The organism is Variovorax endophyticus (genome assembly GCF_025376855.1).
Taxonomy (GTDB): domain Bacteria; phylum Pseudomonadota; class Gammaproteobacteria; order Burkholderiales; family Burkholderiaceae_C; genus Variovorax.
On sequence record NZ_JAHUTH010000051.1, the window covers coordinates 1 to 41,610 of the forward strand.

Genomic DNA, 41,610 nt, shown 5'->3' on the forward strand with positions numbered 1-41,610 from the left:
CCTCCCCCTCTGGGGGAGGGCCGGGGTGGGGGCGCGACAGCCGTCGCTGAGGCAATGCGCCCGATGGCATCGCCGTAGCCCCCACCCCCGCCCTCCCCCAGAGGGGGAGGGAGAAAGGCACCGGCGGCTTCCGCCACGGGCTGGGGCTGCGATGCGCTCGCCAGCAAGTCCTTCAACCACTGCATCATTTCCGCCCCCTCCCCGCAAAGTACGTCAACACCTGCGCCGCCTTGCCCCGCACCCCGGGCGCGCTCGGCATGCTCGCGAACTGCGGATAGCTCTGCTCGGGCTCGCCGGGCTCGGCCGGCCGGATGCGCACGCGCACGTCGTACCAGCCGGCCTGGCCGGTGATCGGATCCGAATTGCTGATGCGCCCGCTGGCCGTGCCCGCGCACGGCAGTTCCTCGCTGATCAGGTGGTTGAGCAGGAAGCCCTTGCGCGCCTCGTCGGCGCCCGGTGCGAGCTGCCATGCGCCGTCGGCCTTGCCGATGGCATTCCAGGTCCACACCGTGCCGGGCTCCACCGCCTCGCTGTAGCGCAGCATGCAGCGCACCTTGCCCCACTGGCTCTCGACCCAGCACCAGCCGCCATCGGCAATGCCCGCGGCTTCGGCCGTCACGGGATTCACGTGCAGGTAGTTATGGCTGTGGATCTGCCGCAGCCACGCGTTCTGCGAATCCCACGAGTGGTACATCGCCATCGGCCGCTGCGTGAGCGCATTGAGCGGATAGGCCGCGGTGTCGGTCGCGGCCTCCTCGAGCGGCGCATACCAGAAGGGCATCGGGTCGAAGTAGGTGGCGATGCGCTCGCGCAGGCCCTCGGGCGGCTGGCGGCCCGGGCTCTTGCCCTGCGCGGCGAGGCGGAAGCTCTGCAGCGTGTCGGAGTACAGCGCGAGCTGCACCGGGTCGTTGCGCTGGCGCCAGCCCTTGTCCTTCGCGAAGTCGAGGTACTCGCGGTTCCAGTTGCGCATGTAGTGCATGGTCTCGGGCATGTGGTACTGGAACACGCAGTTGTTCTGCGCATAGGCCTCCCACTGCTTCGGATTGGGCTCGCCGCGCAGGTGCTCGGTGCCGTCCTTGCCGCGCCATCCCATCAGGAAGCCGATGCCCGGCTGCGGCTGGAAGTTGACGACGAAGTCGGGATAGTCGGCGTACTTGCGGCCACCCTCGGCCGTGGTGAAGGCGGGAAACTTCAGCCGCGAGGCCAGCTCGATCAGCACCTCCTGGAAGGGCCTGCACTGCCCCGCGGGCGGCACCACCGGAATGCGCACCGAATCCACCGGCCCGTCGAACTCCGAGATCGGCCGGTCGAGCATGCTCATCGCGTCGTGGCGCTCGAGGTAGGTGGTGTCGGGCAGCACCAGGTCGGCGAAGGCCACGGTCTCGCTCTGGAAGGCGTCGCACACCACCAGGAACGGGATCATGTACTCGCCCTGCTCGTCCTTGCGGTTGAGCATCTCGCGCACGGCCATCGTGTTCATGCTCGAGTTCCAGGCCATGTTGGCCATGAAGATCAGCAGCGTGTCGATGCGGTAGGGATCGCCCTTCACCGCGTTGGTGATGACGTTGTGCATCAGCCCGTGGGCCGACAGCGGATGCTCCCACGAGAAGGCATGGTCGATGCGGATCGGCGAACCGTCGGGGTTGATCGCGAGCTCGTCGGGGCTGGCCGGGAAGCCCAGCGGCGCCGCATTGAGCGGCGTGTTCGGCTGGATCATCCCGGGGTCGTTGAAGGCCCGGTAGTTGGGCACGATGTGGCGCGGGTACGGCGCCTTGTGGCGAAAGCCGCCGGGCGCGTCGATGGTGCCGAGCACGCTCATGAGGATCGCGAGCGCGCGCACGGTCTGGAAGCCGTTCGAATGCGCGGCCAGCCCGCGCATCGCATGGAAGGCCACGGGCCGCGCCTGCGTGGTCTCGTGCCGCTTGCCCCAAGCATCGGTCCAGGCGATCGGCAGCTCGAAGGCCTGGCGCAGCGCGGTCTCGCCCATCTCGCGCGCGAGCTTGCGGATGCGCGCCGCATCGATGCCGGTGATGGCCTGCGCCCATTCGGGCGTGCAGCTCGCGACGCGCTCGCGCAGCAGCTGGAACGAGGGCGCGACGCGCGTGCCGTCGGCCAGCGTGTAGTGGCCCTCGAGCGCCGGGTCGCAGCCGTCCGCGATGCCCTCGGGGTAGGCCGGCTTCACGCTGCCGCTGGCCTTGTCCCACACCAGCTTGTTGTGCGGGTTGCGGCCGTCGCCCGGCGGGCCGCGCTCGGGGTCGAAGGCGAACAGGCCCTCGCGCTCGCAGTCGTTGAGCACCACCAGCTGCGGCGCATTGGTGAAGCGCTTCAGGAACGCATGGTCGATCAGCTCGCTCGCGATCAGCTCGTGCAGCAGCGCCATCAGCAGCGCGCCGTCGGTGCCGGGCTTGATCGGAATCCATTCGTCGGCGATGGCCGAGTAGCCGGTGCGCACCGGGTTGATGGAGATGAAGCGCCCGCCATCGCGCTTGAACTTGCTGATGGCGATCTTCATCGGGTTGCTGTGGTGGTCCTCGGCGGTGCCGATCATCACGAACAGCCTGGCGCGCTCGAGGTCGGGGCCGCCGAATTCCCAGAAGCTGCCGCCGATGGTGTAGATCATGCCCGCGGCCATGTTGACCGAGCAGAAGCCGCCGTGCGCCGCGTAGTTGGGCGTGCCGAACTGGCGCGCGAACAGGCCGGTGAGCGCCTGCATCTGGTCGCGGCCGGTGAACAGCGCGAACTTCTTCGGATCGGTGGCGCGGATCTTCGCGAGCCGCTCGGTCAGGATCTCGAAGGCGCGGTCCCAGCCGATCGGCTCGAACTCGCCGGCGCCGCGTTCGCTGCCGGGCTTGCGCAGCAGCGGCTGCGTGAGCCGCGCGGGCGACACCTGTTTCATGATCCCCGAGGAACCCTTGGCGCAGATCACGCCCTTGTTGAGCGGATGGTCGGGGTTGCCGTCGATGTAGCGCACCTCGGGCCCGTTCTCGCCCTCGCGCAGGTGCACGCGGATGCCGCAGCGGCAGGCGCACATGTAGCAGGTGGTGGTCTTGACCTCGGTCCGGTCGGTCGGCGTGGGCGCCGCCAGCGGGTCGTGCACGGGCTCGCGGGACAGGAAACTGAACACTGGCGGTCCTTTGTTTTCAAGCGTGGCCCGGTCGATGGTAGGCAGCATCGATCGAACGGAAAAGCGCAGAATATTGCTCACGATGACCGGAAAATCAGATCAGCAGAATTCGACCCGCCTGCGCCTCAACCTGCGCCAGCTCGAGGTCTTCGTGGCCACCGCGCGCGGCGGCAGCACGCGTGCCGCGGCCGATCGCATCGCACGTTCGCAATCGGCCGCCAGCAGCGCGCTGGCCGACCTCGAGGGCTCGGTTGGCGCCCTGCTGTTCGACCGCATCGGCCGCCGGCTGGTGCTCAACGAGAACGGCCGCGCACTGCTGCCCAAGGCGCAGGCGCTGCTCGACCAGGCCGCGGAAGTGCAGGCCCTGTTCAGCGGCGAGCATGCGGCGCCGCTGCGCGTGGCGGCCAGCTTCACCATCGGCGAGTACCTGCTGCCCGAGCGGGTGTCGGCCTGGACCGCGCTGCATCCGCAGAGCCAGGTGCACCTGCACATCGCCAACACGCGCGACGTGATCGACGCGGTGGCGGGCTTCGACGTCGACGTCGGCTTCATCGAGGGGCCGCAGACCCATCCCGACCTGGTGGTGCGCGCCTGGCGCACCGACGAGCTCGTGATCGTGGCCGCGCCCGGCCATGCGCTGGCCGGCCGTGTCGCCACGCACCGGCAGCTGTCGCAGGCCACCTGGGTGCTGCGCGAGCACGGCTCGGGCACGCGCCAGGTCACCGACGCCTGGCTGATCCAGAACCTCGAGCAGGTGCAGGTGGGTTTCGAGCTCGGCAGCACCGAGGCCATCAAGCGCGTGGTGGCCTCGGGCAGCGGGCTGGCGTGCCTCTCGCGCTACACGGTGGCGCAGGCGCTGGAGGACGGGCACCTGATCGAGCTGCGCACGAGGCTGCCCGCGGGCACGCGCCGGCTCGCGACCGTGATGCACCGCGACAAGCTGCTGGGCCGCGCGACCGCGGACTTCCTGCGCCATTGCGGCGCGAGCGTGCCGCGCGGGGCGGTGGCGCCGCTGCCGGCTTAGGCCAGCACGCGCGCCGTGTGGCGCGCAATCACCGCTTCCTCGTCGGTGCGCAGCACCCACGCACCGATGCGACTGCTACCGGTCGAGATCCGCGCCTGCCCCCCGGCATTGGCGCCAGCATCGAGCTCCACCCCCATCCAGGCGCAGTCCTCGAGCACCCGCGCGCGCAACCCGGCACCGTTCTCGCCGATGCCGCCCGTGAACACGATCGCATCGACACCGCGCAGGGCCGCCGCGAGGCTGCCCATGTGCTGCACCACCTGCTCGACGAAATGGTCGATGGCCTCGGCGGCCGAGGGTGCGTCTGATGCTTCGAGCGCGCGCATGTCGCTCGACACGCCCGAGAGCCCGAGCAGGCCCGATTCGCGGAACAGCAGCTTCTCGACCGCGTCGGCCGACATGCCGCGCGAGCGCATCAGGTAGAGCACCACGGCCGCATCGAGCCGGCCGCAGCGCGTGCCCATGGTGAGACCGTCGAGCGGCGAGAAGCTCATGGTGGTGGCGACCGAGCGCCCCTGCGCGATGGCGCACATCGAGGCGCCATTGCCCAGGTGCGCGACGATCACGCGGCCGTTCGCCACCTCGGGCGCCTGCCGCGCGAGCTGGTGCGCGATCGATTCGTACGAGAGCCCGTGGAAGCCGTAGCGCCGCACGCCCGCGTCGTGCAGTTCGCGCGGCAGCGCGAAGCGCCGGTTGAGTTCGGGCTGCACCGCATGGAAGGCGGTGTCGAAGCAGGCCACCTGCGGCACGCCGGCGAAGGCCTGCATCGCGGCGCGCACGCCCGCGAGGTTGTGCGGCTGGTGCAGCGGCGCGAGCGGCTCGAGCGCGGCCAGGTCCTCGAGCACGGCGTCGTCGATGCGCACCGGCGCCACGAAGTCCATGCCGCCATGCACGATGCGGTGGCCCACGCCCGCGATGCGGCCGGCACCGCCCTGGTGCGCATGCCAGTCGAGCAGCGCGGCCAGCGCGCCGCGGTGCGAGCGCGCATCGCCCTCAAGCTTCGCGTCGTGCAGCGTGCGGCCCTGCGCATCGCGGATGCGCAGCCGCGCATCGAGGCCCGCGCCCAGGCCATCGGCCTGGCCCGACCAGTGCGCGGCGGGCAGCGCGCCGTCGGCACCGGCCGCGTCGAACAGCGCAACCTTGATCGACGACGAGCCCGCGTTGAGCGTGAGCAGCTGGTCGGTCATGCGCGGCGCCGTCCGATCAGACGTAGTCCTTGTACTTGTCGAGGAAGCGCACCGGCTTCGCGAGCGCGTCGCGGCGGAACGGATCGCCGAGCTCGCGCGTGCACATGATCTCGATCACGCAGGTCTTGCGCTGGTTCATCTGCAGGTCGATGGCCTTCTTGAGCGCCGGGCCCACGTCCTCGAGGCGGTCGACCACGATGCCCTCGGCGCCCATGGCCTTGGCGATGCCCGCGAAGCTCTCGCTCTCGAGCTCGCCCGCGACGAAGCGGCGGTTGTAGAAGTCGACCTGGTTCTTCTTCTCGGCGCCCCACTGGCGGTTGTGGAACACGACCGCGGTCACGGGAATGTCGTGCCGCACGGCGGTCATGATCTCGACCATGCTCATGCCCCAGGCGCCGTCGCCCGCATAGGCCACGGCCGGACGGTCGGGCGCGGCGCACTTGGCGCCGATCATGGTGGGCAGCGAGTAGCCGCAGTTGCCGAAGCTCATCGGCGCGAAGAAGGAGCGCGGCTCCTCGAAGCGCAGGTAGCTGTTCGATACCGCATTGATGTTGCCGATGTCGGTCGAGACCATCACGCGCGGCGGCATCGCCTTCTCGAGCTCGCGCAGCACCTGGCGCGGATGCAGGTAGGTGCCGCCGGTGGGCGTCTTCTCGCCCTTGGCTTCCTCGATGACGTCGAGGCTGAACTGGTCGCGCTCGTGGGTCCAGGCGTCGAGCTCCTTCTCCCAGGCCTCCTTCTCGGCCTTGATCTTCGCGGCGCGCTCGGCCTTGGTGGCGTCGCAGGCCAGGGTCTTGGCCGCAAGGCGCTCGAGCAGGGCCTTGGCCGTGGCCTTGGCATCGCCGTGGATGCCGACGGTGATCTTCTTCACCAGGCCCAGGTTGGTGTGGTCGGCCTCGACCTGGATGATCTTCGCCTCCTTGGGCCAGTAGTCCATGCCGTGCTGCGGCAGGGTGCCGAAGGGGCCCATGCGCGAACCGAGCGCGAGCACCACGTCGGCCTGCGCGATCAGCTTCATCGCGGCCTTGCTGCCCTGGTAGCCCAGCGGGCCGGCCCACAGCGGATGGCTCGCGGGGAAGGAGTCGTTGCGCAGGTAGCCGTTGGCCACCGGCGCGCCCAGGCGCTCGGCGAGCGCCTTGCACTCTTCCACGGCATCACCCATGACCACGCCGCCGCCCGAGAGGATGACGGGGAATTTCGCGCTGGCCAGCAGCTCGACCGCGGCGTTGAGGCTGTTCTCGCCGCCGGCGCCGCGCTCCACGCGCATCGGCTTCGGAATCTCGGTCGTGATCTCGCCGTAGAAGTAGTCGCGCGGGATGTTGAGCTGGGTCGGGCCCATCTCGGAGATGGCGCGGTCGAAGCAGCGCGCGGTGTACTCGGCCATGCGCTTGGGGTTGTTCACATGGCCCTGGTACTTGGTGAACTCCTGGAACATCGGCAGCTGGTTGGCCTCCTGGAAGCCGCCCAGGCCCATGCCCATGGTGCCGGTCTCGGGCGTGATCATCACCACCGGGCTGTGCGCCCAGTAGGCGGCCGCGATCGCGGTCACGCAGTTGCTGATGCCGGGGCCGTTCTGGCCGATCACCACGCCGTGGCGGCCCGACACGCGGGCATAGCCGTCGGCCATGTGGGCCGCGCCCTGCTCGTGCACCACGGGCACGAGGCGGATGCCGGCGGGCGCGAAGATGTCCATCGCGTCCATGAAGGCCGAGCCCATGATGCCGAAGATGTCGGTCACGCCATTGGCGACCATGGTCTCGACGAAGGCCTCGGAGGGCGTCATCTTCTGCACGCCGGTGACGGCTTCGCGGGTGGGTTGCTTGCTCATGGGTCGGTGTCTCCTGCGGATGAAGGGCTGGACGGCGGACTGCAAAAAGCCGGAACGGGAAGTTCCGTATTTCGGGGTTGGCGAATCGGGCGGACTATAGGACGGGTGCCGGGCGGCGTCAAACAAATTCCGAAAATCGGTACGTAATGTTCTATTTTTTGCAAAAGGACTATGATCCGCCGCCATGAAGATCGTCAAGTCGCTTCCGCCCGCCACCGAGGCCACGGGCGCCGACACCCCGGCGATGCGGCTGTTCGCGCTGCTCGAGGTGATCGCCGCCAAGGACCAGCGCTACTCGCTGCAGGGCCTGGTGGAGGAGACCGGCCTGCCCAAGCCCACGCTGCACCGCATGCTGCAGCAGATGGAGGGCGCGGGCCTGCTGCAACGCGAGGGCGACGGGCGCCACTACGGCATGGGCACGCGGCTGCGCCGGCTGGCCGAGAACCTGCTGTTCAACGACAGCCTGCACGGCGCGCGCCACACGGTGCTGCGCCAGCTGGTCGAGGAGATCGGCGAGAGCTGCAACCTCACGGCGCTCTCGGGCAGCGAGGTGGTCTACCTCGACCGCGTGGAGACCGCGGCGCCGCTGCGCTTCTACCTGCACCCGGGTTCGCGCGTGCCGGTGCACTGCTCGGCCAGCGGCAAGATGTTCCTCGCGCAGATGGGCCAGGCGCAGCGCCGCCGGCTGCTGGCGAATGCCTCGCTCGAGGCCTACACGGCGAGCACGCTGACCGATGCCGCGGCGCTCGAGGCCGAGATCCGGCGCGTGCGCGAGAACGGCTTCGCGATCGACAACGAGGAGTTCCTGCCCGGCCTGCTGTGCATCGCCGCGCTGGTGCCGGCCGCGGGCGAGAACCCGTCGAACCTCTGCATCGCGGTGCAGGCGCCGGTGATGCGGCTCGACATCGCGAAGGCGAAGACGCTGCTGCCCGCGCTGCAGCGCGCGGCGCTGGCGCTGAGCCGCATCGATGCCGATGCGGCGCCCGCGCGCCGTGCGCAGGCCTGACACCCCCACACCCACCCGCCCCATGAACGATATCGCCGCCCTCCAACCCACGCGCCTCGTCGGCGTGCGCGAGACCTTCGGCATCGACGCCGACCTGCAGGTGCCCGCCTTCGCCGAACGCGACGCGCACGTGCCCGAGATCGACGCGGTCTACCGCTTCAACCCCGACGTGACGCTCGCGATCCTCGCGGGCTTCATGCGCGACCGGCGCGTGATGGTGCAGGGGCTGCACGGCACCGGCAAGTCGACCCACATCGAGCAGGTGGCGGCGCGGCTGAACTGGCCCTGCGTGCGGCTCAACCTCGACGGCCACATCAGCCGGCTCGACCTGGTCGGCAAGGACGCGGTGGTGCTGCGCGACGGCAAGCAGGTCACCGAGTTCCAGGAAGGCATGGTGCCCTGGGCGCTGCAGCGGCCGGTGGCGCTGATCTTCGACGAGTACGACGCGGGCCGGCCCGACGTGATGTTCGTGATCCAGCGCATCCTCGAGCGCGACGGCCAGTTCACACTGCTCGACCAGAACAAGGTGCTGCGCCCGCATCCCTTCTTCCGGCTGTTCGCCACCGCCAACACGGTCGGCCTGGGCAACCTCAACGGCCTGTATCACGGCGCGCAGCGGCTCAACCATGCGCAGATCGACCGCTGGAACATCGTCGCCTCGCTCGACTACCTGCCCACGGCCGAGGAGATCGCGATCGTGCAGGCGCGCGTGCCCTCGCTGACCGACGCGGCGGGCCGCGCCACGGTCGCGGCGATGGTGGCGGTGGCCGACCTCACGCGCAAGGGCTTCGCGGCCGGCGACCTGTCGACGCTGATGTCGCCGCGCACCGTGATCACCTGGGCCGAGAACCTCGAGATCTTCAAGGACGTGGCACTGGCCTTCCGCCTCTCGTTCGTCAACAAGTGCGACGAGGCCGAGCGGCCGCTGGTGGCCGAGTACTTCCAGCGCTGCTTCGACCGCGAGCTCGCCGAATCGCACCGGCTCGCGGACGGCTGAGCGCGGCGCGCCATGACGCAGCAGGACATCCGCAAGGTTCGGCAGGAGGAACGCGTCGCCGAGCTCTGCGCGGGCGTGGTGCGCGCCTTCAGCGGCGAGCGCGACCTGCACTTCCGCGGCCGGCGCCTGCACCGCGGCCGCATGCCGCTGCCGTGGTTCGCGCCGCACCTGCATCCCTCGCCCGAGACCGACGACTTCGAATCGTTCCGCGGCGTGGCCGATGGCCTCGCGCTGCGCATCGCCGGCTCCGATGCCGCGCTGCACCGCACGCTGCAGCCCGAGGAGCCGGTGGAGCGCATGCTGTTCGAGATGCTCGAGCAGTTCCGCGCCGAGGCGCTGGTGCCCGAGGCCATGGCCGGCATGCGGCGCAACCTGCGCCATCGCCACGAACAGTGGTCGCTGGCCTTCCACCACTCGGGCCTGACCGAGACCGCGCGCGGCCTGCTGCTGTACGCGGTGGCGCAGATCTGCCGTGCGCGCGTGAGCGGCGAGCAGGTGGTCGAGGAGACCGAGGACATGCTCGAGGCCACGCGCTTCGCGCTGGCGCCGCGCATCGGCCATGCGCTGGGCGGGCTGCGGCGCGATCGCTTCGACCAGGCCGCGTATGCCGTGCATGCGCTGGCGATCGCGCGCACGGTCGCCACGATGCTGCATGAAGCCGGCGGCGATGACGAAGCACCCGATGCGCACCAGAACGACACCGACGACAAGCGCAGCGTGTTCAGCCTGGTCGCAGAGATGGACCGCGAGATCGTCGAGCAGCATGTCAGCGCGCAGTCGGGGCGCAGCCGGCTGCTCGAGGAGGCCGGCGCCGCCTACCGCGTGTTCACCACCGAGCACGACCGCGAGCACGAGGCCGCCACGCTGGTGCGCCGCGAGCTGCTGGCCGAGCTGCGCGAACGGCTCGACCGCCGCATCGCGGCGCAGGGCGTGAACCTGGCGCGGCTCGCGCGCGAACTGCGCGCGCTGCTGGCCGAGCCCGTGCGCGAGGGCTGGGACGGCGGCCAGGAGGAAGGCCGCATCGACGGCCGCCGGCTCGCCCGGCTCGTGGCCTCGCCGGCCGAGCGGCGGCTGTTCCGTATCGAGCGCGAGGAGCCGCTGGCCGATTGCGTGGTCAGCTTCCTCATCGATTGCTCGGGCTCGATGAAGGAGCATGCCGAATCGGTCGCGATGCTGGTCGACGTGCTCGCGCGCGCCCTCGAGCAGGCCGGCGTGGCCAGCGAAGTGCTGGGCTTCACCACCGGCGCCTGGAACGGCGGCCGCGCGCAGCGCGAATGGCTGCGCGCGGGCCGGCCCGCGCACCCGGGCCGGCTCAACGAACGCTGCCACCTGGTGTTCAAGGCCGCGGGCACGCCCTGGCGCCGCGCGCGCGCGCCGATGGCCGCGCTGCTGCGGCCCGAGCTGTTCCGCGAAGGCATCGACGGCGAGGCCGTGGACTGGGCCTGCACGCGGCTGCGCGCGCGCGGCGAGGAACGCAAGCTGCTGCTCGTGATCTCCGACGGCTCGCCGATGGACAGCGCGACCCATCTCGCCAACGATCCGCACTACCTAGACCACCACCTGCGCGAAGTGCTGGCGCGCCAGGAGCAGCAGCGCGACATCGCGATCGCGGGCATCGGCGTGGGGCTGGACCTGAGCCCCTACTACAGCCACAGCCACGTGCTGGACCTCGCGGCTTCGACGGGCAACGCGATCTTCCGCGAGGTGATCGGGTTGATGGCGGGGCGGCATAGGCACTGAATACAGGAGCGGACTTCCGGACGCAGAGGACGCGAAGGTTCCGCAAAGGACGCGAAAGGGAAAACCAGATTTCTTCTTGAGTTCCTTTTGCGTCTTTCGCGAAACCTTCGCGTCCTCTGCGTCCGGCTACCCGCATTCGACAGCCTCCCAGAGCCCATGTCAGCCGAAAGTGTCGCGTTGACAAGCGCAGGCCGCGTTTGTACATTGAGTTTCAATTATCCGAACGCTGTTCCAATATTTGGAACAAGCAAAAAATCGGACGAACGGAGACGCATGGATTCCACGCTCGCCAAAGGCCTCGCCGTCATGGAATGGATGGCGCGCCAGGCACGCGCCTGCCGCGTGATCGACGTCGCCAATGCCTTCGGCATGGCGCGCAGCAATGCCCATCGCACGCTGCAGACGCTGGTGGAATGCGGCTGGGCGGTGCAGGACGCCGACACCAGTGCCTACCGGCCGAGCCTGCGGCTGTTCGAGCTCGGCGCGATGGTCTCCGAGGCGGCCGACATCGGCGCGCTGCTGCGCCCGCACCTCGCGGCACTGGCGCAGGCCAGCGGCGAGACCATCCATCTCGCGGTGCTCGACGGCGCCGAGATCGTCTACCTCGACAAGTTCGACAGCCCGCTGCCCGTGGCCGCCTATTCGCGCATCGGCGGCCGCGCGCCGGCCTGCTGCGTGGCCTCGGGCAAGGCGATGCTGGCGGCCGCGCGGCTCGACGCCGCCGCGCTGCGGGCGCTGTTCGGCACGCTGCAGCCCCACACGCCGCACAGCATCGTCGACTTCGATGCGCTGCAGGCCGAGCTCGAGCGCAGCCGCGCGCGCGGCTATGCCGAGAACCGCGAGGAATGGCGCCTGGGCGTCTGCGGCCTCGGCGTGCCGGTGTTCGACGCGCGCGGCACGGCCGTGGCCGCCGTCGGCATGAGCGTGCCCTCCATCCGCTTCGCGCGCACCCAGGCGCGCGAACTCTCCGAACGCATCATGGCCTGCGCGCGCGACGCCAGCGCCACGCTGGGCTACCGCCCCGCCACCGCCCCCGCCACCACAACGAGAAGGAGACCCGCATGAGACTGTCCTTGTTCGCCCCCTGGTTGCGCGCGGGGCTGCTGGCCGCCGCGACGCTGGCATCGCCGCTGGCCGCGTTCGCGCAGAACGGGAGCGACTACCCCAGCAAGCCGATCAAGCTGATCGTGCCCTACCCGCCCGGCGGCGGCACCGACGTGATCGCGCGCATCGTGCAGGAGCGCTTCCAGGCGCTGCTGGGCCAGCCGGTCGTGATCGACAACCGCGGCGGCGCGGCCGGCTCGATCGGCACCGAACTCGTCGCCAAGTCGCCGGCCGACGGCTACACGGTGCTGTTCACGCTGTCCTCGCACACCATCAACCCCGCGATCTACGCCAAGCTCTCGTTCGACACCGCGAAGGACTTCGCACCCGTGGGCCTGGTGGCCTCGCTGCCGCAGATCCTGGTGGCGAATCCGCAGTTCCCGGCCAGCACGGTGGCCGAGCTGGTCGCGCTGGCCAAGGCCAGGCCCGACAGCATCTCCTTCGCCTCGGTGGGCAACGGCTCGCCCGGCCACCTCGCGGGCGAGCTGCTGAAGCTGCGCACCGGCACGCAGATGACGCACGTGCCCTACCGCGGTGGCGGCCCGGCGGTCGTCGACGTGATGGGCGGGCAGGTGCCGCTCTTGTGGGTGTCGATTCCCGCCGCGGCGCAGTTCGTGAAGGCCGGCAAGCTCAAGGCGCTGGCCGTGTCGACCACCAAGCGCAGCGCCGCCTTTCCCGAGGTGCCGACGATGCAGGAGGCCGGCGTCCCCGACTTCGACGTCGACTCCTGGTACGCGGTGTTCGTGCCCGCGAAGACGCCGCAACCCGCGATCGACCGGCTCAACCGCGTGATCAACACGGTGGTGAAGGAACCCGACATCCGCGACAAGCTGCTGGCCCAGGGCAGCGAAGGCGTGGGCGGCACGCCCGAGCAGCTCGGCAAGGTGGTCTCCACGGAACTCGTGCGCTGGAGCAAGCTCGCCAAGGAAGCGAACATCCGCGTCGACTAGTTTTTCTTCTTCATGCCATGAATCCCTCCGCATCCTCCTCAGAAGCCTCCAGCCCCATCGTCGACCTCGTGGCACGTGCCCGCGCGGCACAGCGCATCTACGAGACCTGGTCGCAGGCCCAGGTCGATATGGCGGTGACGGCCGCCGGCTGGGCCATCATCGAACCCGCGCGCAACCGCGAACTCGCCGAACTGGCGGTGGCCGACACGGGCGTGGGCAACGTCGAGGACAAGGTGCGCAAGAACCACCGCAAGACCTTCGGCCTGCTGCGCGACCTGCAGGGCGCGCGCTCGGTCGGCGTGATCGCCGAGGACCCGGCGCGCGGCATCGTCGAGATCGCGCGGCCGGTCGGCGTGGTGTGCGCGATCACGCCCTCGACCAACCCGGGCGCGACGCCGGCCAACAAGATCATCAACGCGCTCAAGGGCCGCAACGCGGTGATCGTTGCGCCCTCGCCCAAGGGCTGGAGCACCGCGGCGCGGCTCATCGAATTCATCCACCAGCAGTTCGACCGCATCGGCGCGCCGCGCGACCTGGTGCAGTTGCTGCCCGCGCCGGTCAACAAGCAGTCGACGGCCGAGCTGATGCGGCTGTGCGACCTGGTGGTGGCCACCGGCTCGCAGGCCAACGTGCGCGCCGCCTATGCGAGCGGCACGCCGGCCTTCGGCGTGGGCGCCGGCAATGTCGCGGGCATCGTCGACGAAACGGCCGACACCGAAGCCGCGGCCGACCGCATCGTGCGCTCGAAGACCTTCGACAACGCGACCAGCTGCTCGTCGGAGAACAGCCTGGTGGTCGTCGACGCGGTGCGCGCGCGAATGCTCGCCGCCCTCAAGGACCGCGGCGCCGTGATGCTCGGCGAGGCGCAGAAGGCCACGCTGCAGCAGTTGATGTGGCCCGGGGGCAAGCTCTCGCCCGCGGTCATCGGCCAGTCGGCGCGCGCCATCGCCGAGCGCGCCGCCGAGGTCGAAGGCGCCAACCGCGCGGCCTGGCAGGCAATCGCCGAGGCCGATCCGCGCATCCTGATGGTGGCCGAGGACGGCGTGGGCCACGACCATCCGTTCTCGGGCGAGAAGCTCAGCCCGGTGCTCGCGGTCTATGCGGCGCGCGACTTCGCGCAGGCGGCCTCGATCGTCGAGCGCATCTACGGCTACGAGGGCGCGGGCCATTCGGTGGGCCTGCATTCGGCCGTGCCCGAGCGCGCGCTCGAGCTCGGCCTGACGCTGCCGGTGTCGCGCGTGATCGTCGACCAGGCGCACTGCATCGCCACCGGCGGCAGCTTCGACAACGGCCTGCCGTTCTCGCTCTCGATGGGCTGCGGCACCTGGGGCCGCAACAACTTCTCCGACAACATGAACTACCGGCACTACCTCAACATCACGCGCGTGTCGCGGCCGATCGCCGAGCAGGTGCCGAGCGAGGAACAGATCTTCGGCGCCTTCTTCGCGCGGCACGGAGCGCACTGAGCATGGCGGCGGGCGACGGCGACACCGTCCATGGCCTGATCGAGCAGGTCGCCGCGCGCCAGCCGGGCGCGGTGTATGCGCTGTCCACCGAGAGCGAGGCGCGCATCGATTGCGCCGCGCTCGCGCAGGGCTGCCGCCGCGTGGCCGGCGCGCTGCAGGCCGCCGGCGCGCGGCCCGGCGACACCATCTCGGTCGTGATGCCCAACGGCCTGCAGACGCTGCGGCTGCTGCTGGGCGCCATGCATGCGGGCATGGTCGTGAACCCGGTCAACCTGCTGTCGCAGCCCGAGCAGATGCGCTACGTGCTCGCGCACTCCGACTGCCGCGTCGTCTGCGTGGCGCCCGAGTGGGAGGAGCGCGTGCGCGCGATGCTCGCGGACATCGGCCGGCCGGTGTCGGTGCTGGTGGCCGATCCCGACGGGCTCGCGCTGCCGGGAGAAGGCGAAGCGAAGGAACATCCCGCGCCTTCGCCCGACGCGGTCGCGCTGCTGATGTACACCTCGGGCACCACGGGGCAGCCCAAGGGCGTGATGCTCACGCAGCGCAACCTCGCGGCCAACGCGCATGCCATCAGCGCCGAGCATGAACTGGGAAGCGCCGACCGCGTGCTCGCGGTGCTGCCGCTCTATCACATCAACGCCTTCTGCGTGACCATGCTGGCGCCGCTCGCGCACGGCGGCAGCCTCGCGATGCCGCCGAAGTTCTCGGCCGGCCGCTTCTGGGAGCAGGCCACGCAGGCCGGCTGCAGCTGGATCAACGTGGTGCCGACCATGATCTCCTACCTGCTCGAGGGCGAGGCACCGGCGCGCGAGCGCACGGCCGCGATCCGCTTCTGCCGCTCGGCCTCGGCCGCGCTGCCGCCCGAGCACCACCGCGCCTTCGAGCGCCTGTTCGGCATCGGCATCGTCGAGACCATGGGCCTCACCGAGACTGCCGCGCCCTCGTTCTCGAACCCGCTCGACCCGGCGCGGCGCAAGCTGGGCTCGGTCGGCCGCGCCTCGGGCTGCGAGGCGCGCGTGATCGACGCGTCACTCGCCGAAGTGCCCGACGGCAGCACCGGCGAGCTCGCGATCCGCGGGCCCAACGTGATGCGCGGCTACTACAAGAACGAGGAGGCCACGCGCGCCAGCTTCACGCCCGACGGCTGGCTGCGCACCGGCGACCTCGGCCACCGCGATGCCGACGGCTTCTTCTTCGTCACCGGACGCATCAAGGAACTGATCATCAAAGGCGGCGAGAACATCGCGCCGCGCGAGATCGACGAGGCCCTGCTGCGGCATCCCGCCGTGCTCGAGGCCGCGGCCGTCGGCGTGCCCGACCGCCACTACGGCCAGGAGGTCGGCGTGTGCATCGTGCTGCGCGAAGGCTGCGCCTGTGGCGAGGACGAGCTGCGCGCCTTCAGCGCCGAGGCGCTCGGTCGCTACAAGGCGCCGGGCCACTACCGCTTCGTGACCGACCTGCCGCGCGGGCCCTCGGGCAAGGTGCAGCGGCTCAAGCTGCTGCCGCTGTTCGCGGCATGAACCCGGCCGACCTGCTGACGCCGCCGCTGGCGCCGCTGCTGCTCGCCTACAGCCTGTGCGTGGTGTTCGCTGCCGGCGTGGTGCGCGGCTTCGCGGGCTTCGGCTTCTCGGCCATCACCGTGGCCGGCATGTCGCTCGTGGTCTCGCCCGCGCTGGTGGTGCCCGCGATCTTCATGCTCGAGATCCTCGCGAGCCTGAGCCAGCTGCGCGGCATCGCGCGCGACGTCGACATGCCCTGGCTGGGCTGGCTGATGCTCGGCAACCTGCTGTTCATTCCGCTCGGCGTGGCGCTGCTGGCCTGGCTGCCGGAAACGCCGCTGCGGCTTCTGATCGGCGCGCTGCTGATGGCCGCCGCGCTGCTGCTGCGCAGCGGCGCGCGCGCCACGCTGGTGCCCACGCGCGCGGTGCGCTTCGGCGCCGGCCTGGCCTCGGGCTTCATCAACGGCGTGGCGGCCATCGGCGGCATCGCCATCGCGGTGCTGCTGAGCACCACCGCGATGGCACCGGCCGCCCTGCGCGCCACGCTGATCGCACTGCTGCTGTTCAGCGACGTGGTGTCGCTCGCGAGCGCCGCGCTGATGCCGGCCGCCCACGCCACCGGCAAGCTGCTCGGGCCCGACACCTTCAAGTGGGCGCTGTGGCTCGCGCCCGCGATGCTGGCCGGCATCTGGTGGGGGCAGCGCTCGTTCAAGGGGGTGTCGCCCGAGCAGTTCAGGCGGCATGTGCTGAACCTGCTGATCGTGCTGGCGGCGGTCAGCGTGGTGCGCTCGGTGGTCGGGCTGGTCGGCTGAGCAGCGCGCCCGCGTCGTAGGCCTCGCAGTACAGCGCCCAGTCCGTCGCCACCTGCGCGGCGCACTGCTGCGCGGCGTCGAGCAGGTCCGCGCGCCACGACTTCGCCGAAGCGCCGAAGTCGACCAGGGCGTCCGCGATGGCCGAGCCCTGCCGGCCCGCGCTGCGCAGTTGCGCCCAGGCCATGAGCTGCCCCATGTCGTCGATCACCGCGCGGATGTCGGCGGGCCGCGTGCGGTGCGCGTCGAGGCTCACGCGGTCCTCGCTGGGCTGCAGGCCACGCAGCACATAGGAGGCCTTGCGCGTCACGATGGGATGCAGGAAGGCCATCGACACGGCCTGCATGCGGCGCTGCAGCGCGACCACGCGGTGCGCCTCCGATTCCCAGGCGGGCTGCGCCGTTTTCTTCAGGTGCGGCGCGAGCGAGGACGGCAGTGCCTGCTTGAGATCGAGCAGGTAGTTGGCATCGGGCGAGCCCTTGCCCTCGACCAGCACGATGTAGCGCTCCACGCCGAGGCTGCCGGTGCCGGCGATGCGCCGCGCCACGTCGAGCACCCTGAAGAAATCCGGATTCGGCTGCGAGGCCGCGAAGCGGTCGACCAGCTTGACGACGCGCTCGCGCTGCGCGTCGCTCGCCGGCAGCGCATGCTTGCCATCGCAGCGGATCAGGCGCCGGCGGCCCTTGCGCTCGGTGCGCCGGTCGAGGAAGGCGGGGCGGGTGCGCGCCTTGAGCGTGTCGAGCAGTTCGCGCACGAGGCCGGTCGCGGTGTCGCGCTCGACCCAGCGGGCCTTGCCGAGCGCGAGCGCGCCCGCGTAGGCGTCGACGAAGACCCTGCACAGCGCGGCGGACTCGGCGGCGCCGCGGCCCAGGCCGTCGCCGGCCACGAGGATGCTCGTGAGGAAGCGCACCAATTCCCAGGTCACGGGCGCGAGCGCGGCCTCGTCGAAATCGTTGAGGTCGAAATAGACCAGCCGGTTGTCGCCCTTGTAGCTGCCGAAGTTCTCGAGGTGCGCGTCGCCGCACAGCCAGGCCGGCGGCGCCTTGGCGAACAGCGCGCCCGAGGGCAGGCGGTCGTAGAACAGGTGGCAGGTGCCGCGCAGGAAGACGAAGGGGCTCGAACGCAGGTTGGCGTATTTCATCGCCAGGCGTTCGGGATCGCGGTCCGCGTTGAAGGCGCGGATGGTCTTGACGGCATTGGGCATGTTGCTTTTGCTTCCCGCTTTCTTGGTGACGGGATTCTGCGGCTCGGCACCCAGCCGAAGCTGACCAGCGTGCTCAGGCGATGCCAGCGGCCGTGAGCGGGTCGTAGTCGGCCGCGCGCAGCAGTGCATGCAGTTGCCGCCGGCGCACGCCCATGTTGCCGCCGTCGAACAGCGGCAGCGCGATCGCGTCCTGCAGCAGGCCCGCGAGCGGCAGCTCGTGGCCGTAGCTGTCGATGCCCACCACGCGCATCAGGTCGGTGATGACGCGCACGGCGGCTTCGGAGCCGAAGATCTTCGACTGCAGCGCGAGCTCGAGCGCGCCGGGCAGCTGGCGGTCGATCGCATCGCAGGCCTTCCAGCCCAGGTAGCGCGCGGCCTCGATGGTGGTCTTGGCATCGGCCAGCGCATAGCCCACGGCCTGGTGCTCGACGATGGGCAGCGCGCCGCCGCGGCACTCGGTCTTCGCGAAGCGCAGCGCCACGTCGAAGGCCGCGCGCATCAGGCCCACGCCCATGATGCCGACCAGCGCCGCGGTGCCCGAGAAGCTGGCCTCGACGATGTCGCGCGCGCCGCCCACCGGGCCCACCACGTCGGCGTCGGGAACGGCCACGCCGTCGAGCCGAAAGCGCGGCACGAGGTGCGCGCGGTGGCCCATGGCATCGATGTCGTGCAGCGGCACCAGGCCCGGCGCGCCGCGCCGCACCACGAGGATCGAGAGCGCGGCCTCGGGCGGTGCCTCGGGGTCGGTGCGACAGACCACGCTGAGCAGGTCGGCGCCCTCGCCGTCCCAACCGGTGGCGGCCGACACCCACTGCTTGGTGCCGTGGATGCGCCAGCCGCCTTCGCCACCTTGGTCTCGCACAGCCGTCGTGCGCACGCCCTCGCCAGGGCGCGGCGCGGCGAAGTTCGCGCTGCCGCCGGGCTCGCTGTTGGCCAGCGCGGCCAGCGGCGCGCCCTCGCACGCGAGGAAGGGCGCGAGCAGGCGCCGGTGCTGTTCGGGCGTGCCCGCGATGAACAGCGGCGCCAGGCCCAGCAGGTTGGCGAACAGCGTCAGCGAGACATTGCAGTCGACCGCATGGAACTCCTCGGCCACGATCGCGAGGTCGACCATGCCCGTGCCCTCGCCGCCGAAGGGCTGCGGCATGAGCCGGCGCAGGAAGCCGCGGCGGATGATCTCCTCGTACATCGGGCGCGTGGCGCGGAAGCGCTCGCCGGGCGTGTGCAGCCCGCGCGTGGCGGCGCGCACCTGCGAGAGCACCTCGCTGGCGGCACGCCGCGCATCGAGCTGGAGCGCGCGGCGCGCGGGGTCGAGGGTGAAGTCGATGGTCATGGGAAATCCGGTCGGGTGATGGGTGGGGCCGCAGTCTGGCCGCGCCACCCCCAAGCGGCCTTGTCGTTTCGTGCACGGCGCCTTGCCGGAACGCGCAGCGCGGGCGCGCGGCTTGCAAGGCCCGCGCGCCGTCGCGATGATGCGTATCTCAACCGCCCGCCCACAGGTGCGCACATGAAGTCCTGGTCCACCGAAGCCGTCGCCGCGCCCGAGCAGTTCGCCTACTGGCGCGAGGTGGTGTGCGAGGCCTTCGCGGCACTCGATCCGCGCTCGGCCGAGCGCGGCGCGGGCTTCGCGAGCCGGGTCGACATGGAAGGCATCGGCGCTATCAACGTGGCGCGCATCCGCGCCGAGGCCCACACCGTGGTGCGCGACTTCTCGCAGATCCGGCGCGATCCTCAGGACCGGCTGTTCGTCAACCTGCAGGTCGCGGGCCAAGGCATCGTGCGCCAGGGCCACCGCGAGGCGCGCGTGACGCCCGGCGCCTTCAGCATCGTCGACACGGCGCGGCCCTACACGCTGCATTTCGACGAGCGCTTCGAAGTGCTGTCGCTGCGCGTGCCGCGCGAGCTGCTGCTGCCGCGCGTCAGCGAGCCGCGCGCCCTGTTCGCGCGCGCGCTCGGCGGGCCGGCCGGCATCGGGCGCGCGGCCTCGGGCTTCATGCAGTCGCTGATGGACGGCGGCGGGCTGCCCGCGGGGCCCGCGGCCGAGCGGCTGGCGGTGCTGCTGTGCGAACTCGTGGCCGAGTCGGCGCGCGCGGCGGATGCCGGCGTGGCGCCTGCGCCGCCGATGCGCGATGCGCACCGCCAGCTGCTGGTGCGCCGGGTCAAGGCCCATGTGCTCGAGGCGCTCGATTCACCCGAACTCGACGTGCCCTCGATCGCGCGGCGCTTCGGCGTCTCGGTGCGCTACCTTCACCTGGCCTTCGCGCACGAGGGCAGCACGCCGGCCGCGTGGATCCGCGCGCAGCGCATGGCGCGCTGCGCGCAGGACCTCGCGAACCCCGCGGACCGGCGGCCGGTCTCGGCCATCGCGCTGCGCTGGGGCTTCCAGGACATTCCGCATTTCACGCGCGCGTTCGGCGCGGCCTTCGGCTGCACGCCCTCGGCCTATCGCCTGCGGCACGGGGGCAGCCCCCCCGGCGACGAAAGCAGCGCGCGCCTCAGGGCAGGTTGAGCTGCCACGAGACGCCGAAGCGGTCCTGCACCCAGCCGTAGAGGCGGCTGAACGGATAGGCATCGACCGGCATCAGCACCTGGCCACCCTCGGCCAGCCCGTCGAACAGGCGCCGCAGCTGCGCCTCGTCGTCGCAGTCGATGAACAGCGAGATCGAGGGCGTGAAGCCGAAGGCATGCACGGGCGGGCTGTCGATGCACAGCAGGCTGTGGCCGCCGAGCTCGAAGCGCGCCTTGAGCACCGTGCCCTCGGCGCCCGGGCCCGCGGGGCCGTAGCGCTCGATCTCGGTGATGCGTGCCTCGGGAAACAGCGAGAGGTAGAAGTCCATCGCGGCCTGGGCCTGGCCGGTGAACATCAGGAAGGGCGTGAGCCGCATGGCGGGTCTCCTCGAAGAAGGTCAATAGGGCGGTGCCTTGCGCGCGCGCTGTTCGCGCGCCGCTTCGGTCCACCACGCGAGGTCGTCGGCGAAGCGGCCGAAGGCCCGGTCGAGCGAGGCGCCGGGCGCGCCGGTGGGCTGGCCCTGCGCGTCGAGCGTCTGCGAGATCGGGCCGACCGCGAGCGTGCTCGACACCACGATCATGCCCATCTCGGAGAGAATCGAATGCCACACCGTACCCGAGCGCACGCCCGAGAAGCGGCCGGCCGAATAGCTCGCGATCGCCGCAGGCCGCCAGAACCACTCCTCGAGGAAGTGGTCGGTGAGGTTCTTGAGGCCGGGCTGCGGACCCCAGTTGTATTCGCCGGTCACGAAGACGAAGGCGTCGGCCGCGCGGATCTTGCGCGCCAGCGTCTCCATCGCCTCGGGCGCCGTGCCCGCCGGGTACTCCTTGTACATGCGGTCGAGCATCGGCAGGTCGACGGCCTTGGCATCGATCAGCTCCACCTCGGCGCCGCGCGCGGCCAGCCGCTCGACCAGGTAGTCCGCGAGCCGCACGCCCATGCGGTCGGCGCGGTAGGAACCGTAGAACACCAGGATCTTGTCTGCCATCGTCGCTCCGTTTCGCAGGGCCGCCGGGGTGCGGCCTCGGAGCGAAGGGTAACGCGCCGAGGTGGCAGCTCGATGCTTCGCCCACCCGCACGCCGGGCTATGCTTGCCCGGCATGCCGCTGCTTCGCCGCCCCTCTCCTTCGATGCGCTCCTGGCTGCTGGCCGCGTGCCTGTTCGTCGGTGCGCCCGCCTTCGCCGCGACATCCTGCCTGGCCACGGCCGAGGCCCCGTCGCCCCCGCGCGCCCTCGCGATGGCCGCCGCCGCCCAACGCGAGCACGAGGCCTTCGGCGCCCAGACCCTCGATGCCGAAGGCCGCATGGTCGACGCGGGCAGTTCCGAGGCCGAGGACGGCCGCGTCTCGCGCTTCGCGCCCGCGCCATGGCAGCGCGTGCTCGGCTACTGGGACGCGGTCGACCAGCCGCGCGTGAAGCTGCCCTCGCTGGTGCGCTTCGGTGCCTTGCGGCCGGCCGATCGCACGCTGCTGCTGGAGGCGCTGAACCAGGCCAGCGCCTCGCGCCTGATGGGGCTGGGCGTGGGGCCCGACCAGGGCCTCGACGCGGCCGAGCTGCGCGCGATGGCGGCGGCGATCGACCGCGTCGCGGTGATCGACACGCCGTGGTCGGCCGCCTTCATCAGCTGGCTCGCGCGGCAGGCGGACCTGGGCGCGGACGAGTTCGTGTTCTCCGAGGCGCACGTGGACTACGCGGGCGCGGCCTGGAAGGCCGGCGCCGACGAAGCGGCGGGCCGTGCCACGCGCTTCGCGCTGCGGGCCTGCGATCTCGCACGCACGCCGCCGCGCGTGGGCGACCTGGTGTGCCAGACGCGCGGCGCGCGTTCGGCGCTCGACAGCTTCGCCAAGATCGGCACGGTGCTCGCGACGCGGCCCACGGGCGGCGCGGCGCTGCCGATGCATTGCGACGTGGTGACGGCCGTCGACGCACGCGGCTTCGACGCGGTCGGCGGCAACGTGCTGCAGTCGGTCACCTTGCGCCGGCTGGACTTCGCGCCGGGCACGCGGACGCTCGATCCGAGCTACCTGCCCGAAGGCTGCGCGACGGACGCGGCGGGATGCATCGATCGGCACATGAGCCGGCAACCCTGGTCGCTGCTGCTGCAGTGGCGCTGAAGCGGGCGCCTCAGCAGTTGTTTCGGCGCAGCCCCGCCATGTGGGCGCAGGGCCGGCGACCCGGACCGGGGTCGTGCACATGCGGGGGCGGAGGCTGCACGCGCCGCCTCGGCGGCGGGTAGGCGTACGGATCGGGGCCCCAGAGATAGACCGGCTCGGGATCGGCCTGTGCCGCGCGCCCTTCGTCGGGATAGCGCGGAATGATCGACAGCCCCGGGTTCGAGGGCGGCGCCGGCGCGGCGGCGGCAGGCGGCGGCGCGTAGTCGGGCGCGCGCGCGGGCGGGGCCGGCTGCAGGGCCGAAGGCGGCGGCGGCTCGGCGATCTGCACGGGCCGCGACGAACGCGTGCCGCTCGGGCAGGCACCGTCGGTGTAGACGGTGGCGCCATTGGCGTCGAGGCAGCGCACCACCTCGGCCGAGCTCGCCGATGCGCCCAGCACGAAGACGGCCGAGACGATCAGCGTGCGCAACGGGGTGGTGGCGAGCAGAGGGGTTCGCATGAAGATGAGAGGAAGACCGTGCCGGAACGACGCACGGACAGGTTCATTCTGTGCGCTTTGTCGCGGCCCGCCAAGCGCCCCAGGCCCCGTCGCTCACAGCAAGCCGCCCATGCGCAGCGCCGCGGCCTTCAGCGCATCGATGCGCCGCTCGGCATCGGCCATCGACATGCGCGCGGTCGGCGCATGCACGGCGAGCGCGGCGCGCACCGCGCCGGCCGCGTCGCGCACCGGCACGGCCACGGCCACCAGGCCGGCCATGAACTCCTCGCGGTCGCGCGAGAAGCCGTCCTGCGCGATCGCGTCGCACTCGGCGCGCAATGCGGCGGGGTCGGTGAGGGTGCTGGCCGTCATGCGCGGCAGCGGCAGGCCGTCGATCATCGCGTCGCGCGCCTTCTTCGGCATCTGCGCGAGAAAGAGCTTGCCGCTCGCGGTGCAGTGCAGCGGCACGTGCGAACCCACGTCGAGCGTGAGGCGCAGCGGCCACTGGGCCTCGACGCGGTCGAGGTAGAGCACGCGCGCGCCGTCGAGCGTGGTGAGGTTGCAGGTCTCGCCGACCTCCTGCACCAGCGCGGCCAGCACCTCGTGGCGCAGGCCGCGCACGCTGCCGTGGTTCAGCGTGTCGAAGGCGAGCTGGCGCAGCGCGGGGCCGACGACGAAGGAGCGCTCGTCGAGGTCGCGCGCGAGAAAGCCGGTGGCCAGCAGCTGGGTGCAGATGCGGTGCGCGGTGCCCTTGGGCAGGCCCAGCTGCGCCGCGAGATCGGCCAGCGACAGCGCGCGGCCCTCGTGGGCCAGCAGCGCGAGCAGGCGCAGGCTGCGCTCGGCCGAGGAACCGGAAACGGGCTCCTCGACAGGGGCAACCACGGGCGCGGCAACAGGGGCGGCAGCGGAACGCGCGGGACGGGGCATGCGGGTAAACCTCTAAAGTGGAACATTGCGTTCCGAAAATCAATAACCTAGGATGCGACGGACCGAGGCCATTGTTCCATCGCCGGACCGCACGCATGCCTGACTCTCGCAGTGAAGAAGTCTTCGACTACATCGTGGTGGGCGCCGGCTCGGCCGGCTGCGTGCTGGCCGCGCGCCTGAGCGAGGACCCGGCCACGCGCGTGCTGCTGCTCGAGGCCGGGCCGCGCGACAGCTCGCCGTGGATCCACCTGCCGATCGGCTACGGCAAGACCATGTGGAGCCCGGTCTACAACTGGCGCTTCGAGACCGATCCCGATCCCAACATGAACGGCCGCCGCATCTACTGGCCGCGCGGCAAGACGCTGGGCGGCTCGAGCTCGATCAACGGCCTGATCTACATCCGCGGCCAGCGCGAGGACTACGACCACTGGGCCGCGCTCGGCAACCCGGGCTGGGGCTACGACGAGGTGCTGCCCTACTTCGTGCGCTCCGAGGGCAACCAGCGCGGCGCGAGCCAGTTCCACGGCGGCGACGGGCCGCTCAAGGTGTCGGACATCGGCGCGCGGCACGAGCTGATCGAGGCCTTCATCGAAGGCGCCCGGCAGACCGGCGTGCCGCGCACCGAGGACTTCAACGGCGCGGTGCAGGAAGGCGCGGGCTACTACCAGCTCACCACGCACCGCGGCCTGCGCTGCAGCACCGCCAAGGCCTACCTCGCGCCGGCGCGCCACCGCCCCAACCTGCGCATCGAGACCGAGGCGCTGGCCACCGGCCTCGTGTTCGAGGGCCGGCGCGCGGCCGGCGTGCGCTATCGGCAGGGCGGCGTGGAGAAGACCGCGCGCTGCCGCGCCGAGGTGCTGCTTTCCGCAGGCTCGATCCAGTCGCCGCAACTGCTGCAGCTCTCGGGCGTGGGCCCGCGCGCGCTGCTCGACCGCTTCGGCATCGCGCCGGTGCACGAACTGCCGGGCGTGGGCGAGAACCTGCAGGACCATCTGCAGATCCGTCTCGGCTACGAGTGCACCAAGCCCATCACCACCAACGACCAGCTCAACTCCTGGGTCGGCCAGCTCGGCCTGGGCCTCGAATGGCTGCTGCACCGCAGCGGCGCGCTCGCGATCGGCATCAACCAGGGCGGCTGCTTCATGCGCGCGCTCAAGGACGAGGCGGGCCGCCCCGTGGCCGCCACGCCCGACATCCAGTTCCACGTGGCCACGCTCTCGGCCGACATGGCCGGCGGCAAGGTGCATCCCTACTCGGGCTTCACCTTCTCGGTGTGCCAGCTGCGGCCCGAGTCGCGCGGCCACATCCGCATCCGCTCGACCGACGCCGCCGAGCCGCCCGAGATGCAGCCCAACTACCTCGCGACCGAACTCGACCGCGCCACCGCGGTGGCCGGCGTGAAGGCCGCGCGCGCCATCGCCGAGGCGCCCGCGATGCGCCCCTACGTCAAGCGCGAGGTGAAGCCCGGCGCGCAGGCCGCGAGCGATGCCGAGCTGCTCGAGTTCTGCCGCAACAACGGCGCCACCATCTTCCATCCCACCGGCACCTGCCGCATGGGGCACGACCCGCTCGCGGTGGTCGATGCGCGGCTGCGCGTGCACGGCATCGGCGGCCTGCGCGTGGTCGACTGCTCGGCCATGCCCACGCTGGTGTCGGGCAACACCAACGCCCCCGCGGTGATGATGGCCGAGAAGGCCGTCGACATGATCAGAGAGGACCACAGGGCGGCTTCGGCCGCGCACTAGCAGCAACGCATCCCGCACGGCCCGCCGAGAGCGAAGACCAAGAGGCCGCCACGACAACACTCATCGGAGACAACACATGAGCAGTGCACGCGACGACGAGAAAACGATTCGCAGGGTGGTGATTTCGGCGCTGGTGGGCGCCACCATCGAGTGGTACGACTTCTTCCTCTACGGGGTGGTGGCCGGCATCGTGTTCAACAAGCTCTACTTCCCGGGCAGCGACCCGGTGGTGGCGACCTTGCTGGCCTACACCACCTTCGCCGTGGGCTTCGTCACGCGGCCGCTGGGCGGCGTGATCTTCGGCCACTTCGGCGACAAGATCGGGCGCAAGAGCATGCTGATCATCACGCTGATGATCATGGGCGTGGCCACCTTCCTGATCGGCCTGGTGCCCACCTATGCGCAGATCGGCATCGCGGCGCCGCTGCTGCTGCTGGTGCTGCGCGTGGCGCAGGGCATCGGCCTGGGCGGCGAATGGGGCGGCGCGGTGCTCATGGCCTACGAATACGCACCGAAGGAGAAGCGCGGCTTCTATGCCTCGCTGCCGCAGATCGGGCTGGCCATCGGCCTGTGCCTGGCCTCGGGCGTGGTCGCGCTGCTGTCGTGGCTCCTGACCGACGAGCAGTTCATGGCCTGGGGCTGGCGCATCGCCTTCCTGATCTCGGGGCTGATGGTGGCGGTGGGCATGTACATCCGGCTGCACGTGAAGGAAACGCCCGAGTTCGCCGCGGTGAAGGCGCGCAACGCCGAGCTGCGCATCCCGTTCATGGACATGCTGCGCCGCTATCCGGGCAATGTGCTGAAGGGCATGGGCGCGCGCTACATCGACGGCGTGTTCTTCAACATCTTCGGCGTGTTCTCCATCGCCTACCTCACGGGCACGCTCAAGCTCGGGCGCACCGACGCGCTGCTCGGCGTGATGGCCGCGGCCATCGTGATGTGCTTCGCCATCCCCTTCTTCGGCCGCATGTCGGACCGGCTCGGCCGGCCCCGGGTCTACATGTGGGGCTCGCTGATCACGGCGGTGTCGGCCTTCCCGGGCTTCTGGCTGATGACGCACAGCGAGGGCAACGTGCTGCTGGTGTGGCTGTCGATCGTGATCCCCTTCGGCATCCTCTACGCCTCGGTCTACGGCCCCGAGGCCGCCCTGTTCTGCGACCTGTTCGACGCCAAGGTGCGCTACACCGGCATCTCCTTCGTCTACCAGTTCTCGGGCATCTTCGCCTCGGGCATCACGCCGATCATCGCCACCGCCCTGCTCAAGTCGGGCGGCGGCGAGCCGTGGCAGATCTGCCTGTACGTGCTGTTCGCGGGCGTGGTGTCGGCGCTGTGCGCCTGGATGATCGGGCGCAGTCCGTCGCCGGCGGATGCGCCGGTGGTGGCGCCCGCGCGCTGACGCGGCGCAGGACCACTACCTGCGCGCCGCCGCGACCCGCTCGATCGTGCCCAGCGGCATGAGCTCGCGCAGCGCCTCGCGCGCACCGGCCACCAGGGCCTCGTCGCACAGCTCGGGCCGCCCCGTGCCATAGGGCGGCTGCGGCGCGTATTCCATCAGCAGCTCCACCATGCGGCCCGTGGCCTCGCCGGCGATCTCGCCAACAACGCGCACGCCGAAGTCGATGCCGGCGGTCATGCCGCCGCCGGTCATGCGGTTGCGGTCGATCACGATGCGGCCGGGGCTCGGGATCGCGCCCAGCAGCGCGAGCCGGTCTCGCGCATACCAGTAGCAGCCCGCACGGTAGCCGTCGAGCAGCCCGGCCGCCGCCAGCAGCAGCGAGCCGTTGCACACGCTGGTGATCCACGTCGAACGCGCGCCGATACGGGCGAGGAAGGCCTTGGTCTCCTCGTCCTCGAGCAGCGCGAACAGTGCCTTGGTGTTGCCCGGTACGAACAGCAGGTCAGGCGCCTCCCAGCAATCGTCGAAGCCATGCGTGGCGACGACGCTGACGCCGGCATCCGAGGGCAGCGCGCCGGTGCGCTTCCACGCGAGCTGCGACTCGAAGCCGGGGATGAAGGACAGCGCCTGCAGCGGACCCGCGAGGTCGATCAGGGTCATGCCCGGAAAGACCAGCGACAGCACCTTGAAGCTCATGACGGGATCCCCGCCAGCAGTTCGAGCACCTGGGCCGGGGTCTGCGCCACGCCGGTCGTGTTGCGCTGCTCGAAGAGGGTGTACCAGCCCGAGGCTTCGACGCCCTGGCAAAAGCCCGCGACCGCCTCGGCGCCGTCCATCTCCCACACGGCCCAGAACGCGGCGGCGGGATCGGCATGGTCGACGCCGCGGTCGGCCGCGCCCCAGCCCAGCGTGCGGATGCCGCCGGCCTTCATGGCCTCGATGGCGCCGAGCACGGCGTCGGCGAAGGCCCGGCGCTCGGCCGGCGTGCGGGCGATCCAGGCCGGCCTGGGTGTCCATTGTTCGATGAAGAGATGCTTGCTGCTCATGGGATTCCTCGGGTTGGATGAAGGGGCCGGCCGACGATAGCCAGCGCAGCGCCGGCGGCACGACTGCCGGTGCACCGTGTCTTGCACCAGCGTGCACGGCGTGCGGCCGCGCGGCCTCGCCTTGCTTGTGGCGCGCCGCCAGACCGGCTGTAATGCCCGGACCATGCACGCCCAGTCCTGTTCCACGCTCGACGTTCCCGCCGCCCAGCGGATGCGCTACTGGGAAAACGCGATCGCGCCCTACTTCGGCCGGCTGCGCGGCGACGACGATGCGGGCGGTCCGGACTTCGAGGCCCGCTGCGACATCTACGACGTCGGCGGCCTGGGCGCGGTGCGCATGCAGGTGCCGCTCTCGCGCGTGACGCGCGAGGCCCGCGATGCGCTCGACAGCGGCGGCAGCTATTTCAAGCTCTCGATGCAGATCGCCGGCGCCGCCGACGTGCACGCGGCCAACCGCACGGTGCACCTGGGGCCGGGCGACTGGATCATGCTCGACCAGCGCCTGCCCTACACCTGGGAATCGGCCGCGCCGGCCTCGCTGTTCGGGCTGCAGATCCCGCGCGAGCGCCTCGCGGCGCTGGGCCTGCCGTCGCTGGTGTGTTCGCGCGACGAGGCGCTGGCCGACAGCGGCATGGCGCCGATCCTCGGCGGCCACCTGCGCACGCTGAACACGCAGCTCGCGCACGTGACCGGGGATGCCGCCCACCTGCTGGCCGAGGCCTCGATCGGCCTGCTCGCGACCACTCTGTCGAGCGGTCGCCCGCACGCGCGCGCGCCGGTCGATGCGCTGGCCGCCGTGCGCCTGCGCGCGGTGCAGTACGTGCGGCTGCATGCGAGCGAGGCCACGCTCTCGGTCGATGCGATCGCCCATGCCCTGCGCTGCTCGCGGCGCTACCTCTACAAGGCCTTTGACGGCAGCGACGCGAGCCCCGAGCGGCTGATCTGGCAGACCCGGCTCGAGCGCTGCCACGAGGCGCTGCGCGATGCGCGCAACCATGCGCGCCCGGTCTCGTCGATCGCCTTCGAGAACGGCTTCAACAGCGACGCCCACTTCGCGCGCATGTTCCGCGCGCGCTACGGCCAGTCGCCCGCGCGGCTGCGGCGCAGCCTGCGGGCGCAGGCTCAGGGCAGCCGCTCCTCGTAGGCCTCGGCCGGCCGGTCGTTGGGCGACTGGAAGGCCGCCTTGAGCGAATCGCTCAGCGGGATGTTGATGACCGCATTGCGCGGCGGGATCGGCGCCATGAACCAGCGCGCATAGAGCTTCTCGAGCGCGCCCGAGGCCATCGCGCTCGCGAGGTAGCCGTCGACCGCGCGCTTGAAGGCCGGGTCGTCCTTGCGGATCATGATCGCGATCGGCTCGATGCCCAGCGGCTTGCCGACGATGCGGAAGTCCGCCGGGTTGCGCGCGTTCGAGATGTTGCCCGCGAGCGTGTTGTCGTCCATCGCGAAGGCATCGGCGCGGCCGCTCTCGAGCAGCAGGAAGCTCTCGGCATGGTCCTTGGCCAGCACGATGTTCAGCGCCATGCCCTTGTTGTCCTGCTCGAGCTTGCGCAGCCGCTGCACGAGCGTGGTGCCCACGGTCGTGACCACGGTCTTGCCCCGGAGCTGCTCCGCCGACTCGATGCCGCTGGCCGCGCGCACGGCGAAGCGCGCCTCGGTGATGTAGGTGGTGCTGCCGAAGGCCACCTGCTGCTGGCGCGCGGCATTGTTGGTGGTCGAGCCGCACTCGATGTCGACGGTGCCGTTCTGCAGCAGCGGCACGCGGTTCTGCGAGGTCACGACCATCGGCCGCACCGCCACGCCGGGCAGCAGCTTCGCGAGCATCTGCTCGCAGAGCTCGACGTGGTAGCCGACGTAGCCGCCGCCCACCGCGTACGACAGCGGCGGCGAGGCCTCGCGCACGCCCATCACGAGGGTGCCGGCGGCCTTCGCCTTGGCGAGCGTGCCGCCGGGTTCCTGCGCGAACGCGGCCAGCGCGGCGGCCGCGAGCAGCGCGCCCGCGAGCATTCGATTCGGGGTCTTCATGGCGTCCTCCGGCGCGTCAGGCCGCGAGCGCCACCGGCGCGGCATGGGCGATCTCGTCCAGGCTCTCGCGCAGCGCGCGGTCGAGGATCTCGATGGCGCGGTCGATCTGCTCGTGCGCCACGTTGAGCGGCGGCGCGATGCGCCACACCGAGCCGCGCTCGGGCCGGCGCCGGATGTTCATGCTCAGGCCGAGCTCGAAGCACTTCTTCGTGGTGCGCGCGCCGAGCTCGTGATGGGGCAGCCGCGACTCGCGGTCCTGCACCAGCTCCACGCCGAGCAGCAGGCCCTCGCCGCGCACGTCGCCGATCGCCTCGTAGCGCCGCTGCAGCTCGAGCAGTTGCCCACGCAGGTAGGCGCCGGTGGTGCGCGCGCGCTCGATCAGGCCCTCGCTGCGGATGGTGTCGAGCACCGCCAGGCCGACGGTGGCGGGCAGCGGGTCGGAGACATGGCTGGTGTAGAAGGTGAAGCCCTTCTCGTGCACGTCCTGCTCGATGCGCGGGCTGGTCGCCACGGCCGCCAGCGGCAGGCCGCCGCCCATGGTCTTCGACACCGACATGATGTCGGGCACCACGCCGTAGAAGTCGGAGGCGGTGCGGTGGCCGATGCGGCCGAACGCGGTCTGGGCCTCGTCGAAGATCAGCAGCATGCCGCGCTCGTCGGCGGCGCGGCGCAGCGCCTGCATGTACGACCGGGGCGGCACCAGCACGCCGCCCGCGCTGATGATCGGCTCGATGATGATCGCGGCGCGCCGGCCGGTCGAGGCCATGTCGTACATCTTGAGGCCGAGCTCGAGGCAGGCCAGCGCCGATTCCTCGCCCGACATGCCGCGGATGTAGGGCCGGTAGGCGTTGGGCTCGGGCATCAGGTAGACGCCGGGCACGTGCACGCCGTAGCCCTTGCGGTCGCTCGCGAACGACACCGCGCTGGTGCCGCCGGTCACGCCGTGCCAGGAGCCGCCGACGGCCAGGATCTCGAAGCCGCCGGTGTACATCTTCGCCATGCGCAGCGCGACCTCGTTGCTCTCGGAACCGGTGTTCACGAACAGCGACTTGGTGAGCGGCGCGGGCATCCAGTCGGTGGCCATCTTCTGCGCCAGCTCGGCCACCACCTCGGGGATCATGCCGCTGAACAGGTGGAAGGCCTTCTCGCCGGCCTCGTGCACCGCGCGCACGATGGCCGGATGGTTGTGGCCGATGGTGGCGCACATCTGGCCCGAGGTGAAGTCGAGGATCTCGCGGCCCGTGTCGTCGACCACCACCGCGCCGCGGGCGCTGCGGAACAGGTTGGGGAAGGTGTCGCCGCCGTAGCGCACCATGTATTCCTTGGCGGCCGCGCGCAGTTGTTCGCTCATGTCCGAATCCTTTGCTGAAGTGGTGAGTGGATTCGCCAATGGTCGCGAGGCCCGCGCACGCGGTCCAATGTCGAGTTTGCATCCGGGCGCGATGCGCCGCACGCATCGCCCATGCACGCAACCGATGGGCACGCGGCTTGCAGAATGCGCCGCACGCAAAGGAGCAAGAGGCGCGATGGACACACGCTGGTTTCAGGATTTCGTCACCTTGGCCGAGGTGCAGAACTTCACGCGCGCGGCCGAGATGCGCAACGTCTCGCAGGCCGCGTTCAGCCGCCGCATCCAGGCGCTCGAGCAATGGCTGGGCGCCAAGCTGATCGATCGCGCGGCCTATCCCACGCGGCTCACGCCCGCGGGCGAGCGCTTCCGCAAGGTGGCCGCCGGCCTGCTCGACCAGATCGCCGATGCGCGCGCCGAGATCGGCGACGCGCCCGCGCGCAACCATGTGCGCATCGCCTCGACCTATGCGCTGGCCAGCACGCGGCTGCCCGGCTGGTGGGCGCGCTGGTCGGGCGCGGGCGACCTCAGTTGCAGCCTCGAGGTCGGCAACGTGCACGACACGCTGACGGCCTTCAGCGCGGGCTCGGCCGACGTGCTGATCGGCTTCCACCAGGCGGCGCATCCGCTGCAGCTCGATGCGGCGCGCTTCGAGCGTCGCGAGCTCGGCCTCGAGCGCGTGCGGCCCTACGTGTCGCGCGCGCTCGCCGCCTCGGAACGCTTCGCGCTGCCGGGCAGCGCGACCCATCCGCTGCCGCTGTTGATGTACTCGCCCAGCGGCTACTTCGCGCGCGTGGTCGCGACCGCGATCGAGCAGTCGGCGCAACCGCTGACCGGCTACCGGGCCTTCGAGTCCGAGATGACCGACGTGCTCGGCGACCTCGCGCAGCAGGGCATGGGCATCGCCTGGTTGCCCGACAGCTCCTTCGTCGCGGGCCGGCTCGGCGAACTGGTGCCGGTGGGCGACGGCGCCTGGGACGTGGAGGTCGCGATCGTGGCCTGGCGCGCGCGGCTCAATGCGCGGCCGGCGGTCGCGCGGCTGTGGGAGCGCATCGGCGCCGACGCGCTGCCTGCCTGAAACGACTTCAGCCGGGCTCGGCCGGCATGCGCTCGGCGATCACCTCGCGCAACAGCGGCAAGGCAGGCGCCTCGCTGCGGCCGGCCAGGGTCACGAGGCCGAAGCGCGCGCGGCCCAGCGGCGGGTGCACCGGCAGCGCGACGAGGTCGGGCGCCACCGCGCGCACCGCGAGCAGGATCGCGTCGCTGTCGCGCGCGAGCTCGACCAGGTTCGACAGCTCCGAGCAGCGCAGGGTCACGCACTGGTCGGGATGCGCCTCGGGGCCGTAGGCATCGACCATCGCGCGCACCACGTCGCGCCCGAGGCCGGTGGACGCGAGCGGGTAGTCCTTCAAGCTCTGGAACGTCATCGGCCCGCGCTTGCGCGCGAGCGGATGGCCGCGCCGGCACATGAAGGCGCCGCCCATCTCCACCAGCGGCTCGACGCGCAGATCGATGCTCGGCGTGACGGTGCGGAACTCCACCACCACCGCATCGAGCGCGCGCTGGCGCAACGCCTGCACCAGCCGGTCGGTGTCGCCGCGCAGGATGTCGATGCGCACCGGCGCGCCACGGTAGGCCATGCGCTGCAAGAGCGGCGTGGCCAGCAATGCGCCGGGCCCGGCGCCGAGCCCCACGCGCAGGTGGGCGCCGCCGCCGCCGCGCGCGCTGGCCACCAGTTCCTGCGCATCGCCGACCAGGTGGCGCGCGCGCTCGAGCATCTCGCGCCCGAAATGCGAGAGCTCGCTGCGCCGGCCCACGCGGTCGAACAGCGCGCGGCCGAGCACCTCCTCGAGCGCATGGATGCTGCGGCTCAGCGCGGGCTGCGTGATCGACAGCGCCTTGGCCGAGCGCGTGAAGGAGCCCGTTTCGGCCACCGACAGGAAGTGGCGCAACTGCACGAAGGTCATGGCATGGAGGGGCCTGTTCATGCATCGGAATTATGGCTGTGGATAGAACAATGCATTGGACGCCTGGCAAGCCATTGCCTAGATTCGCGGCCGGTCCCTTTCCAGAACAAGCAAACACACCTCACCCAGGAGACAGGTCCCTTCATGCATTCCCTTCGCCAGCTTTCCCTCGCCGCCTGCCTCGCCTGCGCCGCCGTGCCCGCCGCCATGGCGCAAGGCGCCGCCCCCAACGCCCAGCGCATCGAGTCGCTCGCGCGCGAGGCCTATCCGCAGCTCGACACGCTCTACAAGGACATCCACGCCCATCCCGAACTCGGCTTCCAGGAGGTGCGCACGGCCGGCAAGCTCGCCGAGCAGATGCGCGCCCTCGGCTTCGAGGTGACCGAGCACGTGGGCCGCACCGGCGTGGTCGCGGTCCTGCGCAACGGCGCCGGCCCCACGGTGCTGGTGCGCACCGAGCTCGACGCGCTGCCGATGCAGGAGAAGACCGCCCTGCCCTACGCGAGCCAGGCCAAGGCCACCTGGCAGGGCCGCGAGACCTTCGTCGCCCACAGCTGCGGCCACGACGTGCACATGGCGAGCTGGGTCGGCACCGCGCGCACGCTGCTCGCGCTCAAGGACCAGTGGCAGGGCACGCTGGTGTTCGTCGCGCAGCCGGCCGAGGAGGCCAGCGGCGGCGCCAAGGGCATGCTGGCCGACGGGCTCTACAAGCGCTTCCCCAAGCCCGATGCCGCCTTCGCGCTGCACACCTCGCCCTCGTCGTACGGCTACGTCGGCTACCGCGCGGGACCGATCACCTCGGCCTCCGACGGCTTCGAGATCGACTTCAAGGGCCGCGGCGGCCACGGCTCGGCGCCGCACCATGCGATCGACCCGATCGTGCAGGCGGCCCATTTCGTGACCGACGTGCAGACCGTGGTGAGCCGCGAGAAGGACCCGGCCGAATTCGGCGTGGTGACGGTCGGCGCGATCCAGGCCGGCACCGCCGGCAACATCATTCCCGACTCGGCGCTGTTGCGCGGCACCATCCGCAGCTACAAGCCGCAGGTGCGCAAGCAGCTGATCGACGGCGTGCGCCGCACCGCGCTGGCCTCGGCCGCGATGGCGGGCGCGCCCGAGCCGGCGATCGGCCTCGACCCGGCGCGCGGCAACGCCGCGGTGATCAACGACCAGGCGCTCGCGCAGCGCACCGTGGCCGCGCTCAAGGCGCAGCTCGGCGACGCGAAGGTGGTGCAGGTGCCGCCGATCACCGCCAGCGAGGACTTCTCGGACTTCGCGGTGGAGGGCGTGCCCACCTTCTTCTTCTTCATCGGCGTGAACGATCCGAAGGAGGTCGCCGACTCGCAGAAGGAAGGCGGCAAGCCCCTGCCCTTCAACCACTCGCCGTTCTTCGCGCCGGTGCCCGAGCCCTCGATCACGACGGGCGTGCAGGCGATGACGGCGGCGGTGTTGAGCGCGCTGGCCGCGAAGCCTACTTCAACCGGTAGCTGAGCTTCTTGCCGCCACGCACCTGGGCATCGAGGCCCAGCCATTCGCCGTCGGCCACGGCATACCAGAGGTCGATCGGCTGCTCGGGCCCGCTGACGCGCCAGCGCCGGGCCGCCACGCCGCGGCCACGCACCTCGACGCGGCCCTCGTCGAGCGCGGCGATGCGCACCGGCTCGAGCTTGCCGGTCTGCGCATTGAGCAGCTGCTGCTGCGCGCGCATCGCGGGGTTCCAGTAGGCGAAGCTCATCACGCAGCCCGGCAGCGCGCTGCGCCCGCGCGGCGTGACGACCACCAGCGCGGGGCCGTCGCCCTCCGACTCGCGCTCGGCGCGCACCTCGGAGCGGTCGCCGCCGTCGTTGGTGTCGGCATCGAGCCGGCGCAGGCAATCGCCGCGCCAGTGCTCGACCGCCGAATGCCGGTAGCGGTAGACCGTGACGCCCAGCAGCTTGACCGCGAACGCGGCCTCGCTGCTCAGCCGGCGCTCGTCGCCCGCGACGGTAAGCACGAAGCGGTGCTCGCCGATCGGCGCGTCGTCGAGCAGTACGCGGAAGTTCCATTCGCCCGTGGCGGGCGAGGCCACCGGCTGCGCGCCCGCCGCGAAGGCCAGCACGCACAGCAGCGCCAGGCCGGCATGGCGCACCCTCATTTCGGCGGCCGGCGCACCGGCCCCGGCACGAAGGCGTTGGTGCGCGCGATGTAGTCGCGGTAGGCCGGCCGCCGGTGGCCGATGTCGGCCTCGAGCAGGCGCACGCCCGACACGCGCAGCAGCAGCCAGGTCATGAGCAGCGGCGACACCACGCTCCAGGCGCCGCCGAGGCCGGCCGCGCCCAGCGCCATCAGCCACAGCCCCCACCAGACGCAGGCCTCGCCGAAGTAGTTGGGATGGCGGCTGTAGCGCCACAAGCCGCGGTCCATCACCTGGCCGCGCTGCGAGGGGTCGGCCTTGAAGCGCGACATCTGGGCATCGGCGATGGCCTCGAAGCCGATGCCGAAGGCCGCCAGCGCGCCGCCCGCGATGTCGAGCCAGCCCAGCGGCCGCGCGCCCGCCATGCCGACGAACAGCGGCGCCGAGACGATCCAGGCCAGCACCGCCTGCAGCCCGAAAACGAGGTACAGGCTCTTGAGGCCGAAGCCCGGCTGGTTGCGCGCGCGGATCGCCTGATAGCGCCGGTCCTCGCCGTGGCCCCAGTTGCGCGCGGCCACATAGAGCGCCAGCCGCAGCCCCCACAGCAGCGCGAGCACGGCCATGGCCAGGCCGCGCGGCTCGTGCAGCGGCGCGTTCGGCAGCAGCACCAGGTAGACCAGGCCCGCGCCCGCGATCAGCACCGGCCAGAAGCGGTCGATCAGGCTCGCGTCGCGCCGCGCCAGGCTCTCGAGCCAGACCACCAGCGCGACCGCGGCGGTGAAGGCGAGGCCGGCGAAGGCGGCTTCCGGTGCGCTGAATCTCATCGTGCCGGCTTCAGGCGCGCCGCTCGAACAGGTAGTGGCTGACCCACCAGCGCTGCCCGTGCTCGTAGCCGAACAGCTCGGCCACCGACATGAAGAACAGGCGCCAGCGCGTCCACCAGACGTTGGCCTGGTCGCCGTAGGTGGCCTGGAACAGCGGGCGCAGCGCCTCGCGGCGCTGGTCCATGTTGCGCAGCCAGGCCTCGGCGGTGCGCTGGTAGTGGCGGCCTTCCCAGCGCCAGCGGCGCAGCAGCCGCAGGTCGTCCTGGCAGTGCAGCGCGAGGTCGTCGCTGGGCATCATGCCGCCCGAGAAGAAGTGCTCGCTCATCCAGTCGCTGGCGTCGCGCACCTCGAAGGGATAGGGCGCCTCGCGGTGCACGAACACGTGCATGAAGAAGCGCCCGCCGGGCCGCAGCCAGCGCGCCACGTTGGCGAAGGCCTGCGGCCAGTTGCGCAGGTGCTCGAACATCTCGACCGAGACCACGCGGTCGAAGCGCTCCTCGGTGTCGAACACGTTGATGTCGCGCGTGAGCACCCGCACATTGGCCAGCCCGCGCCGCGCGGCCTCGGCCTCGATGTATTCGCGCTGCGAAGCCGAGTTCGACAGCGCCGTGATCCGGCTGCCCGGGTAGTGCGCGGCCATCCACAGCGTGAGCGAGCCCCAGCCGCAGCCCAGCTCGAGGATGTCCTGCCCGTTGTCCAGCCCGGCGCGCTCGCAGGTGCTGGCCAGCGCGGCCGATTCGGCCTCCTCGAGCGTGCGCGTGCCCTCGGGCCAGTAGCAGCTGCTGTACTTGCGGTGGTTGCCGAGCACCTGGCCGAAGAAGGCGGCCGGCACCTCGTAGTGCTGGGCGTTGGCCTTCTCGGGCAGCGGCGCCAGGCTGGCCGAGCGCATGCGGCCGACGAAATCCTGGGTCAGCTCGGCCACGGCCGGGGTGTTGCCGGCATACAACTCCGACAGCCGGTCCTTGAGCAGGCGCCGGATGCCGCGGCGCACCACGGTATCGGGCACCAGGCCCTTCTCGACCCAGCGGATGGCGAACGCGATGTCCTGCGGCATGGCTTCTTCTTCCTTCTCGTGCGTGTTGGCGGGCCCCGCCGTCCGGGACCGATCACCCCCTGTACGCAGCCGGCGGCGATCCGGATGCAACCGGATGCATCCGGCGGGCGCAAACCAAAGTTGCGCCATGCCCCTGCACCGGCGCGGGCCTCTGGCCGAACTGGAACAATGCGCCCACTCTCATGGACGGACTCGATCTCATCAAGACATTTCGCGAAGTCGCGTTCCGGCGCAGCTTCTCGCGCGCGGCCCTGTCGCTGGGCATGTCGAAGGCCACCGTCAGCCGCTACGTGGCCGAACTGGAGGAGCGCAGCGGCGTGCGGCTGCTCAACCGCTCCACCCGCTCGCTGAGCCTGACCGACGCCGGCGAGGTGCTGCTCGAGCGCAGCACCCAGCTGGTCGACATGGCCGAGAACACCCTCAACGACCTGCAGGCCCACGGCGCCCACCCGCGCGGCCGGCTGCGCATGAGCGCGCCGCACGGGCTGATCGCCGGCTGGCTCTCGGACGTGATCGCCGAATTCATCAAGCGCTACCCCGACGTCTACGTCAGCCTGGTCTTCACCAACAGCGCGGTCGACCTGATCGGCGAGGGCATCGACATCCACCTGACCGGCGGGCGCATCGACGACATGAACCTGATCGTGCGGCGGCTGGTGCAGTTCGACATGGTGGTCTGCGCCACCCCGGCCTACTGGGCGCTGCGCGGCATGCCGCGCGTGCCGGCCGACCTGAGCCGGCACGACGTGCTCAGCTATTCGGCCGCCCCGACCACCCACCTGCCCTTCGAGACCGAAGGCGAGGCCTACGAGGTGCCGGTGCACAGCCGCATGGAGGCCAACGACGCGGTCGCGCTGATCGAGCTGGCGCTGCGCAGCGTGGGCGTGGCCTACGTGCCCGAGCCGCTGGCCCAGTCGCACCTGGAGCGCGGCGCGCTGGTGCCGGTGCTGCGCGAGCACATGCCGCACGACCACTGGCTCTATGCCGCCTATTCGCAGCGGCGCCACAACAGCGCGGCGATGCGCGCGATGCTCGACTTCCTCGAGCAGTCGATGGGACCCGACGGCGGGTTGCCCTCGCCGATGCCGCCGGCCGTGCCGGTCTCGCCGCCCGCCGCGCCTTCCGCTACATGCGCCCTTTCCAGGGAACCAGGCGCCGCTCGAGCCAGCGCATCAGCAGGTCGAACAGATACGCCACCACCCCGATGACCACGATCCCCATGATCACAATGTCGGTACGCAGGAAGTTCGACGCGTTGAGCACCATCTGACCCAGCCCCATGTTGGCCGCCACCATCTCGGCGGCCACCAGCGTGGTCCAGCCGAAGCCGATCGCGATGCGCATGCCGACCAGGATGTCGGGCAGCGCCGAGGGCAGGATCACGTGGCGGATCACCTGCAGGTAGCTCGCGCCCATCGAGTAGGCCGCGTTGATCTGCTCCTGCGAGGCGCTGCGCATGCCCGAGCGCGCGGCCAGCGCCAGCGGCGCGAAGCAGCTCAGGAAGATCAGCAGCACCTTGGGCAGCTCGTCGATCCCGAACCAGATGATGATCAGCGGCAGGTAGGCCAGCGGCGGCAACGGCCGGTAGAACTCCAGCGGCGGATCGAAGATGCCGCGCCAGAAGCGGCTCATGCCCATCGCGATGCCCACGGGGATGGCCGTGACGCAGGCCAAGAGGAAGGCCGAGAACACGCGGAACATGCTCGCGAGGAAGTGCTGCCACAGCGGCTTGTCGTTGGCCTGGCCGGTCAGGTATTCGTAGAACTGCTGGAACACCGCCTGCGGCGTCGGCAGGAACAGCGGCTTGACCCAGCCCATGTTGGTGACCAGGAACCACAGCGCGATCAGCGTCAGCACCGTGACCACGCTGATCGTGAAGCTCGAGCCTTCGCCCGGCACCTTGAAGGCGCTGGTCTTGAGCTTGGCGCCGGGCGCGGGCGGCGGGACGGCGGTGGGCTTGGTGGGAGGCGTCATGGGAACCGGCGATGCGATGCTGGCCTCAGGCATGGGCGGCCTCGCGGTGGTGGATGATGGAGAGCACTTCCTCGCGCATGCGGATGAACTCGGGCTCGGACTTCACCTTGCGCGAATCGCCGTGCGAGAGGTACTGGCGCGAGAACGGCACCTCGTCGTAGACGTGCGAGATGCGCCCCGGGCTCGGGCTCATCACGATCAGCCGGGTGGCAAGGAACAGCGCCTCCTCCACCGAGTGGGTGATGAAGAACACCATCTTGTTCGAGGTCGACCAGGCCTGCAGCAGGATCTCCTGCACCTGCTCGCGCGTGAAGGCGTCGAGCGCGCCCATCGGCTCGTCCATCAGCAGCACGGCCGGATCGCTGGCCAGCGCGCGCGCGATGCCCACGCGCTGCTGCATGCCGCCCGAGAGCTCGTACACCGCGCGGTCGGCGTACTTCTGCAGCCCGACCAGCGCGAGTTTTTCTTCCGCCACACGGTCGCGCGTGGCGCGGTCGACGCCCGCGAGCCGCAGGCCCAGCGCCACGTTGTCGCGCACGTTGAGCCAGGGCATCAGCGCATGCTTCTGGAACACCACGCCGCGGTCGGCGCCCGGGCCGGCCACGGGTTGGCCGTCGAGCAGGATCTCGCCGGTGGACGGCGGCAGGAAGCCGGCGATGCAGTTCAAGAGCGTGGTCTTGCCGCAGCCCGAGGCGCCGAGCGCGACCACGAAGTCGCCGTCGTGCATGCGCAGGTTGACCGGCGCGAGCGCCTGCAGGGTGCCGCCCTTGACGGCGTAGTTGACCGTGAGGTCGCGGATGTCGAGCGTGGGCATGGGCTTTTTTGTTTACCGGGCCGCGCTCACTTGGCCGCCAGGGCCTTCTCGACGTAGGTGGTGGTCACGTAGGCCGAGTAGTCGGGCTTGACCTCCTGCACCCGGCCCTGTTCCTTGAGGAACACCGCCGTGTTGGCCATCGCCTTGGCCGCGCCGCCGCCGAGCCAGGTCGGCGAGAGCTGCTCGGACAGGGTCGGGAAGCTGTAGAGCGCCATCGCCGGGCCCACGTCCTGCGGATTGGCCTTGGTCCACTTGGCCATCGCCTTGGTCTGCGGCGAGTCGGGCGTCCAGCTCTTGCCCGAGGCCTTGTACTCGTCGTTGGCGCGGTTGAGCGCCTTCACGAACGCCACCATGAAGGCCTCGTTCTCGGCCGCCCACTTGGCGTTGACCACGATGCCCTCGAAGGTCGGCGCGCCGCGCTTGCCGATGCTGCCCGAGGTGGCGATCACCTTGCCGCTGGAGCGGATCTTGGAGAGCACCGGGTCCCAGATGAAGGTGGCGTCGATGTCGCCGCGCTCCCAGGCCGCCGCGATCTCGGGCGGGCGCATGTTCATCACGTTGACCTTCTTCGCGTCCACGCCGTCCATCTTCATCGCGGCCATGAGCTGATAGTGGGCGGTGGAGACGAAGGGCGTGGCCACCTTCTTGCCCGCGAGGTCCTTGAGGCTCGCGATGCCCGAGGCATTGCGCGCCACCAGCGCCTCGGCGTCGGCGATGTCGGCCGAGATCCAGAACAGCTTGATGTCCTGCCCCTGGCTGGCCGCGGCCGTGAGCGGGCTGGAGCCAGTCTCGCCCATCTGCACGTCGCCCGAGGCCATGGCGCGGATCACGTCGCCGCCGCCCGAGAACATGCGCCAGTTGATCTTGTAGCCGGTGGCCTTCTCGACCTCGCCCGACTCCATGACCAGGCGCAGCGGGACGAGCATGTCCTGATGGGCGAAGGTGAGTTCCTTGGCCTTCTGGGCGAAAGCGGTGCCGGTGGTGGCCAGCACGAGCAGCGCTGTGGCTGCGATTGCACGGTGCAGGGATCGACGCGTGTTCATCCGGGTTCTCCTTGTCTGTTGCGGGCGGCGCTGGCCGAGGCTTCGGGGCGAGGGGTACTGTGCATGGTTGGGGGTGGGGTGCAAAGTGCCAGGGGTGGGAGGGGGGAGGTGCCAGTGGACTGGGACTTACCCTTGTTTGGTGCCTTGGGGCACGGGGGAGGTGCGCTTTTTGTTTTTGGGTTGTTTTCTTTGGTGAGGCTGTTGGCCGGGTCTCGCCCCGGCGGGCGACTTACTTTTCTTGTCTCGCTGTATGGACCGGGCACATGGTGGACAGGTGTGCGAGGACATGGTGGACACC

Annotated in this window: 37 protein-coding genes; 17 read left to right on the plus strand and 20 right to left on the minus strand. The window is 70.9% G+C overall.

What is annotated here, in order from left to right; all coding sequences use genetic code 11:
• Positions 1–184: 184 nt before the first annotated feature.
• Positions 185–3,124 carry a molybdopterin oxidoreductase family protein gene (locus KV106_RS38300; protein ID WP_314733669.1) on the minus strand — a complete coding sequence of 980 codons (2,940 nt, stop codon included), beginning with the start codon at positions 3,122–3,124 and terminating at the stop codon, positions 185–187.
• A gap of 82 nt (positions 3,125–3,206) precedes the next feature.
• Between KV106_RS38300 and KV106_RS38305 the strand changes: the two genes are divergently transcribed.
• Complete coding sequence (locus KV106_RS38305; protein WP_261217479.1) at positions 3,207–4,148, plus strand: LysR family transcriptional regulator; 942 nt, start codon at positions 3,207–3,209, stop codon at positions 4,146–4,148.
• Here KV106_RS38305 and KV106_RS38310 read toward each other — a convergent pair.
• Both KV106_RS38310 and xsc read right to left on the minus strand, forming a co-directional pair.
• On the minus strand, positions 4,145–5,335 hold the full coding sequence (locus tag KV106_RS38310; RefSeq protein WP_261217481.1) for an acetate/propionate family kinase: 1,191 nt from the start codon (positions 5,333–5,335) through the stop codon (positions 4,145–4,147). The genes KV106_RS38305 and KV106_RS38310 overlap by 4 nt on opposite strands.
• 16 nt (positions 5,336–5,351) lie before the next feature.
• Entirely contained in the window at positions 5,352–7,163 is a 1,812-nt protein-coding gene (gene xsc, locus KV106_RS38315; protein WP_261217483.1) for a sulfoacetaldehyde acetyltransferase, read from the minus strand.
• Between the two features lie 184 nt (positions 7,164–7,347).
• Between xsc and KV106_RS38320 the strand changes: the two genes are divergently transcribed.
• From KV106_RS38320 to KV106_RS38355, 8 genes are all read left to right on the plus strand, one after another.
• A complete protein-coding gene (locus KV106_RS38320; protein WP_261217484.1) occupies positions 7,348–8,169 on the plus strand; it encodes an IclR family transcriptional regulator in 822 nt (273 codons plus the stop codon).
• A 22-nt stretch (positions 8,170–8,191) separates the two neighbouring features.
• The gene (locus tag KV106_RS38325; RefSeq protein WP_261217489.1) at positions 8,192–9,166 is read left to right on the plus strand and encodes an AAA family ATPase; all 975 of its coding nucleotides are present in this window, start codon (positions 8,192–8,194) and stop codon (positions 9,164–9,166) included.
• Between the two features lie 12 nt (positions 9,167–9,178).
• Positions 9,179–10,906 carry a cobaltochelatase CobT-related protein gene (locus tag KV106_RS38330; RefSeq protein WP_261217491.1) on the plus strand — a complete coding sequence of 576 codons (1,728 nt, stop codon included), beginning with the start codon at positions 9,179–9,181 and terminating at the stop codon, positions 10,904–10,906.
• A 273-nt stretch (positions 10,907–11,179) separates the two neighbouring features.
• The gene (locus KV106_RS38335; protein WP_261217492.1) at positions 11,180–11,971 is read left to right on the plus strand and encodes an IclR family transcriptional regulator; all 792 of its coding nucleotides are present in this window, start codon (positions 11,180–11,182) and stop codon (positions 11,969–11,971) included.
• Positions 11,968–12,960, plus strand: a complete 993-nt coding sequence (locus KV106_RS38340; protein ID WP_261217494.1) for a tripartite tricarboxylate transporter substrate binding protein — start codon at positions 11,968–11,970, stop codon at positions 12,958–12,960. Before KV106_RS38335 ends, KV106_RS38340 begins: the two co-directional genes overlap by 4 nt.
• A 17-nt stretch (positions 12,961–12,977) precedes the next feature.
• On the plus strand, positions 12,978–14,426 hold the full coding sequence (sauS, locus tag KV106_RS38345; RefSeq protein WP_261217495.1) for an acylating sulfoacetaldehyde dehydrogenase: 1,449 nt from the start codon (positions 12,978–12,980) through the stop codon (positions 14,424–14,426).
• A gap of 2 nt (positions 14,427–14,428) precedes the next feature.
• On the plus strand, positions 14,429–15,946 hold the full coding sequence (locus KV106_RS38350; protein WP_261217496.1) for an AMP-binding protein: 1,518 nt from the start codon (positions 14,429–14,431) through the stop codon (positions 15,944–15,946).
• The gene (locus tag KV106_RS38355; RefSeq protein WP_261217498.1) at positions 15,943–16,737 is read left to right on the plus strand and encodes a sulfite exporter TauE/SafE family protein; all 795 of its coding nucleotides are present in this window, start codon (positions 15,943–15,945) and stop codon (positions 16,735–16,737) included. The genes KV106_RS38350 and KV106_RS38355 overlap by 4 nt, the downstream gene beginning before the upstream one ends.
• On the opposite strand, the gene KV106_RS38360 is transcribed toward KV106_RS38355, so the two are convergent.
• Positions 16,700–17,938 carry a DUF2252 domain-containing protein gene (locus tag KV106_RS38360; RefSeq protein WP_261217500.1) on the minus strand — a complete coding sequence of 413 codons (1,239 nt, stop codon included), beginning with the start codon at positions 17,936–17,938 and terminating at the stop codon, positions 16,700–16,702. The two genes, KV106_RS38355 and KV106_RS38360, sit on opposite strands and share 38 nt — an antisense overlap.
• A gap of 73 nt (positions 17,939–18,011) precedes the next feature.
• Positions 18,012–19,268, minus strand: a complete 1,257-nt coding sequence (locus KV106_RS38365; protein WP_261217502.1) for an acyl-CoA dehydrogenase family protein — start codon at positions 19,266–19,268, stop codon at positions 18,012–18,014.
• Between the two features lie 174 nt (positions 19,269–19,442).
• Between KV106_RS38365 and KV106_RS38370 the strand changes: the two genes are divergently transcribed.
• Complete coding sequence (locus tag KV106_RS38370) at positions 19,443–20,444, plus strand: AraC-like ligand-binding domain-containing protein (RefSeq protein WP_261217504.1); 1,002 nt, start codon at positions 19,443–19,445, stop codon at positions 20,442–20,444.
• Here KV106_RS38370 and KV106_RS38375 read toward each other — a convergent pair.
• A complete protein-coding gene (locus tag KV106_RS38375; protein ID WP_261217506.1) occupies positions 20,431–20,820 on the minus strand; it encodes a VOC family protein in 390 nt (129 codons plus the stop codon). The genes KV106_RS38370 and KV106_RS38375 overlap by 14 nt on opposite strands.
• A gap of 21 nt (positions 20,821–20,841) precedes the next feature.
• Positions 20,842–21,432 carry an NADPH-dependent FMN reductase gene (locus KV106_RS38380; protein WP_261217508.1) on the minus strand — a complete coding sequence of 197 codons (591 nt, stop codon included), beginning with the start codon at positions 21,430–21,432 and terminating at the stop codon, positions 20,842–20,844.
• 112 nt (positions 21,433–21,544) lie between these two features.
• On the opposite strand from KV106_RS38380, the gene KV106_RS38385 reads away from it, so the two are divergent.
• Positions 21,545–22,558 (plus strand): DUF2272 domain-containing protein, encoded by a 1,014-nt coding sequence (locus tag KV106_RS38385; protein ID WP_261217510.1) that lies wholly within the window; start codon positions 21,545–21,547, stop codon positions 22,556–22,558.
• Between the two features lie 10 nt (positions 22,559–22,568).
• On the opposite strand, the gene KV106_RS38390 is transcribed toward KV106_RS38385, so the two are convergent.
• Both KV106_RS38390 and KV106_RS38395 read right to left on the minus strand, forming a co-directional pair.
• The gene (locus KV106_RS38390) at positions 22,569–23,057 is read right to left on the minus strand and encodes a DUF4124 domain-containing protein (RefSeq protein ID WP_261217511.1); all 489 of its coding nucleotides are present in this window, start codon (positions 23,055–23,057) and stop codon (positions 22,569–22,571) included.
• A 93-nt stretch (positions 23,058–23,150) separates the two neighbouring features.
• On the minus strand, positions 23,151–23,963 hold the full coding sequence (locus tag KV106_RS38395; protein ID WP_409976600.1) for an IclR family transcriptional regulator: 813 nt from the start codon (positions 23,961–23,963) through the stop codon (positions 23,151–23,153).
• 95 nt (positions 23,964–24,058) lie between these two features.
• Here KV106_RS38395 and KV106_RS38400 point away from each other — a divergent pair, with 95 nt between their 5' ends.
• Positions 24,059–25,708 carry a GMC family oxidoreductase gene (locus KV106_RS38400; protein WP_261217514.1) on the plus strand — a complete coding sequence of 550 codons (1,650 nt, stop codon included), beginning with the start codon at positions 24,059–24,061 and terminating at the stop codon, positions 25,706–25,708.
• Positions 25,709–25,784: 76 nt separating this feature from the next.
• Positions 25,785–27,104 (plus strand): MFS transporter, encoded by a 1,320-nt coding sequence (locus tag KV106_RS38405; protein ID WP_057594990.1) that lies wholly within the window; start codon positions 25,785–25,787, stop codon positions 27,102–27,104.
• Positions 27,105–27,119: 15 nt separating this feature from the next.
• On the opposite strand, the gene KV106_RS38410 is transcribed toward KV106_RS38405, so the two are convergent.
• Positions 27,120–27,800 carry a DJ-1/PfpI family protein gene (locus KV106_RS38410; RefSeq protein WP_057594991.1) on the minus strand — a complete coding sequence of 227 codons (681 nt, stop codon included), beginning with the start codon at positions 27,798–27,800 and terminating at the stop codon, positions 27,120–27,122.
• A complete protein-coding gene (locus KV106_RS38415) occupies positions 27,797–28,150 on the minus strand; it encodes a DUF6616 family protein (protein WP_261217517.1) in 354 nt (117 codons plus the stop codon). The genes KV106_RS38410 and KV106_RS38415 overlap by 4 nt, the downstream gene beginning before the upstream one ends.
• A gap of 76 nt (positions 28,151–28,226) precedes the next feature.
• Here KV106_RS38415 and KV106_RS38420 point away from each other — a divergent pair, with 76 nt between their 5' ends.
• Complete coding sequence (locus KV106_RS38420; RefSeq protein ID WP_261217519.1) at positions 28,227–29,294, plus strand: AraC-like ligand-binding domain-containing protein; 1,068 nt, start codon at positions 28,227–28,229, stop codon at positions 29,292–29,294.
• Here the strand turns inward: KV106_RS38420 and KV106_RS38425 are convergent.
• Positions 29,273–30,175, minus strand: coding sequence for a transporter substrate-binding domain-containing protein (locus tag KV106_RS38425; protein WP_057595010.1), 903 nt, complete (start codon positions 30,173–30,175; stop codon positions 29,273–29,275). The genes KV106_RS38420 and KV106_RS38425 overlap by 22 nt on opposite strands.
• Positions 30,176–30,191: 16 nt before the next feature.
• Entirely contained in the window at positions 30,192–31,526 is a 1,335-nt protein-coding gene (locus KV106_RS38430) for an aspartate aminotransferase family protein (RefSeq protein ID WP_261217522.1), read from the minus strand.
• Positions 31,527–31,701: 175 nt separating this feature from the next.
• Here KV106_RS38430 and KV106_RS38435 point away from each other — a divergent pair, with 175 nt between their 5' ends.
• Complete coding sequence (locus KV106_RS38435) at positions 31,702–32,601, plus strand: LysR family transcriptional regulator (RefSeq protein ID WP_261217524.1); 900 nt, start codon at positions 31,702–31,704, stop codon at positions 32,599–32,601.
• Between the two features lie 7 nt (positions 32,602–32,608).
• Here the strand turns inward: KV106_RS38435 and KV106_RS38440 are convergent, their stop codons facing one another.
• Positions 32,609–33,511, minus strand: a complete 903-nt coding sequence (locus tag KV106_RS38440) for a LysR family transcriptional regulator (RefSeq protein ID WP_261217525.1) — start codon at positions 33,509–33,511, stop codon at positions 32,609–32,611.
• A gap of 123 nt (positions 33,512–33,634) precedes the next feature.
• Here KV106_RS38440 and KV106_RS38445 point away from each other — a divergent pair, with 123 nt between their 5' ends.
• Positions 33,635–34,981: an amidohydrolase gene (locus tag KV106_RS38445; protein WP_409976601.1), complete on the plus strand. Its 1,347-nt coding sequence runs from the start codon at positions 33,635–33,637 to the stop codon at positions 34,979–34,981.
• Here KV106_RS38445 and KV106_RS38450 read toward each other — a convergent pair.
• The 3 genes from KV106_RS38450 to KV106_RS38460 are packed head-to-tail and all read right to left on the minus strand — an operon-like array spanning position 34,962 to position 37,481.
• Positions 34,962–35,624 (minus strand): DUF6134 family protein, encoded by a 663-nt coding sequence (locus KV106_RS38450; RefSeq protein ID WP_261217526.1) that lies wholly within the window; start codon positions 35,622–35,624, stop codon positions 34,962–34,964. The two genes, KV106_RS38445 and KV106_RS38450, sit on opposite strands and share 20 nt — an antisense overlap.
• On the minus strand, positions 35,621–36,427 hold the full coding sequence (locus KV106_RS38455) for a DUF1295 domain-containing protein (protein WP_261217528.1): 807 nt from the start codon (positions 36,425–36,427) through the stop codon (positions 35,621–35,623). The genes KV106_RS38450 and KV106_RS38455 overlap by 4 nt, the downstream gene beginning before the upstream one ends.
• A gap of 10 nt (positions 36,428–36,437) precedes the next feature.
• Positions 36,438–37,481, minus strand: coding sequence for an SAM-dependent methyltransferase (locus KV106_RS38460; protein ID WP_057595005.1), 1,044 nt, complete (start codon positions 37,479–37,481; stop codon positions 36,438–36,440).
• 182 nt (positions 37,482–37,663) lie between these two features.
• On the opposite strand from KV106_RS38460, the gene KV106_RS38465 reads away from it, so the two are divergent.
• On the plus strand, positions 37,664–38,689 hold the full coding sequence (locus KV106_RS38465; RefSeq protein ID WP_057595006.1) for a LysR family transcriptional regulator: 1,026 nt from the start codon (positions 37,664–37,666) through the stop codon (positions 38,687–38,689).
• Here the strand turns inward: KV106_RS38465 and KV106_RS38470 are convergent.
• Genes KV106_RS38470 through tauA form a run of 3 tightly spaced genes read right to left on the minus strand, consistent with a single transcriptional unit; the run spans position 38,607 to position 41,312 of the window.
• Entirely contained in the window at positions 38,607–39,488 is an 882-nt protein-coding gene (locus KV106_RS38470; RefSeq protein WP_057595007.1) for an ABC transporter permease subunit, read from the minus strand. The genes KV106_RS38465 and KV106_RS38470 overlap by 83 nt on opposite strands.
• Positions 39,481–40,269, minus strand: coding sequence for a taurine ABC transporter ATP-binding protein (locus KV106_RS38475; RefSeq protein ID WP_057595008.1), 789 nt, complete (start codon positions 40,267–40,269; stop codon positions 39,481–39,483). Before KV106_RS38475 ends, KV106_RS38470 begins: the two co-directional genes overlap by 8 nt.
• A 26-nt stretch (positions 40,270–40,295) precedes the next feature.
• A complete protein-coding gene (gene tauA, locus KV106_RS38480; protein ID WP_261217535.1) occupies positions 40,296–41,312 on the minus strand; it encodes a taurine ABC transporter substrate-binding protein in 1,017 nt (338 codons plus the stop codon).
• Positions 41,313–41,610 lie beyond the last annotated feature (298 nt).

Bases quoted from the DNA above. Each gene is read 5' to 3' on its own strand.
- KV106_RS38305 (WP_261217479.1), top strand. From the start codon at position 3,207: ATGACCGGAAAATCAGATCAGCAGAATTCGACCCGCCTGCGCCTCAAC.
- KV106_RS38310 (WP_261217481.1), bottom strand. From the start codon at position 5,335: ATGACCGACCAGCTGCTCACGCTCAACGCGGGCTCGTCGTCGATCAAG.
- xsc (WP_261217483.1), bottom strand. From the start codon at position 7,163: ATGAGCAAGCAACCCACCCGCGAAGCCGTCACCGGCGTGCAGAAGATG.
- KV106_RS38320 (WP_261217484.1), top strand. From the start codon at position 7,348: ATGAAGATCGTCAAGTCGCTTCCGCCCGCCACCGAGGCCACGGGCGCC.
- KV106_RS38325 (WP_261217489.1), top strand. From the start codon at position 8,192: ATGAACGATATCGCCGCCCTCCAACCCACGCGCCTCGTCGGCGTGCGC.
- KV106_RS38330 (WP_261217491.1), top strand. From the start codon at position 9,179: ATGACGCAGCAGGACATCCGCAAGGTTCGGCAGGAGGAACGCGTCGCC.
- KV106_RS38335 (WP_261217492.1), top strand. From the start codon at position 11,180: ATGGATTCCACGCTCGCCAAAGGCCTCGCCGTCATGGAATGGATGGCG.
- KV106_RS38340 (WP_261217494.1), top strand. From the start codon at position 11,968: ATGAGACTGTCCTTGTTCGCCCCCTGGTTGCGCGCGGGGCTGCTGGCC.
- sauS (WP_261217495.1), top strand. From the start codon at position 12,978: ATGAATCCCTCCGCATCCTCCTCAGAAGCCTCCAGCCCCATCGTCGAC.
- KV106_RS38350 (WP_261217496.1), top strand. From the start codon at position 14,429: ATGGCGGCGGGCGACGGCGACACCGTCCATGGCCTGATCGAGCAGGTC.
- KV106_RS38355 (WP_261217498.1), top strand. From the start codon at position 15,943: ATGAACCCGGCCGACCTGCTGACGCCGCCGCTGGCGCCGCTGCTGCTC.
- KV106_RS38360 (WP_261217500.1), bottom strand. From the start codon at position 17,938: ATGCCCAATGCCGTCAAGACCATCCGCGCCTTCAACGCGGACCGCGAT.
- KV106_RS38365 (WP_261217502.1), bottom strand. From the start codon at position 19,268: ATGACCATCGACTTCACCCTCGACCCCGCGCGCCGCGCGCTCCAGCTC.
- KV106_RS38370 (WP_261217504.1), top strand. From the start codon at position 19,443: ATGAAGTCCTGGTCCACCGAAGCCGTCGCCGCGCCCGAGCAGTTCGCC.
- KV106_RS38375 (WP_261217506.1), bottom strand. From the start codon at position 20,820: ATGCGGCTCACGCCCTTCCTGATGTTCACCGGCCAGGCCCAGGCCGCG.
- KV106_RS38380 (WP_261217508.1), bottom strand. From the start codon at position 21,432: ATGGCAGACAAGATCCTGGTGTTCTACGGTTCCTACCGCGCCGACCGC.
- KV106_RS38385 (WP_261217510.1), top strand. From the start codon at position 21,545: ATGCCGCTGCTTCGCCGCCCCTCTCCTTCGATGCGCTCCTGGCTGCTG.
- KV106_RS38390 (WP_261217511.1), bottom strand. From the start codon at position 23,057: ATGCGAACCCCTCTGCTCGCCACCACCCCGTTGCGCACGCTGATCGTC.
- KV106_RS38395 (WP_409976600.1), bottom strand. From the start codon at position 23,963: ATGCCCCGTCCCGCGCGTTCCGCTGCCGCCCCTGTTGCCGCGCCCGTG.
- KV106_RS38400 (WP_261217514.1), top strand. From the start codon at position 24,059: ATGCCTGACTCTCGCAGTGAAGAAGTCTTCGACTACATCGTGGTGGGC.
- KV106_RS38405 (WP_057594990.1), top strand. From the start codon at position 25,785: ATGAGCAGTGCACGCGACGACGAGAAAACGATTCGCAGGGTGGTGATT.
- KV106_RS38410 (WP_057594991.1), bottom strand. From the start codon at position 27,800: ATGAGCTTCAAGGTGCTGTCGCTGGTCTTTCCGGGCATGACCCTGATC.
- KV106_RS38415 (WP_261217517.1), bottom strand. From the start codon at position 28,150: ATGAGCAGCAAGCATCTCTTCATCGAACAATGGACACCCAGGCCGGCC.
- KV106_RS38425 (WP_057595010.1), bottom strand. From the start codon at position 30,175: ATGAAGACCCCGAATCGAATGCTCGCGGGCGCGCTGCTCGCGGCCGCC.
- KV106_RS38430 (WP_261217522.1), bottom strand. From the start codon at position 31,526: ATGAGCGAACAACTGCGCGCGGCCGCCAAGGAATACATGGTGCGCTAC.
- KV106_RS38435 (WP_261217524.1), top strand. From the start codon at position 31,702: ATGGACACACGCTGGTTTCAGGATTTCGTCACCTTGGCCGAGGTGCAG.
- KV106_RS38440 (WP_261217525.1), bottom strand. From the start codon at position 33,511: ATGAACAGGCCCCTCCATGCCATGACCTTCGTGCAGTTGCGCCACTTC.
- KV106_RS38445 (WP_409976601.1), top strand. From the start codon at position 33,635: ATGCATTCCCTTCGCCAGCTTTCCCTCGCCGCCTGCCTCGCCTGCGCC.
- KV106_RS38450 (WP_261217526.1), bottom strand. From the start codon at position 35,624: ATGAGGGTGCGCCATGCCGGCCTGGCGCTGCTGTGCGTGCTGGCCTTC.
- KV106_RS38455 (WP_261217528.1), bottom strand. From the start codon at position 36,427: ATGAGATTCAGCGCACCGGAAGCCGCCTTCGCCGGCCTCGCCTTCACC.
- KV106_RS38460 (WP_057595005.1), bottom strand. From the start codon at position 37,481: ATGCCGCAGGACATCGCGTTCGCCATCCGCTGGGTCGAGAAGGGCCTG.
- KV106_RS38465 (WP_057595006.1), top strand. From the start codon at position 37,664: ATGGACGGACTCGATCTCATCAAGACATTTCGCGAAGTCGCGTTCCGG.
- KV106_RS38470 (WP_057595007.1), bottom strand. From the start codon at position 39,488: ATGCCTGAGGCCAGCATCGCATCGCCGGTTCCCATGACGCCTCCCACC.
- KV106_RS38475 (WP_057595008.1), bottom strand. From the start codon at position 40,269: ATGCCCACGCTCGACATCCGCGACCTCACGGTCAACTACGCCGTCAAG.
- tauA (WP_261217535.1), bottom strand. From the start codon at position 41,312: ATGAACACGCGTCGATCCCTGCACCGTGCAATCGCAGCCACAGCGCTG.